The organism is Amycolatopsis decaplanina DSM 44594, assembly GCF_000342005.1.
Classification (GTDB): domain Bacteria; phylum Actinomycetota; class Actinomycetes; order Mycobacteriales; family Pseudonocardiaceae; genus Amycolatopsis; species Amycolatopsis decaplanina.
Window position 1 is genome coordinate 223786 of the sequence record NZ_AOHO01000045.1, and the last position, 55417, is coordinate 279202.

Here is a 55417-nt window from a genome sequence, read left to right on the forward strand (position 1 = left end):
CTGCCGGGGGTGGGCCACAACGTTCCCCAGGAGGCGCCCGAAGCGTTCGCCGCCGCCGTGGCGTCTCTGCTTCGGTGAGGACGATCACCCGTCCGTGCGCATGACGAATCCGGATCATCGCTGTCCTTCCTTCGTACGGCGCACGATCCGGGCGCCACGGACGGAGGAGGACCCGATGTCGTTGGGCGACAAGATCAGCAACAAGGCCGAGGAGTTCGGCGGTAAGGCCAAGGAGGCCGCCGGCGACGTCACCGGCAACGAGGAACTGCGCGCGGAAGGTCAGGCGGACCAGGCGAAGGCCGGTCTCAAGGGTGCGGTCGAAAACGTGAAGGACGCCGTCGGCGACGCGGCGGACAAGATCCGCGACACCTTCAAGAAGTAGCGGTCCTTCCGGGCCGGGGTGGCGGAGTTCCGCGCCCCGGCCCTCTTTCGACCGCGCTGGTCAGCCGTGCAACAGCACCGGCAGGTTCGTGAGCCGCGTCCCCTGGATGCCGCCGAGGAACGTTTGCCGGAGTCCGGTGTAGGGCACGGCGAGCCGGGCTTCGGGGAAGTCCGTGCGCAGAACCGTCGCCACCGCCCGCAGTTCGAGCTGCGCGAGCTGGGCGCCGACGCAGAAGTGCGGTCCCGCGCCGAAAGTCAGGTCCGGACCCGGTTTCCTGGCCGGGTCCGTGTTGATGCCCTGGATGTCGACGAGCACCGGGGCCCCGGCGGGGAGCCGGATCCCGGCGAGGTCGATCTCCGAGGTCGTGAACCGCCAGAGCGTGAACGGTGCGGGCGGGTGTACCCGGAGGGTTTCACGGACGAGGTCGTTCTCGGCTGTCTTGTCCCCGTTCAGGAGCCGCGAGATCAGGAAGCCGATCGAGGCGTCGGTGGTCAGCTGCCCGGCGAAGATCAACGCGAACAGGTGATACCGCAGGTCCTTTTCGGACGTCTCGGGCGGGAGACTGTCGCGCAATTCCGTCGCGAGCCCCTTCCGGTTCGGTGTCAGTCCCGCGGCGGCGAGGTCCGCGATCGCGGCGATGGCCTTGCCCTGGGCGCCCGGCTCGGGGTCGGACATGCGGCGGCAGGCGTCCACGGCGGCGTCGAGCAGGTGGAGCGGGATGCCGAGCAGGTCGAGCAGCACCGTCAGCGGGAAACGGGTGGAGAACCCGTCCATGAGGTCGACGGTTCCGCCGCCGAGATCCGTCAGCAGTGCACGCGCGATCCGGTGGATCCGGTCTGATTGCGCCTGGATCCGTTTGGCGCTCAGAAGCGGTGCGTGTGCTCGCCGCAATCGTGTGTGGCCGGGGCCGTCCAGCGTGGTGAGGGAAGGCTGTTCGGCGGCGGTCTGTTCGAGCCCGGTCCAGTCTTCGGGGGCCAGCGCGGGATCCTTGGCGAAGCGCGGGTCCGACAGGACCTCGCGGGCCAGCTTCTCCTCGGTGACGATCCACGCGCTTCCGCCCGCAGGGGCGGCCACTTCGACGAGGGGACCGGCGGCTCGCAGCGCGGGACGGACAGGGTCGGGTTCGGTGATACCGCGGGTCGTCGCGGCGAACGGATCGGGAAGCACGAGAACTCCTTCATGGGAAAGTAGCTTCACTATGAAGGTATATTCGCGGCCGGTAGGTTTGTCAAAGCACGGATCCGAGGAGGGGTGATGGAGGACGATGTCGCGGCACGGAGCGCGTCGCTGCTGGACGGCCTCCGGAGCTTCGGGGCGAACTACACCGAGTTCACCCGGCGGTTCGCGGACTGGCTCGGCCTGCACGCCACCGACGCCGCGGCGCTGGTGGAGATCCTCTACGCCGAAGACACCGGCTCGCCGTTGTCCCCGGCCCGGCTCGGCGAACGCATCGCGCTGACCTCCGGCGCGACCACGAACCTGCTGAACCGCCTGGAGAACCTCGGCTACGTGGTGCGGACCAGGGAGAACGCCGACCGGCGGGTGGTGACCCTGCGCAGCGGCCCGGACATCCAGGGACCCGCGCGGGAGTTCTTCGGGCCGTTCAGCGCCGGGCTCGCGGCACTGGTGGCGGAGTATCCCGCGGAGGAGATCGAACGGTTCGAAGCCTTTCTCCGGCATCTACGGTCCACAATGGACAAGGTGCTCGAAGAACAGGGGTGAGCCCGTTCGAGTGTTCCCACCCACCCGACCAGTCCGCGAGGCCCACGGCGCCGAATCATTCCCGGACGCCATGGAAACCGCGTAGCCGGGCGTCGGGTGAGGTGGAGGCAGCTTGATGGTCGAGGGTGTTCGGACGAGTCCGCGCGGAAGCGATGGCACCGGAACGGAGCCCGCCGAGGCGAGCTTGATGCAACGGGTCGCGGCCGGCGACGAACAGGCGTTCGCAGACCTGTACGACGTCGTGGCGGGACCGGTGTGGGGAGTGGTGAACAGGGTCGTCCGCAACGGCACGTTCGCCGAGGAAGTCACCCAAGAGGTCCTGGTGGAGGTGTGGCGGACGGCGGCGCGGTTCAAACCGGGCAAGGGGAGCACGCTGGCCTGGGTGCTCACCATCGCGCACCGGCGGGCGGTGGACAGGGTGCGTTCGCATCAGGCCGCGCTCGACCGGGACGACCGCGCGGGCAGGCTCGATTTCCGGCGTCCGTTCGACGAGGTCGCCGAGTCGACGATCAGCAACCTGGAGCAGCAACGGGTGCGCCAGTGCCTGTCCGCGCTGACCGACCTGCAACGGGAATCGGTGGTGCTGGCCTATTACAACGGATACACCTACCCGGAGGTCGCGGAAGTGCTCGACACCGCGCCCGGCACGGTGAAGACCCGCATCCGCGACGGCCTGATCCGGTTGCGTGACTGCTTGGGGGTGGGGCAATGACAGCGGAACTGCACACATTGACCGGGGCTTACGCCGTGGACGGCGTCCCCGCCGAAGAGGCCGCGGCGTTCAAACGGCACCTGCGGGGTTGTCCCGCGTGCCGGCAGGAGGTCCGGGAACTGCGGGAGACCGCGGCGCGGCTGGGGGCGGCGCTCTCCACCGCACCGCCGCCGAGGCTGCGGGAAGCGACGCTCACGCAGGTCGCCCACACCCGTCAGTGGCCTCCGCTGGTCGCCGCCGTACGGCGAGCTCAGCCCGCGAAAAGGCCGCCCGTTCGGGCAGCCCTGTGGGGTGCCGCGGCGGCCGCCGTCGGCGCGCTGGTGTTCGGTCTGGTCACCACGACCACCGATCCGGGAAACGATCCCGCGCAACAGCAGCTCGCCTCGGTGAACGCGGTGCTCACCGCGCCCGACGCCTCGACGGTCAAGGGCGCCGAACGCGGGACGACCACGGTCGTGACCTCGCGCAGCCAGGGCAAGATCGTCGTGCTGGCGGGCGACCTCCCTCCGTTGGCGCCCGGCAAGGCGTATCAGGTCTGGCTCATCGGGGCGAGCGGCGTGCATTCGGCGGGCCTGCTCGCGCACGACGGTCCGCACCGGACCCGCCCGGTCCTCGTGGATCTGCCGGGCGGGATCGACCGGGTCGGCATCACCGCGGAACCCGCCGGAGGCTCGCCTGCCCCGACCGTTCCGGCGGTCGTCATGGTGAACCTCGTCTAGAGACCGGTCAGCCGCTCGCAGGCCTGCCAGAGTTCCCGGCGCTGCGCGGCGGTTTCCCGGGTCTTGCCGAGGTAGTGCGTCGGGCGCTGGACGCGGTCGTGCCAGAACATCCCGTTGTACCGGGCCGGTTCCTCGGCCGCGGCGAGCCAGACGAAGGTGTCCGCGCCTTGCTCGGGGTTCCGCAGGATCGGCCGCGTCAGCTTCTGGAACGTCGGAAGGGAGGTCGCGACACCGGGTGTGTCGGCCCAGCCGGGATGGGCGCTGTGCACGGTGATCCCGGAGCCGTCCAGCTCGTCCGCCCAGAGTTCGGCGAGCACCACCTGCATCCGTTTGGTGCGCGCGTATCCGGCGGCGGGTTTGTAGCCGCCTTCGCGGTACTGAAGGTCGTCTGTACGCAGAGGCTGGCCGTACATGCCACCGGAGCTGACCCAGATCACCCTCGCGCCGTCGGCGAGTTTCGGCCGTAGCGACGCGGTGAGCAGATGCGGCCCGAGCACGTGGGTGGCCAGCATGACTTCGTTGCCCTCGGCCGTTTCCGTGCGTTCCGCGGGCATGACGCCGGCGTTGTGCACGAGGATGTCGACCTTGCCGTCGAGGTCTTTGGCGTAGTCACGCACGGATGAGGTCAGGCTGACGTCGCACTGGTCGACGACGATCCGCGAGCCGGGGACGGCGCGCTCGATCTCGGCGCGGGCCGCGTCGCCGTCGCCGCGGATCGCGATGCGGACGGTCGCGCCCAGCTTCGCCAGCCCGATGGCCGTCGCCTTGCCCAGACCCGCCTTCGCGCCGGTGACCACGGCGACCTTGCCCGCCAGCGCGTCCGGCACGGGATCGTCGGACCACCACCGCCGGCGCAGGAAGTGCCCGATGCTGCTGTACCCGAGCAGGGTCCGGTCGAGCACGGTGTCGGCGGCTCGGGTCACGGTGGACATGCGAGTGCTCCTCAACGGTCGTAGGGCGGCTGGGCGGGAACCAACGCCCACACCGTCTTCCCGGTCCGCTCGGTCCGGAAACCCCAGTCGAGGGTGAGCTGGCCGATCAGGCGGAGCCCGTAACGCGCGGAAGCGGGTGCGGAACGCAACCCTTCCAGATCCGGGTCGTCGTCGAAGACCTCGACCATGAAACCGCGGACGTGCCGGACGACGCGCAGTTCACCCGGCCCGTCCGCGTGCCGGTACGCGTTGCTCACCAGCTCGTCGACCACCAGCAGCAGGGCACCGAGCGGTTCGTCCTGGCTCCGGCCGAAGCCGAGTTGGTCGGCGACCACGGACCGGACACGGCGTAAGTCGGGGCGGTTCCGCAGGTCGACGGTGACCTCCGCGGCGCCGGCGACCCGGCGGCACAGTCGGTCGAGTTCCGCTTCCAGCTCCGCCTGACCACCGCTCATCGCGCCCAGCTCCCCTCGCCGACACACCTCTCACGAGGTGTTCGGAGCCGAGGGGAGCGCGGACGGGTGTCAGTGAATGCGCGGACCGGTCTTGGCGGAGAAGCGGAACTCGATGGTCATCGGAAGCTCGCCGAGATCCAGCGCCTGACGCAGTCTCGGCAGGCCTTCCTCGGTGATCCGCTCGCGGATGGCGGCCAGATCGCCGTCCTGTTCGGCGCTCAGAACCACGGCCAGCACCGGCGCGTCCTGGGAGCCGCCGAGCGTGGCGTGCGCGGCGTGGACGCCGGGATAGGTCGCGATCTCCGCCGTGAACGGTTCCACCGCGGTGCTCGGGGCCAGCGCGGTCTGGCCTGTTTCCTGCTCGAAGCGCCAGGTGCGGGACTTGGGTTTGCGGACGGGCTGCGCGATGAGCCAGCGCAGCGCCAGCAGTCCGACGACCAGCGCGCCCCCGGCGACGACGTACCAGACCCATCCGGGTGGCATGGCCGTGCCGGGTACGAGTGTGGCGCCGGGGTCGAGCGGCGGGATCTTGCCGAAATGGGTGCCGACGGCGAACACGCCACCGGCGAGCAGCACGAGCCCGGTCAGCACCAGCAGGGTGCGGTTCAGCCGGGCGGGACGGTTGAGGTCGGTCATGACGCGCTCCTGGTGGCCTTGACCCGGACCCGCACGGCCGGGACGGTGGCGGGACCGATCTGGGCGAGGCGGTGCTCGATGGCGGAGCGGACCGCGTCGGCGAGTCCGGCGGTGTTCGTCCGCCCGGTGGTCACCACCGAGACGATCCTGCGCCGCTTCACCTTCAGTTTCGCCGCCGAGACACCGTCCACAGTGGACGCGGCGGTACGCAGCGTCGAGCGGTAGCTGCGCCGGGACGCGCCGGAGTCAGGACCCCCTTCGAGCGGCAGCACGGTCGGCCTTCCCGGGACGATCGCGCTCAGGAGGAGCAGCAGGCCGAGCAACGCGACCCCACCGCCGGCGATCGCCGGGAGCGGATCACTCCATCGGGTGTCGTGCAGCGCGGACGCGATGGTGTCGTAGCTGATCCAGGGCTTCTCGCCGATGATCGTCTGGACCGCGACGGCGGCGGCCAGGACACACCCGGCGAGCACCACGAGGGCGACGAGCACGGCCGGAACGCTGCGGCGGGGGCGCCGTTTCATCGGACCCTCCTCGTTTCGGTCTCCGCGGAATGCAGGGCCGTGACGGTGATGTCGACCCGCGCGACGGTCAGGCCCGAGAGTTCGCCGACGCGGCGGATCAGATGCTCTCGCGCGGTCTCGGTGGTGGCGCGGACCGAAAGCGGATACTTCACCGAGAGCCGGACGTCCAAAGTGGCCGTCGAACCGGTGACGTGCGCGCTCACCTTGGCGCCCTGATCGAGGTCTTCACCGCCGACCGCGATCCCGAGTACCCGGGAGGCGGCGCCGCCGACGCCGTCGAGTTCGGTGATCGCCTGCGTGGCGATCCGCTCGACGGCGCCGCCGGCCACGGTCAGCCCGCCGCGCCCGTCCGTTCCGGGCGCGGCGGCGGTCATGGTCGTCATGGCGATCAGCCCCTGTCGCGGCCGGCCAGGGCCGAAAGGTCGAGCTTGCCGTCGAGGAACCGGCCGACCAGCAGGCCGAGGACGGCCAGCACGAGCACGACGAGGAAGGCGCCGAAGCCGCCGAACGCGCCGGCCACGCCGAGCACGAGACCGGTCAACAGGCCGAGATGGGTGGCGTTCATGAACGTTCTCCTTGCTGTAGGGCGCGGACCGGCGCCGGTGGTCACTGGACGCGGGTGGATTCGGTGCTCTCGCCGGCGTCGTCGTCGCCCGGGATGTGGACGTCGGAAACGTTGATGTTGACCTCGACGACCTCGAGTCCGGTCATCTGCTCGACAGCGCCGATCACGTTGCGGCGCACGGACTTCGCGAGATCCGCGATCGCGACGCCGTATTCGACGACGATCTGCAGGTCGACCGCGGCCTGGCGCTCGCCGACCTCGACCGAGACACCCTGCCCGGCGGACGCGGTGGCGCCCGGGATGCGCTCGCGGAGCGCGTTGAACGCCCGCACGGCGCCGCCGCCCAGCGCGTGGACGCCGGTGATCTCACGGGTCGCGAGGCCCGCGACCTTCTGCACGACGGTGTCGGCGATCGTGGTGACGCCCTGGGTCGACACGAGTGCGCTGTTCTCGGCGGGGGCGGTGGAGTTCGAGTTCGGCTTGGCGGTGGTGGCGGTGTTCGTCATCGCGATCTCCTCGGTTCGGATTCCGTTGCCTGCGGCGGAAGTTCTTCACTTCCACACTCCATAGACCCAGCCGCGCGGAGATCGTCACGACCCGATCGTGTGGTCTGGGTCTCATCGTTCGTGGGTATGTCTTTCGGTCTGATCTTTCGTGGCCGATGAAGGCGCGGACTTTCAGCCTGTCGGTCGCGCTGGTCGCCGGATGTACGACGTCGCAAGGAAGCCGGGCCCCGGTGACCAAAGTGGACGAATCGGGACACGAGGTGGCGGCGACCCGTTCGGGGCAGTGGCCCCTGGTCTTCACGCGACTTCTCTGTTAGGAAAGGTTCCTAACTAATGGGAGGCGATGTGCGCGGACGTGGTCTGGCGGCGACGACGGTTCTGGTGGTCCTGTGCGGTGGCTCGGCCGCCGTCGCGGACCCGACGATGGCGGATTCCGGGGCGCGGGCGGCGCGCAACATCATCTACATCCAGGGTGACGGCCTCGGTCTCGGCCAGCGGGACCTGCTCCGGCTGGCACTCAAGGGCAAGAACGGCAGGCTCGCGATGGACGGGCTCGCGGCCACCGGTCTCGTGCGGACGTCGTCGGACGACCCCGACGAGATCGTCACCGATTCGGCCGCGGCGGCCACCGCCCTCGCGACCGGGCACAAGACGCGCAACGGCGCCGTCGGGATGGACGCCCACGGGCGTCCGCTGGAGACGATCCTCGAACGGGCGAAACGGGCGGGGAAGTCGACCGGCCTGGTCACCACCGCGCAGGTGACAGGCGCGTCGCCGGCGGCCTTCGCGGCGCACGTGCCCAGCCGGGACTCGCAAAGCGACATCGCGAAGCAGTACATCGAGAACAGCCGTCCCGACGTCCTGCTCGGCGGTGGTGAGGACTGGTGGTACCCGAAGGGGAACCCCGGGCTCTGGCCGGACAAACCGGGGGAGGAGAGCCGCAGCCCCTACGGCAACCTGGTCGAACGCGCGCAACGAACGGGCTACACCTACGTACGCGACGGCGACGAACTGCGGAACACGCGGGCGAACCGGATCCTCGGCCTGTTCGCGAACGAGGACATGGTCGACTACGGCCCGGACGGCGTCGGGAAGTACGCGCCGCGGGTGCCGCTCCAGCAGATGGCGCGCAAAGCGCTGGACACACTGTCGAAGAACCCGCGCGGCTTCTTCCTCTTCCTGGAGGAGGAAGGAACCGACGGGATGTCGCACGAGAACAACGCGCACGGCGTGATCGACGCGGGCCGCGCTCTCGACGCCACCGTCGCCGAGGTCATGCGGTTCGTCCGCACTCACCCCGGCACGCTGGTGATCATCGGCGGCGACCACGAGACCGGCGGGTTGAGCATCGAGAACCACGACGCCTCCGACACCGGCCCTGACCAGGACGGTCCCTTCGATGTACCGGGCTCGAAGCTCCAGTTCACTGTGGACTGGACGACACACGACCACACCGGCGCCGACACCCCGGTCACCGCCGAAGGACCCGGCTCCACCCGGCTGGGCGGCACGGTCGAGAACACCGACGTCCACTGGGTGATGCGGGAGGCAAGCGGCCTCTGAGCCGGAAAAGGCCACCTCCTGCGACGGAGGTCGCCTCGACGGGGCTTTGGTCAGCCGATGCTCTCGACGACGGCCTCGGCGACCGCCTTCATCGTGGTCCGGCGGTCCATCGCGGTGCGCTGTATCCACCGGAACGCGTCCGGCTCGGTGAGCCCCTGACGGCTCATCAGCAGCCCCTTGGCGCGGTCGATGACCTTACGCGTCTCGAGCCGGTCCGTGAGGCCCGCGACCTCGGACTCGAGGGCCTGGAGTTCGGCGAACCGGCTCACGGCCAGCTCGATGGCGGGCACCAGGTCGCGCTTGGCGAACGGCTTGACCAGGTACGCCATCGTGCCCGCGTCCCTGGCCCGCTCGACGAGGTCGCGCTGACTGAACGCGGTCAGGATGACGACCGGCGCGATCCGGTCGCCAGTGATCTTGGAGGCGGCCTCGATACCGTCGAGCTTCGGCATCTTGACGTCGAGAATCACCAGGTCAGGCTTCAACTCGGTGGCCAGGTTGATGGCCTGCTCGCCATCACCGGCCTCGCCGACCACCTCGTAGCCCTCTTCGCGGAGCATCTCGACGAGGTCCAAACGGATGAGGGCCTCGTCTTCGGCCACGAGCACCCGCCGCTGGGGTGCGGCGACGGCACCATTGGCCTCGGCAGCCTGCTCGGTCACCGGGGTCCTCCTGAAGGTCGTCGGGCAGTTCGGCTCGCGGGCTGTCCGCGAACCTGAAGCCTACCGGGAACGATCCAGTCGGCTAGATGGCGTTCACCACGTCAGACGGTCGTCACACTCCCGGGCCCGGCGGAAGGCGCGCTCCCGCGATCCCGTAAAGTTCTCCAGGCACCGCCCCCGTAGCCCAACTGGCAGAGGCAACGGATTCAAAACCCGTCCAGTGTGAGTTCGAATCTCACCGGGGGCACTCGCAGGATGCACATTCGTTCCCACCTGCGCAGCTTTGCTGCGAAGCGGTTCGCCGATGGAAGTGATCAAGGCTGGATCGGCTGGCAGGGTTGCCCATGTGAGGTCGTCTGTCTGTGTCGAGTCTTGTCTCAGAAGACGTTGCGTCTGCGTGTTTCAGGTCCTTCGTGGTCGTCGCCCAAGGTCGGCTGCACAGAGATCCTCGCCGACCTGGTGATCGTCCTCGCGCTGATCCCGGCGGCGATCTCCTGCTCCGTCATCGCCGGTGTCGATCCCAGCGTCGGGCTGTTCGCGTCGTACACCATGGCGGTCGTGATCTCGATACCACAGTCATTCTGGGGGCCTGCGTGGCAGAACTCGATGTGGTTCTTCCTCACTCTGAGGCCGCTGAAATGTTCGCAGTAGCTGTGCTGACGGGGGCTGTTCGGTTACCGCCTGGCCGACACCGGGGCTACCAGCCGAACGGCGAAAGCTTGCCATTGGCTGAGTAGGTGGCCCCGTCGGAATCGTCGTCCGGGAGCCGCCAATCCGGTACGGGTACCACTGAAGGAGGTTTGAGCTGTCAGATGCTTCCGCAGCACTGGCGGATGACGTCCTCGGTCAGCGGCCCGCCCGGTCGGTGCATTACCACCTCCCGCAGTTCGGTGGAGCGCGCCGTACTTTGAAGGTTCTCTGGGAAGGTTTCGGAGCACCACAACGGTTCGATGATTCCTCGTACGCAAGCTGGATCTCTCTGCAACACGTCGGCGACCGCGGGCCAGCGATGCCGCAGGATCGTCCACAGGGCGAGAGAGTCGATGTCGACCGCGACACCTTCCAGTGTCCGGACGGCTCGCAGGATCGTGTAGTTGTTGAGGAAGAGTTTGATACTACGGGGGTTCGGCGGCAGCAGCGGAGCGAACTTGCGGAGGATGTGTTCGCGCTGGGTACGGACAGCACTGCCCGTCAACGCCTGGGTGGCATCGACGGCCACGGCGTCGCGGAGCTCAGGGCTCATCGCTGCGAGAGTGCCGACGACGGCTTGTTCGTCGCTACCGGCATCGCTGATGCGTTCCTTCGCTTCTTCGACGTCACGCCATCTCACAGCGTCGGGTTTGCCCGGCCGGAGGAGCTTGCCGAGAAACCGTTGTTGTGCGGTGGCGCTCAAGGCGGGCATCGGCACTGTGAGCTGGAAAAGCTTGTCCAGGAACTGGTAGCCGAGCGAATCGGTCGGACCGTACTCGGCGTCATAGGCTCTGCGCAGCCAAGTACCGTCGGCGGCGATGACGAAGTACGCTGCGGACGGCTGCGTCCCAGTTGGGTCGTGCATTCGTGGCGCGTCCCGGACCAGGGTCTGGATCGCTTCCAGCAATTCGACCACCTGGGCATCCTTGCAGCGGTCGAGGTCGTCGATCAGGAACACCACCGGTTTGCGTGATCGGCGTAGGAGCCAGTCGAAGTGTTCGGTGACTCTGCCCATCGGGTTGGTGTCCGACTGCTCGAACAGCCGGGCACCGCGAACCGACCCCCACAGCAGCATCCGTGCGGCGAACCTGGCTCCTGCCCACAGGAAGCCGATCGCGGTGATGACCGGCGCGGTGACCTTGAGGACCTCCGAGAACTGCCCCGCTCCGCCGATTCCCGCCCTGACGGCCAGCGCCAAACCGCCGGCAATGACCACGAGCATGATTAACGCCAGCAGGTAGGGTGCACCTGATCGGCGGGCCCGCTCCGCTGTTTCGGCAAGGCGGAAGCAAACTCGTCGTAGCCACTTGCTGTCCGCCACTACGTGTCTGCGCAGAGTTGTGAGAAGCGACCACCATGGAGGCGACAACCGTGACTGCTGCCAGGCGTCGTGCCGGACGACCAGGTATCCGCCTTCGGTCAGCCTTCGCCCGAGAAAGTTCATCAGGGTGCTTTTACCCGACCCCCAAGCGCCGTCCAGGTGGATCAGCAGCGATGATCGCGGTTCCCGCGCCCGGGTTTCGTCGAGCCGTCGAGCCAGAACGGCGGCCAGCGCGTCCCGTTTGAGCAGGTCGACCTCGGCCGGGGTGTCGGTGGACCATTCGACTTCGACCGCGACCCGGTCTTCCAGTACGTCGGCCATCCGGCCGAACTGATCGGCGGTGTCTTCGTCGAGGCGCTGTTGCACGGCCTCGCGGACAAGCCGGTGCATTTGCAGTGTCCCGTTGCGGTGGTCGATCTTGAGCATCGAGTACCGGTTGATTTCGCGCAAGGCGCGGCCCTGGGCGATCGGATCGGTGAGCACACGTTCGAGAGCGGGAGCAACCTCGATGGTCGGCACGAGCTTGAGATCCGCTCGGCTGACCCATGTGGACTCGAAGAACGACAGCAGTCCCAGGAGCGCCGCGGCGCCGGGATGTCTGTCGGCCAAGGTCTGCAACGGAATACTCCAGAACGCGGCGAGATCGGCGTGGGCACTCCTATCTGCCGACAGCAGCTCTTGGACCGCGTTTTCCAACATGGGCAGGTACGTCTCGGGAGTGTCACCGGTGACCGCCATCCACGCCGCCGCTTGCTCCACCGCCAAAGGCAGATCACCCACCGCTGCAGCGACCCGGTGGGCCTCATCGTCGGTCAGAGCGGGGTGTCGCTTGGTGATAAGCCGCACGCTCTCCTGTCTCGTGAAGACATCGACCGGGAAGTCGTTGGCCGGCGGGTCCGGGTTCCGCGAGGTGACCAAGAATCTACCTCTGGACCCGCCCGGGATGTAGGGGGAGATGTCCGCAAAGCTCGACGCACCGTCGAAAATCAGGAGCCACCGGTGCACCGGCGTACCGGCTGACAGGGAATGGACCGCCGACTCGGCGTCACTGCCCACTGCCAGTGTGCGGGCGAGTTCGGCGAATGATGCCCGCAGCGAACCGACGTCCGATGCTGAGATCCACCAGACCAGTTCATAATCGTGAGAGTGGCGATACACGTACTCGAGAACGAGCTGTGTCTTGCCGATCCCGCCCATGCCGGTCACGTAGAGCCCACGTCGTGTTCCACGGGACAACAGGGCTTCCATGCGGTCCAACTCGGCCTCGCGCCCTACGAAGAACGGGTTCCTGGCCGGGGCTCCGGTCCAGAACCGTGGCAGGTTGAACTGCGATCCGGCCGTGCCGCCATCCTTTGTCGTCACAGCCCACCCATCTGATCCGGCAAAGTCCACCTGCAGACCAGGGTTACAGGAAGGCCTCGGGAACACCACGACGACTCCACGAGGCTCACATGAGCCGCCTCTCTCCACCGCATTCGTCACACCTCACCGCTCGAACTTCCAGACCGATACTTCAAGAGTCGACCATAATGGCGGAGACATTACCGGCCAGGCCGTCTCCGATAGGCGGGAGATGCGAAACGGGGACCCGACGAGATTGCATACCGCCTATCTCCACGATGTCTCTGTCTAGGTGTAGCTCTTGGGGACGTCCAGGGGGCAGGTTCGTCTCGTTGCCGGCCAGGTCGGGTGGCGAAAATGTATAAATTTTGACAATAAGCATCGTTCCTGTGTCGGTCGCGCGTGCTGGCGAATTAATCGGCAAAACTTGATGATCGGTGCCCGGTAAGAGAATGTCCTTGAAAGAAATTCTCTTAACCTGCACTGATTTCATGGTTGTTACGTTCGCCGATGGCGCCATCGGTGGCACACCTTGAATCATCAAATCCGGTTGACGCATCATCGGGCTTTAGAGATTGCCGCATCAAAGGCAAACCATCGGAATCCCGCGTGGAGGGTGATAATCGAGTGGGATATACGTAATCCCGTGGTGGGGTTGCTGCGCATTGCTCACCTCGCTCCGCCACGGCCTGTCAGTGATCGGTGAGGTGTTAACCGGGCTGAAGCGTGCAGGGTTCCTCGGGCAGTCCTTCTTGTCGAGCGCAGCCAGCTTCACGTGAGCTGCATTGAGGCTTGCGGCGACGCGCATCGGCTACATGTTCACTGTCTGGATGTTGGAGGGCTGCCAGCAAAGCGGCAGCCGGTGACGATGCGGCGAAGACCCGCCGTCGCCGGCCGCTCCGTGTGTTCCGGGAGCCCGGCTCACCCACCCGCCCCGTTGGCCGGGGTGGGCGGCGCGGCGGGAATCCGGCCCGACTCCGGGCCGGCATTGGCGTCGAAGGACATGCCGGAGTAATCGGGGTCCAGCACGGAGATCGCGTACGTGGCGGGCGCGGCCACCACGGCCGCGACCCCGACGGCGAGCCCGGCGGTGACCAGGCGGGGCGAGGTGGTCTTGACCACGCGCACCAGGACCAGTGCGACGACAGCGGCCACGCCCAGCGCGAGCGCACCCCACTTCGCCCACGGCAGGAAATTCGGGTAGTGCGACCACAGCCACGCAGCCCAAGCCACCTCGGCCGCCACCGCGAGTGGCAACAGCCAAGCCTGCTTGGCGCCCTCCCGGTAGGCCCGCCAGAACAGCACGATGCCCAGGGCGGAGAGCGCAGCGACCGCTGGCGTGAGCGAGGCCACGTACGCGGTGTGCGGGACATCGGCGACGCTGAAGACCAGACCGAAGGTCAGCAGCCACACCCCCCACATCACCAGTCCGCCGCGCACCGGATCGGTGCGCTCGGCCCCGCGCCGCCACCACAGTCCGCATAACAGGGCAAGCAGCGCGAGCGGGTAGAGCCAGCCGACCGCGACGGCGAGGTGGCCGTCGAACAACTTGGCCCAGCCCTTCTGGACCGGCCTGCTCGTCGCTTTCGTCGGGTCCTCCTCGGTGTTTCCCCGCTTGGCGGGGAGGATGTCACGCTGCCCGGCCAGCTGCTGCGGGTCGATCGCGCCGCCGTTGTTGTCGAACTTCCTGGCGCCGGGCAGCTGAATGCCCAGGTGCCCGAGGCCGTTGTAGCCGAACACCATGGCGAAGGCGCTGTTGTTCGTACTGCCGTCGACGTAGGGCCGGGCACTGGCCGGGGTGAAGGTGTACAGCGCGATCCATGACAGCGACACCGCCAACGTCACCGCACCGGCGACCACCACGTGCTTCACCCGGCGACGCAACCCGGCCGGCGCGCTCAGCAGGTAACCGATCGCCAACGCAGGCAAGACCATCCACGCCTGCAGCATCTTCGCCTGGAAGCCCAGCCCCACCCAGACCCCGGCCCACACCAGCGACCGCAACCGCCCCTCCAGCACCGCCCGCTGATAGGCGTCGACAGCCAGCACCAGGCACATCACCAGCGCACCGTCCTCCATGCTGTGCCCGAACATCGACGCGGCAACCGGAGTCAACGCGAAGATCCCGGCCGCCAGCAGACCGGGCACCACACCGGCCCAGCGCCGCACCACCCGGTACATCACCAGCACCGAGATCACGCCCTCGATCACCTGCGGCAACGCCAGCGACCAGGCATGGAACCCGAAGATCTTCGCCGAGACCACCTGCGGCACGAACGAACCGGCCAGCTTGTCCAAAGTGGACGTCGCATCCGCGTCCACGGCCCCGAACAGGAACGCCTTCCAGCTCCCGGACATGCTCTTCACGGCGTCCGAATACAGCGGCGCGAAGTCCACCACCGGCAGATTCCACGCGTACAGCACCGCTGCCACCGCCGCGATGCCCAGCAACACCGGCCGGGCCCAGCGCGGCTGACCGGCCGGCGAACGCCACACCGCCCAGCGAGGGGACCTGCTTTCGGACACGACGTCCTGGGACAACGGAAGACGGGCAAGCGTTCCGGACACTCCGATACCTCCAGGCGCGAGCAAACCGGCCGAGTCATTTCAGTGCTTTCCCCAGTGCGCGAATTCGCCCCCCGCACGCGCGCTACGGCCGGAGCTGTCGCAGACTCCGACGTTATCCACGAATGGTCGCCACCCATACCGCCGATCGGATTCGCAAGCCCGCCGGACATGCGATAAGCAGAGCCACCATTTCGGGCGGGGTGCGGGGCACGCCCGGTGCTCAGCTCCCGGCGACAGGATCGGCGGAGCCGGAAACCGCCAGCACTTCCCGCAGGTCTTCGGCCATTTTCGCGGCGGCATCGCGGAAGTTCTCGTCGCGCTTCCGGAACAGGCGCTCGGCACGGGCGGCGGGCCGGCCGTCCGGCAGGTGCTCGGCCGGGAGGTGCGGATCCCGGCGGATGACGTGCAGCCAGTCGGTGTGCAACATCAGGCGCCGCGTGAAGTCGTCCGGCGACGGCGCGACCCATCTCACCAGGAAATCGAGGTAACGCGCGCGAATTCGTTCGGTATCGAAGGCCTTGCGGACCAGTTCCGCGGATCCCGTCGGCTTCGCGGAGCGCGTAGTCTCAGGCACGCGCGGAGCTTGGTTACGGAACCGTCGAGGTTCGAGCGGCGTCGCCCGGTGGATCTGTGGTTGCCAAACGGATGTGCAGCGGGAGTTCAGTCAGCAGCAGGTGCGCTGCCGAGTGACAGTCACGTCGTCTCCGATTGGGCTCCGTTGCCGACGTAGAGCTCGACACGGGTCGGCGCACGATGGCACTCGTCCCCGGCTAAGACTGGCGTTGACCTGCACGAACTGACAGTATTTGATACTGAAGGCCAGTAGGTGACATGGCTGAGCTGGGGACTTTTAATCCGGGGGAATCTGTGGGCATCGACGTGGCGATTCGCGTGCTGTGCTCGGTTTCCTCTGGTTGATCGAGGCAGCGGAGGCGGTCATGCTCGTGTGAACCCTGTGAGGCGCCCGTTTCGTGGCGGGGTTCGCTTGCCTAGAGTTGAGGCATGGGGGACCCCTTGGACGATGTGGACTGGTCGCGGCTCGAGCACAATTACGGCAATGCGTCGGATGTCCCGGGGTTGCTCCGCGGCTGCGCGAGCCCGGATGCGAAGACGGCGTCGGACTCGCTTTCCGACCTGTCGAACAAGCTTTTCCATCAAGGGGGATGGGTGTGCTCGGCGGCGTCGGCCGCGTTGCCCGGTCTGGTCGATCTCGCCGGTGATCCGGCCGTCCATGGACGGCCGGAGGTGGTTGAGCTGATCAGCTGGCTGGCGGGTGAAGCGGTCGAGGTTTCCGAGCGGTTCGTCGACCCTGGTTGGCGGCCCGCGCTGGACAGGGTGAGACCACGACTGGTTGCTTTGCTGGACGACGCGGATCCGGCCGTGCGGCGGGCGGCGATCTCGCTCGTCGCGGACGGTATCCGTCATCCCGAGTCGGTCGCGATGCTGCGCCGTCGGTGGACGGTGGAGACTGATCGCACGATCCGGATCGATCTCTTGTGCGCGTTGGGTGCCGTGTTCGCCTGGTCGGAGGACGAGGTATTAGGCGAGTGCCTGCGCACGCTGTTGACTGATGATGACCCACTGACCGGGCTGGCCGCCGTGCACGCTCTGGCCGCGTCCGATCCCGCGGTCGCGACGGACAAGGTCGACCTGCTGATATCGGGGGTGTTGAACGCCGATACCGTGCAGTACCGGGATTCCGAGTGGATCGGCCACAGCCCGGCGGCCCTCGTCCACAAGACCGGGAGTTTGTTGCTCGGCGACCCGGTCGCGGCCACCGCGTTCGCTCGCGGCGTCGCTCGCTCCGGTGACGCGGCCAAGCGAGTCGCCGCGCTCAGGCATGTCCAGCAGGTGCTGTCCCAGTGGCGTACCACCACCGAAGAGTTGCTGCCGCTGCTGGCCGCGCACCTCGACGACGAATCACCCGAAGCGCGTTACCGGGCGGCTGCCCTGCTGGCCTGCGTGGGCGAACTAGGAGCGCCGTATGCCGAGCAGTTGGTCGCCCGCACCACCGATCACGCGGTGCGGGACTCTCGTACTGCGACGACCGTGGGCGACGCCGCGGTGTGGGCACTGGCCAGGCAGCATCATCCAGGCTGTGTACCGGGCCTGGTGAAACGGCTGTCCGGCAGCAGCCTCGGGTTCAGCCACGCGGGCTCCTACTACGACAGGGCTATGCCGATAGTGGAGCAGCCGGGGATCGGCGAGGTGCTGATCCCGTTGTGTGGACACGTCGATGCACTTCTGGACGCGGTCATCGCCCGGCTGGTCAAAGCCCGCCGCGACGCCATTCTCGCGTTGAACCTGTGCCAGGTGATCGCAGCCTGGGGGCCGAGCGCGGCCGCCGCCTTACCCGTCGTGATCCGATTCCTTGACGACGACAAGGTGCGACCCGCGGCCGCGAAAGCGATCGGGGCCATGGGGCCCGCCGCTGTCGGCGCGGCGGACGCGTTGCGTCGCCACGCGAGCGAGCCGGCCGTGGCATGGGCACTGTGGCGCACCGGTGCCGATCCCGATACGGCCGTCGCCGTGCTGACAGATCATGTCGCCCGGCCCGGCCTCTGGCACACGACGATCGCTCTCCTGGCCGACCTCGGTCCACAAGCTGCCTCGTGCGTTGACGACCTCCGTTCCTTGAGCCGTTCCGCCGACGACTGGACTCGCGCCGAAGCCGCCTACGCCTTGGCGCGGATCACCGGCGACCCGACCGAGCCTGTGACCATCCTGACCGACTTGGCCCACCCACTCGCCCACGGCGAATGCCTGCCTGTCCGAATCGCCGCGCTACGCCACCTCGCTGATCTCGAAGCGACCGATGATCGAGTGCGCGAGCTGGCACAGGCTGTAGTCGACAGCGAACGGCGGCTCGCCTGTTTCGGCGGATGGCGCACCTTCACCGAGGACGAACAGGCCTACACCGCCGCATCCACACTGCTGGTCGGCCAATCACCGGCCCTTGAGATGCAAGAGCAACCTCGCCGATAGCGATAATTGCCGACAGTATGGCTAAAGCTGCGGGCACCGGTGAGCAGAACACCCCTCAAAGCAACGCGTCCAAGACTCGATGCTGATAGTCGCGGGCAACACCACTCGTACCGACCAGCCCTGGGAAAGACGATGACACACGCTGACCCCTCTTCTCTCGTCGATGAGATCGCCGACCTCCTAGGCTGGCGGGAACAATTCACCCCCGAGCGGACCTGGGCCGCTGTGGAGCTGGATCTGGGCCTCGCACTGCCTTCGGACTACAAAGCGTTGCTCACAAAGTTCCCGGGAGGGGTGTTCCGGCAGATCGTGATCGACAGCCCGGTCGCTGACGATCAAGCATGGGCGGAGTACAAGAACGCCCTCGATGAACTGCTGCAGATCCTCGGGGACGAGGATCTCGAGTACCTCGACAATGTCGACTACCACCTCTACCCAGAGCCCGGGGGCCTGCTGCCGTGGGGAGCTGACGGCCAAGGCGGAACCTTCTGCTGGATCACCGATTCCAGCGACCGCGACCACTGGAGGATCGCCTACCACGACCAGAGCGCGGACCAATGGCGTGAGCACCCCGGCCCGGTCACCCAGCTCCTCTACGAGATCCTCACCAACACCGGGCAGGACAACCTGCTCCATTGGGACTTCACCGACCTGCCCGTGGAGTACATCCCCTTCTCCAACCGCTAGCTCTTCATCGGCTGTCCGAGATGGCGTAAGGGCTGGCCGCCGCCGCTGCTGCGGCGGTTGGGAACGTTTCGTGTGCCGGAAGGGGGCACCATGCCGGGGCGGGAACCTGGGCCCTTGCTGCGGACCGGCGATGACGGTGTCGATGACCGGTCCGCGACACGTCGATGCGGTGTACGGCGGTGTGTGGTGAGGGTGTCTGTCCCGGTGCTGGTGGTACTCGGCGCGCTGGGTGGAGTCGCGTTCATCCCCAAGGTGGCGAACCACGTCGGCTACGCCCTGCCGGGAGAGAAAGGTCTTCCGTACCGGGTCCACTACAACGGCAGGGATTACCGCAGCGACGTGACGTGCGCCGGCGCGCGATGGTGCGAAGACGATCGAACTCCTGAACAGCGAGTAAGGCCGTACTGCACGTCTCGTGCCGGGCTCGACCGTGCGAGGGGGAGCAGCGGTACACGGCTGGTGAAGGTCGACGACGTGTTCGCCCTGTTCGGACCTTCGCACCCCGTTTTCACAGCTGGAGCCCTCCCGGCGGGAGAGACAGTGACAACAGTCATCGTCGAGGCCTCCGCTGACTGCTACCTGACCTACACCCTGATGGGCGGCCCTTAGCCGAGTAGTGTCGGATACGTTGAAGGAGCTTGGAATGTTTATTGCTGACCCGCGCCTTGCGGTGGCTGCTATCGCCGCCGCACTTGATTGGGGTGGCGCCGCAACTCCTGAAGTGGATTGGGGTGTCGTCGAGCGGCGCCTAGGAACCTTGTTGCCTGGTGATTACAAGGAATTCATGGCCAGGTTCCCGTCGGGGATGTTCCGTAGCGTGATCAGATTTATAAACCCAACACAAACCAAAATGCATCTGAGGTCTTTTCAGCAAGACTTCGACCAGGCCCTGGCCAACGTGAGGACAGCCTGGGAATACGACTATGACACCTACCTGCCGTTTCCGGAACCTGGAGGGGTCATACCGTTCGCCTCCGACGACACAGGTGGCGTATTCTTCCGGCTACCGTGGACGCCTGACCCTGACAGGTGGCACGTGGTGTATCTGAGTCGGCATAGTCCCGACGATTGGACGAGAATGAAACGATCGATGACAGCGGTGATGCTCGAACTCGCGAAGAGTCAAGGCAAGAGAAATATTCTTGGCTGGGATATGTCTCGCTACGAGCGATCATTCCAACCTCATTAACCCGTAAGCTGCTGATTCGGATCGCGCCGACGTGCAGGAAGCAGTATCCCCACTGGTCGGCGGTGACGTCGCCTGAGCCGGGAGCGTTCCCTGTCGACGGTCATCGCAGGTTTGACGTGCGGTGCTCAAGCGCGCAGACGTGGCTTGCCGCGATTCTCGCGGAGATCACGTGGTTCTCACCGAAACTTCTTTCGAGCTTCTCGCAGGTCGGACGGCCTGACGGGGTCGGAGGGATGATCCAGGAGGGTACCGACTCCCAGGGGCGGCGCTCGCGGTGGACGTTCACCGACGTAACGCCGACCTCTTTCCATTGGCAGGGTTTCAGCGCTGCCCCTGATGGCGAGTTCGAGTTGTTCCAGGAAATGCGCGCGGCCCGCCGATAGTCCGACGGTGATGCCGACAGCGAGAAGGTCTTGCCTTCCCGTACTTCAGGCGATCTGAGCGGCGGACCGTGGTGGGGCTCGTGAGTGGTAAGGACGGTTCTAACCGTCCTTACCGCTCACGAGGCAGCCCGGTTTCGGGATCGTGGTGCTGGCCGGGGAAACGCAGAGCTGATCGGCAAGGTTCGGCAGCTCGGCATGGCGCAGGTGCGTGCCGAAGCCCGGTCGCGGTCGTGAACAGGTACCCTAGGGGGTACCTGAGGAGGTCGGCGTGGAGCTGAACGAAGACGTGGTCGCTGACGTGCGCAAGCGGCTGCGGCGGGCGCAGGGGCAGGTCGGCGGCCTGATCCAGATGATCGACGAGGGCCGCGAGTGCCGGGAGGTCATCATCCAGCTCGCCGCCGTGTCCCGGGCGCTGGACCGGGCCGGGTTCCGGTTGATCGCCAGCGGGCTGGAGCAGTGCCTGTCCGACGACTCGGAGCAGGGCGCCGCCGATCGTGAGCAACTGGAGAAGCTGTTCCTGACCCTGGCCTAAGGCGCGAGGCAGCCGGGCCGGGAGCGGAGGATCCGTCCGGCCCGCCGCAGGTGTTCGGCCAGTGCGGGTCGAAGCGGTACTCGGGCAGCAGCCGGTGGCCGTACTCGGCGAGTAGCGTGACGGCGTCTACAAGGCGGTCGCGGATGAAGTCTTCGACGAAGTCCGGGGCGCGGGAAGTGCGGCGCCGCAGGTCGTGTCACCACCCGGTGTTCAGCGGCGGCCGAACAGCCGCCACGGCTTCCGTTCGGGCTGCTCGGCGGAGCAGGAGCAGCGCTGGGCGGCGGGCACGTCGCCGAGTACCTGTTCGACGTGGTTGCCGCAGCCTCGGTAGGACGGCTTCCCGCACTTCGAGCAGACGATCCTTTGGCACATCCGGTTTCCTCCGCGAGTCGTGGGTCCTGGTTCTCCGTTCATCATACCCCTGGGGGTACCAAGTTCAGGGCGCCGGCGCCGTCCGAAGTGACCGCGCGCCCCGGACAGCGCCACCTTTGCCTTGCCCTCGATAAGTCCCCGGGTTTCGCACACCGGCGCCTCGATGCTGTGCGCGATCAAGAAAGCGAGGTGTGTCTCGTCATGCCTTCAGGGGTATCCACGGGGATGCCTCCGGGTACGCTATCCTGAAACCGGATACCCCCGGGGGTATAAGGAGAGAAGACTCATGATCGAGATCATCGCCATCGACACGCCGAGCCTCGGTGACCGCAGCTACCTCGTCGAGGATGGCGAGACGGCGTTCGTGGTCGACCCGCAGCGCGACATCGACCGGGTTCTCGACCTGGCCCAGGTACGCGGGTTGCGGATCACCGACGTGTTCGAGACCCACATCCACAACGACTACGTGACCGGCGGTCTCGCACTGGCCCGCGTGACCGGTGCGGCCTACCACATCAACGCCGCGGATCCGGTGTCCTTCGAACGCACGCCGATCGAGGACGGGGACGTGATCGACGTCGGGCCGCACATGCGTGTACGCGCGCTGGCGACGCCGGGCCATACGTTCACTCACCTCTCTTACGTCCTGGAGGCTCCCGGACACGCCCCCATGGTGTTCACCGGCGGGTCATTGCTGTATGGCTCCACCGGCCGCCCCGACCTGCTCGGCCCCGTTCACACCGGTGAGCTGGTGAAGCGCCAGTACGCGTCCGCTCACCGGCTGGCCGACGTGCTGCCCGACGACGCCGAGATCTATCCCACGCACGGATTCGGCAGCTTCTGCTCGGCCACCCAGTCCGACGCCGACCGGTCGACGATCGGCCGGGAGAAGCGGGTCAACCCGGTGCTCACTCAGCAGGAACGCGATTACGTCGACGAGCTGCTCGCCGGATTGGACGCCTACCCGGCCTACTACGCGCACATGGGCCCGGCGAACTCATCCGGACCCGACGCACCCGACCTCACCGAACCGAAGACCGCCGACCCGGCCGAGCTGCGGTCGCGCATCGAGGCGGGGGAGTGGGTCGTCGACCTGCGGTCGCGCACCGCGTTCGCCGCCGGCCACGTGGCGGGCACCCTGAACTTCGGCGCCGACGGCAGTTTCGCCACCTACCTGGGCTGGCTCATTCCCTGGGGCACGCCGCTGTCCCTGCTCGGTGACACCGCCGAACAGGTCGCCGACGCGCAGCGTGAACTGGTCCGGATCGGCATCGATCGCGTCGAAGCCGCGGCCACCGGCACCCCCGAAGCGTGGTCGGGCGACGCGCCGCTCGGCTCTTTCCCACGGGCGGACTTCGGGGAGCTGGCCATGGTTCGCCACCACCGGCCGGTGACGGTCCTCGACGTCCGGCGCAACCTGGAATGGACGCAGAACCATATCGACGGCGCCGTGCACATCCCGCTGCACGAACTGCTGGACCGCCTCGGCGAAGTCCCGACCGGCGAGGTGTGGGTGCACTGCCAGGCCGGCTACCGCGCTTCGATCGCGGCCTCGATCCTCGCCGCGGCCGGACGCCGGGTCGTCGCGGTGGACGACGAGTTCGACCGTGCGGCCCGGACCGGGCTTCCCCTTTCCGCCGGCTGAGGCGGAGCCATGACGATCCTGCCGGCGGCGGCGTTCGGCCTGGTCATCGGCGCTGCCCTGGGTCTGCTCGGCGCGGGTGGCTCGATCCTCGCCATCCCCGCGCTCGTCTACGGGGTCGGGCTGCCGCTGTCCGCCGCTGTCCCGACGTCGCTGCTGGTCGTGGCCGTGTCCGCGGCCGGTGGCCTGGTGGCCCGGTGGCGGTCGAAGGTGATCCGCTGGCCCGTCGCGCTGGTCTTCGTCGCGGCGAGCGTTCCGGCCGCGTTCGGCGGCACCGCGCTGGGCAAGCTGCTGCCGGACCGGTGGCTGCTGGTCGCGTTCGCCGTCCTGATGGCGGTGGTCGCGGTGCGGATGCTCGTCGCCGCTCCCGAACGGGACGGTGCCTGCCGGACCAGTGCGGGCGGGGTGAACTGGCGCAGCTGCGTGCCCAAGGCACTGGCCGTCGGCGCGGTCGTCGGGGTGCTGACCGGTCTGTTCGGGGTCGGCGGCGGGTTCGTCATCGTCCCGGCCCTGACCATGCTGCTGGGCCTCACCGCGCCGGAGGCGGTCGCGACCTCGCTGGTCGTCATCGTGCTCACCTCGGTGGGCGGACTGGCCGCGCACGCCAGCACGATGCCGGACCTGCCCTACGGCATCGCCGCGGTGTTCGCCGGGGTGGCGCTGCTGGCTTCGCTGCTGGCCGGGAAGGTCGGCGACCGGCTCCCGGCGCGGACCGTACGGCGCACGTTCGCCTACCTGATCCTCGTGGTCGCCGCCGGAGTCGCGGCTGCGGCCGTGTTCGCCCCCGCCGCCTTGCGGGCCGGCTGAACCCGTCACGAAAGGAATGATCACTGTGAAGTATCACCTGAGCATCACCCTGGACCTGCCCTACGAGAAAGCCGTCGCCGAAGTGCGTGCCGCGCTGAAGGAGCAGGGATTCGGCGTACTGACCGAGATCGACGTCCAGGCGACGATGCGCGAAAAGCTCGACGCCGAAATGGAACCGTACGTGATCCTCGGCGCGTGCAATCCGCCGTTGGCGCACCGCGCGTTGGAGGTCGACCGGACGATCGGGCTGCTACTGCCCTGCAATGTCGTCGTCCGCGCCGATGGCGACGAACGCAGCCTGGTCCAGGCCCTCGACCCGCGCGTGATGATCGAGGTGCCCGAACGCGAGGAGCTTCGCCCGGTCGCGGAGGAAGCGGGCAAGCGCATCCGCGCCGCCCTCGACAGCCTGACCGGGGCCTGACCACCGCAACCCTTCGTCGCTCGGGCGGGCGACCGAATCCTCGGTGGCGGTACCGGTGGCACGCTGGCGGCGAACCGGCTCCGGCGCGATCCGAGCGAGCAGGCCTCGATCACCGTCGTGGACCGCGAAGTCCCGTTCGACCTCGTGGTCGTGATCCCGCTGCCCGGCGGTGCGTCTTATGTGGACCGGTCACCGGGACTCGGCGACGAGCTCGGCGTCGTCCCCGCACACCCTGCAGTCGAAGGCCGGTTCGGTCACCCGCTTCGAGGGCGAGGTGCCGGCGCGCAACGTAAGCCGGTACCTCGCCGGACACGAGCCGGACGCCGGTTTCGACGGGCACACTATTGAGGGGTAAGGCAGATTGATGCCCATATGCACAGTTCCGCAGGGGGGTCGTGAGTGGTAATTGGGGTTATAGAGGGGCAAGGCCAAGGTGGCATGTTGCGAAAGCCTCTTTCGTAACGTCTTGGAGGCAGGGGTGGACGGTCGGTCCAGATGGTCGGTGCGTGAAAGCCCCTGTACGTGATGGCCCCCTTCATTGCGCCTAGCGCAATGAAGGGGGCCATCACGTACTTCATTCAGGCGACCTGAGCGGCGCCGCAGTGGGGTGGGCGGGGTGTCGGCCGCCGGGTTTGAGTGGCACAGCCTTGATCAACGGAGGATTCGGGACGTTGAGTGTCCCGGATCTTCCGTTGATCAAGGTCCGGGACCGGGGTCACCTCGCGTTGATGAAGGAATCGGGACGTTGAGTGTCCTGATTCCTTCATCAACGATCCCGATACCCGCTGGGATCGTCGCCCCCCTCAATCAAACGCTCTTTACCACTCGCGACCCCGCGCCAAGCCGCGCGAAGTGCACAAATCGGGCATTTCGATCGGGATTGGCGATCTCCGCAAGGCGGTGCTCGTCGACTTCAACTACGACATCGAGCCGCTGACCGGACACGTCTGGCAGCGGTGGATTTGCCGCTGCTGAAGGAGTCGCGGCTCGATCACCTGCGCAAGCGCTTCCCTGCTCCTGTCGGCCATTGACGACGAACGGGTTAGGGAATATCGCAGGTCCTCACGTCTTCTCGATCCAGTTGCGTCGACTGGGCATGCCCAATTCACGCCATGTCCATAATGGACATACGAATTCGAGGTGGTCCGAGCAGGTTACCGGTGGGCGTGGTGTGTGGGACGATCCGGATCGTCACATTCGCCTCTCTTGGAGGTTTCTGCAGTGCGGTCGTACGATGTCTTGGCCGAATCGGCGGCGCCACCGGCGGTCGTGTGGGCATTGTTGCTGGACCCGAAGATGTGGCCCGCCTGGTCGCACGCCGGTGAACTGGACGTCAGCAGCTCGAGCGGCCTCTCCCCGGACGGGCGTGACGGAGTCGGTGCCATCCGGGCCTTCCGCTCGGGTAAGGCGGTCATCAGGGAGCGGATCACCGGACTCACGCTTGGACGGCGGTTCGCTTACGAGGGGCTGGAGAGCCCGCATATGGCCGACCACCAGGCGACGATCGACCTCCACGAAATCCCCGGCGGTGGAACGCGGATCCGTTGGCAGGGAACATATTCGGCTCGTGGCATGGGGCGCTGGTCCTCAGAGAGGCAGGTCCAGCGCACGATGTCGAAGATCGCCATAGGGCTCGCCGAGTACGCCTCCGGTCAAATCGTAAGGTGATCGTCAGGTTCACGCGCGCCGTTCTGCGGCAAGCTGGTCGCCGTCCGGCGAACGCCGGAGGGCGGTGATGCGACGACTCGGAAAGCGCGGCGATGAGAGATCGGCGGGGTCCGGATATGGATCGTGAAGTGGCCGGATGGTGAACCCCGGCCGCGATCTCGGCCGCGCCGGAGTGTGAAGCGGCTGCCGTGGACGTGCTGACCGGCCTGGAACAACGTGCCTGGCACGCGCTCGCCGACGAACCGGCTGCCGCACGGTCGTACTACGAGAAGGTTCTCGATGACCGCATCGTGCTTCTGCTGATCGACCAGCAGCCGATCCAGGAACGCGAAACGGCTTTGGCCGCCTTATGCGGGGCGCGGTGGAAGGCATGCAGCCTAGGCGGTTTGAGCGCGGCAAGGCTCAGTCTTTTCGTCGGCGCGGTCAACTACCGGGTCACCGCCACCAAAGACGGAGCTCCGTATTCGGCTCGGGTGAGCAGTGTCTACGTACGTCGGGACGATGGCTGGAAACTCACCTTTCATCAGCACGTCAGTTGGTAGGAACTCGCTACCGGCTCGCAGTATTCAGGGCGAGGACGGACGATTCCGGTCGCTGTTGTCGATTTCGCCCAGACATGGATCGGACTGATCTCATCGGCTGCCGAGTGTGCGGAGCACACGGAACCGAGCCAGCCGGTGCAGCGTTTCTCCCATGACATCGGGTCCGATCCGGCCTTCGAGATCGGCGTGGGCCGAACACACGATCTCGCGGACGGCCGATTCGGTCATCGAGGACGCGAACTCACGGGAAAGCCATTGGCGGACTTCGTCGGTGATGTCGTCGGAATGGTGATCGCGGACGGTCATGTCCCCCTCCTCCTTTCGACGACTTCCTCATTGTGTCGGAGATGCGGGAGTCTGCACCTGACGACTGCCTGACGATCGCGTAGGACTCGGGGGCGGTGTGGGCGGGACCGACCGGCTGGAGACCGTCGGGGTGGTGCTCGGGGCAAGGGTGGTGATCGGTTCGGGTTCGTCCTGGTCGGTCACACCGCAGCCGCCGAGGCACAGGGCGGCGGTCATGATGAGGATGATCGAACGGAGTTTCACGCTGCCGCCTCCGGTAGTTCGATGACGAAGCGGGCGCCGCCGCCGGGCCGGTCTTCGACCCAGACGGTGCCGCCGTGCCGGTGGACGTGGTCGGCGACGATGGCCAGCCCGAGCCCGCTGCCGGTCTCGCGGTCCCGGCGGCCGGCGTGCAGGCCGCGGGCGAAGCGTTCGAAGATGCGCTCCCGTAGGGCGGGTGGGACGCCGCTGCCGGCGTCGTCGACTTCTATCCTCGCGTGGTCGCCCCGCCGCCGAAGGGTCACGGCGACGGCGCCTCCGCCGTAGCGGTCGGCGTTGTCGAGCAGATTGGTGACGACCCGGTCGATGCGGCGGCGGTCGGCGAAGACGAGCGGGATGTCGGGAGCGGTGTCGACGGGTACATCGGACATGCCTCTGCTGTCGAGGACGTGGTGCACCAGTGCGTCGAGATCCACCAGTTCGGCCGGTCCTTCGTCGTCCTGGTCGGCGCGGGAGATTTCGAGCAGGTCGACGACCATGCCCTGGAAGCGGTGCAGTTCCGAGCTGAGCAGACCGAGGGCTTTGCGGGCGGTCGGGTCCATCGTGTCCTGGCGGCGGGTCATGACCTGGGTGACGTTGACCATCGTGGTGAGAGGTGAGCGGAGTTCGTGGCTGACATCCGCGGCGAAACGTTTGTCGCGGCGGACCCGTTGTTCGAGTTGTTCGGTCGTGGTGTTGAAACTGGTGGCGAGAGGGGCGAGATCGGGGTCGTTCTGGTGGGGGAGCCGGGTCGTCAGATCTCCGCGTGCCACACGGGCAGCGGCTCCGCGGAGAGCGGAGAGCGGACGCAGGGCACGTTTGGTGGTCCAAGCGCCGAGCAGGACTCCGAACAGCGCGGCCACGACGGTGCCCGTGATCAGCAGGATGCTGAGATAGCGGAAGGTTCGATCCAGTTCGAGCAGCGGGTACAGCTCGACGTAGATGCTGTCGCCGTTACCGACCGGGGTCGCGATGGCGAGCACGGGGATGCCGTCGGCGGTGAACCGTTGCCGGGCCGCGACACCGTCGTGCGCGCTTTCCAGCAGGGCGGCCGGGATGGCCGTGGGCTCGATCTGCCGTCCGCTGGTGAGCCAGCCGCCGGGCCGCGACAGCAGAATCGACGAGTCCGGACCGCTGGCGAGCCCGGTCAAAAGCTCGTCGAGATTGTCGGAATGTTCAGCCAGTGCCTTGTCGACCAGGTCGACGTTGACTTCCGACTGTCGCAAGGTGCTCTGCTCGCGCTGGTCGAGCATGTAGCCGGTGGTCAGGTTCCAGGTCGCGGCACCGAGCACACTCATCACCAGCGCCAGGCCGAGACCGAAGGCGCCGGCTACGCGCCAGCGCAGGGAAAGCCGCCGTAGCGTCGACCGGAACCCCGCGTGGGTCATGATCCCGGAGTGATCTGATAGCCACGGCCGCGCACGGTCAACACCAGACTCGGATTGTCGGGATCGGGTTCGACCTTGCGTCGCAACCGTCTGATGTGGACATCCAGCAGCCTCGTGTCACCGAAGTAGTCGTGACCCCACACTCGCTGCAGCAACTGCTCCCTGGTGACGACCCGGCCCTCGGCCGCGGCCAGTTCGGCGAGGAGGCGGAACTCGGTGCGGGTCAGATGCACCTGATTCCCGTCGCGATGCACGCTTTCCTCATCGGGCCGGATTTCCAGGCCGCCAACGATGATCCGGGCCGGGGGAGGTGGTGCGGTGCGGCGGAGCAGCGCGCGGATCCGGGCCGCGAGTTCACCGGCCACCAGCGGTTTGGTGACGTAATCGTCCGCGCCGGCTTCGAGGCCCGCGATCACGTCCTGGGTATCCGCGCGGGCGGTGATCACGATGATCGGCAGGGCGCCTTGATCGCGCACGGACCGGCAGACGGTGAGTCCGTCGATGCCCGGCAGCATGAGGTCGAGCAGAATGACGTCGAATCGGCTGTCCACGAGTAGTTCGAGTCCGTCTTCGCCGGTTTCCGCGCACTCGACGTCGAAGCCTTCGTCTGCCAGCGCGAGGCTCAAGGCCTCGCTGATCATCACGTCGTCCTCGACCAGAAGAACACGGGTGGACACAGTCGGCATCTCCTTCCGACGGCCAGGCTAACAGTCTTCGATCGTAAGGCACTCGTCAGTTTCAGAGGGTCCGGTTCATGTCAGGGTGGAATCACGCTCACCGAAACACGGGAGGACCAAGCCCATGACCGCCGACGTTTTCACAACGCGAGCCGAAGCCGACCCCGGAACGGAAACCCATCCGAGGGTGCGACGGCTGCGCGATGACGCGGATCGGGCGTGGGCCATCGCGGACGGACATCGAACCTTGGCCGCGGAAATCGAGGCAGGAGATGAGCCGGACGCGTTCCACCGCGCGAAGGCGCAACACTTGCTCGGCGAAGTGGCCGCACACCACGGATTCGCCTATCACGAACTCGCCAACGCCGCCGAAGCCCGCGCCGGAGCGAAAGTCCATCCCCGCGAGTCTCCACAATGGAGGCTCTTGATCGACCGCTCTTTCACGGCGATCCGCCGCGCCGAGGCACATCATGAACGCGCGGCAGCGTTTTCGGCTCGAACGGCGGGCGACGAAGCGGCCGCCCGAAGGCATGAGATCGCTGCACGCGAGGCGGACAGGCGTGCGGTGGATTCGCTCGTGGAAAGCGGCGACCTTCCGTCGTGACAACGGTCTCGACAACACCGTATCGACGCGACAGGCCTGACGGCACGGGAGATCGAGATCCACTGGGCCTTTGCGGCGTCGCGGCGACGTGTTCGCGGCGCTGAGTGACCGAAACGGCGTGATGCGAACCGTCCTATGAGGACATTATCGGCGCGTCGGCTCCGGTAGTGGTGCCGTCGGCGAAGCGGCTGGTGCCGAGCCAGGTGATGGCTTGGTGTACGGCGGTCCGTGGTCCGGTGATGATGATCGCTTTGTCCCGCAGGGCATCCAGCCATTCGTCATGCCCGAGCCAGACACGGCTGAGGGCGCCGAGTGTGCAGTCGATCCGCATCGCTTGGGGAAGCCTCGGATCGTGAACGGTCGGCGCGGCGACAGCTCGGGAAAGCACCAGCCACCACCAGCGCGGTCCGGGTGATTCGGTGAATCGGAAGTGGATCGACACGGCCTCCGAGGGGAGGGCGGAGCGGTCGATTCCCCGGGAGATGTCACGGAGGAGCAGGGCAGGGTCGAGATCGCCGTGTCGTGGTGGCGGCAGCCGCCGTGCGCCCCACCGGCCGAGCGGTTCGATGACCTCGGCCAGCTCACGGCCCGCTTCGGTCAACTCGGCCTGACGCGGACGGAGCACCACAAGGCCTGTCGCCTCGAGTTTGCGGAGCCGCTTCGTCAGCAGGCCGGTCGACATAGCCGGCACTCCGGCCGCGATGTCGGTGATCGCGGTGCTGCCGTTCAGCAGCTCGCGGATGATCAACAGAGTCCAGGGTTCGCCGACCACCTCGGCCGCCAGCGCGATCGGGCAGTGCTGTTCGTAGCGCATCACAGAACCCGCACGACGCGCGCTATGCGGTGGCGTGCGAGGCGGTGCAGCATTTCGCCGATGGCCTCGGGCACGATCTGCTCCTGGAGCTCACGATGGGTGGCTCGGACGATGACGCCCACCGCCGCGGGCGACAGCTTCGTCGAGAACTCGCTGGCCAGTCGGCCGGTCACGTCATCGACGACGTCCTGCGCCTTCGGGGTCTCTACGCTCATCGCTCTCCTGTTGTGCCTCGGTTCTCCGGCTATTCTTCCGGCTCAGCGCACGGGTGAACCTGACAACTGTCTGACGATTGCGGCCCGGCCGGAAGCGTGTCCCCTCTGCTGGTCGGCCTCATGCGAAGACGAAGTAGCGGAGCCAGAGGTAGGGCGCGGCGACGAGAACGGTGATCAGGGTGACGATGATGCCCTTCTTGGTGAATTCCCAGAAGGAGATGGGGCTTCCGGCGCGGGCGGCGATGCCGAGGACGACGACGTTCGCGCTGGCGCCGATGGCGGTGGCGTTGCCGCCGAAGTCGGCGCCGAGGGCGAGGGACCACCAGAGGGCTTCGGAGTGGGTGGGGTCGGCGATGTCGTTGGTGAGTCCGAGGACGAGTGGGCTCATGGTGGCGACGTAGGGGATGTTGTCGACGACGCCGGACAGGAGTGCTGACACTCCGAGGATGAGCATGACGGCGAGGAGGGCGTTGCCTCCGGTGGCGTCGGCGGCGAGTTTCGCGAGATCGCCGATGACGCCGGTTTTGACCAGGGCGCCGATCATGATGAACAGGCCGGCGAAGAACAGCAGGGTTTCCCACTCGACGCTGGCCAGGTAGTCCTTCGGTTTGGCTTGAGCCAGCAGCACGAGGACGCCGGCGCCGAGCAGGGCGACGACGGAAGGTTCGATGTGGAAGATCGAGTGCCCGATGAACGCGGTGAAGACGCCCAGCAGTACGACGCCGCACTTGATGAGGAGTCGTTTGTCGTGGATGGCTTCGCGTTCGTTGAGGGCCATCACGTCGGCGACGCGGTCCGGGTCGACGGTGAAGGAACCGCGGAACAGCCTTGGCAGGACAAGGCAGAAGACGGCGAGTTCGATCGCCACGATCGGGGCCATGTTGACGAGGAAGTCGTTGAACGTCAGGCCGGCGCGGCTGCCGATGATGATGTTGGGCGGATCGCCGATCAGGGTCGCGGCGCCGCCGATGTTCGAGGCCATGACCTCGGCGATCAGGAACGGGACCGGTTTGATGTCGAGCCGGTCGCAGACGAGCAGGGTCACCGGGGCCATGAGGAGCACTGTGGTGACGTTGTCCAGGAAGGCCGACGCGATCGCGGTGATGAGGACCAGCAGGATCATGATCCGCAGGGGTGAGCCCTTGGCGCGTTTGGCGGCCCAGATCGCGGTGAACTCGAAGACACCGGTCTTCCGCAGGACTCCGACGATGATCATCATTCCGAGGAGCAGGAAGACGACGTCCCAGTCCACGCCGGTTTCGTGGGAATAGAACGCGTCTTCGGAGCCGACGACGCCGACGGCCAGCACGATGCCCGCGCCGGCGAGGGCGGTGGCCATCTTGGGGACCTTCTCGGTGGCGATGAACAGATACGCCACCACGAACACGGCGACCGCGACGACGGCGCTCATGCCATGTCCTGTCGGAGAGAACCGGAGGTGGATGCCCGCTCAAAACGCTGCCAGACCACTTGCGTACTCACGAATCCCGTCCATGCCGACCGACCCGGCCCAGACGGGACGGGTTGTGCCGACCAGACTTCCCGGCGCTCCACGCGTCAACATGCCGTAAACAAGGGCGAGAGGCAACTTGGCGCCCGGCCGCGGCGCCTCCTGTACCCTGCGGTGTGTCGGAGGTCACGCAGAGCCGTCGGATGGGGAAGCCGATGTCCGGACTACTCGGTCCGCACGCGCTGATCGCCGTGCTCGTGGGCATCATGGCCGTCCTCCGCCTCGTGCACTTGAGGCAGGAGCGGAGCGAATCGGCGGGACGTGCCGGGTTCGCGAACGGGCGTAAAGAATCGGACAGTAACGACGGATGAATCCGGCGGGCCTGGCGCGGACGTCCTAGTCTGAAACCATGCACGCCGCAGAGATGGCCGAGGAATTCCCGGTCGTGGACATGGATTCCGACGCGCTCGATGCGGCGCGGCTCCTCGCGGAACACCGCTTGCCCGGCATCGTGGTGACCGACCGGGACGGATGCCCGCAGTCGGTCTTGCCCGCGTCGGAGGTGGTCCGCCTTCTCGTCCCGACCTATGTTCAGGACGACCCGTCGCTCGCCGGGGTCCTGAACGAGTCGATGGCCGATCGTGTCGTCGACAAATTGGGCGGCCGCAAGGTGCGCTCGCTGCTTCCCGATGAGCCCGCCGAGCTGCCGCGGGTGAATTCCGATGACACGATCATCGAAGTCGCCGCCATGATGGCGAGACTTCGCTGTCCTCTGGTCGCGGTCATGCGGGACAAGACGCTCCTCGGCGTGATTTCGGCGTCCCGGCTTCTGGAACTGGCGCTCGCCCCGCGTTGACCGTCCCTGCTCGATTTCGGTCAGGGCAAGCCCGAGTCCGGGCTCGGCCGAACCGCTCGACACGCTCACCGCCCGGGAACGTGAGGTCCTCGCCAAGGTCGGGGCGGGCCAGTCGAACACCGCAACTCGTCGCGATCGCCTTCGAGACGGGGTTGATCACCCCAGGAGATCACTGAGCCCACAGGCGATCGCGCGGTTCCTGTCACCCCAGCCGGCTGGGACGCGGACGTCTTCGGATCTGCCTGTGGTGCGGCTATCGTCGGAACCAGCGGCGCCGCTTCGATGAGTTTTCTGCGGGGTCGGTTGGCTGTAGTCCCAATCTTCCGGTCAGGAAGAAGGTCCCGGTCACGATGTTGCCGCGCGCGGGTGGTTGTTCGACGTCGGTGGTCGCGATGGCGACGTCGAGTTCGATCGCGGCGATGGTGCGGACTCGGATCCGATGGAATGCCGTGCCGGTAACGGTGTTCACGGGAGTCTCGACCTCGATGACCTCCCCGGCGAACAGGGCGTGGGCGGAGGGCGTCCGGTCGGGCGAGCGTTCCGTGAGCGAAAAAGTTCCGGACGGGATGAAGTGGTCGGCGGCGAATTTCGGTCCGTCATCGTCCTGTGAGGCCGAGTAGGCCTCGGCGTCGGCGTGCACCGTGACGTCTTCGGCCAGAGCCGCCAGCACCAGGGAGCCGATCTCGAGCCGCCCGCCGGAGTGGGCGAGGACCGCTCGGTCTTCGAGTTCCACCGCGATGGGACAGACCAACTCCCCATCGACGCCGTCGAGGAGCTCTAGCATCGCGGTCTCGTCATCGACGAGGCGAACGTCGCGCACCGGCACTGCGGGCGTCGTGCCGGCCAGGCACGGCAGGAGGAACTCGATCTCGCCGTTGCGGACCTGCGCGACCAGCCGGGCGCCAGAGGGATCGGTCCAAACATGTTCGCTGATCTTCTTGGCGATCTGCCGGGCTGTGCCCGCGCTGATCAGGGAGACCACCCTCTCCCCGAACTCGTCCTCGCTGGTGACGCCGATCCCGATCGCCTCGAAGTGGCTGGACACGATCACTCCCCCTGTTCCACCGTCCACAGGAGACTACTGGCCAGGCCGAAAGAAAGTCATCCAGGTTTACGTGGGTGAGGCGGGCACCGGCATTCGTAGATGCTGGAAACGGCGAGCTGGTGGGCCTCGTGAGTGGTAAGGACGGTTAGAACCGTCCTTACCACTCACGAGGCCTGCAGCGGTGATGAAGGTGGGTTCGATCCGCAGCATCTGGTCCATGCTGCGGGGCACCCATGGTTTGAGCAGGTGTTCGTAACGCGTGACGGCGACGGGATCGATGATCCGGCGCATGATGCCGGTGACGATGACACTCCAGCTGACGGTGTGGTGGCCGGGTTCGAGGTGGTCGGCTTCGTAGGCGACCACTTGGTCCACTGTGGACATGAGAGCGGCGCCGGTGTGGCTGCGGATGATGATCACGCCGTCTTGGCGGAGGTAGAGGCCACTTCCACGGCCGGCAGTGGTTTCCGGTCGTCCGGCGGCCTCCCCGCCCGGTCGGCGGGCGGACCTGGAGATGGTGCGGTGGACATGGTCGCAGGCTCCGTCGAGCACGTTCCCGGACGTGTGGATCGCGATGTCCAGGTTCGCCACACGCTACCCCTTCAGCACTTGCCCACTTGCGAAATTTTGCATACGGTTGGTCGATTCTCATCGACGCCATGGGGAAGGCCTAGAGTCGAACGTCCCTCGTGATCATCGGGACATGGATCGGAGTCCGTGCGCGGTGACGTCGTCGGGAACGCGGTCTTGGGCGACGGTCAGGATGGCGTTGTCGGCGCGGAGGAAGACGCGGAGCGCGTCGTGGTGGGTGAGCACGGTGGTCGCGCAGACGTCGGCTACTCGCTGATCGCACATGCCATTGCCTTTCGAAGTTGCTAAGGTCAGCAACTGTTGAACAGTGCGCCCGGAGGCGGTGCGCCTGGAAGGAAGCGCCGCGAAGGGAGTGTCGGTGAGCAGGCCCCTATATCAGTTGAAGGCGGAGTTCTTCAAGACGTTGGGGCACCCGGCGCGGATCCGGGTGCTGGAGCTGCTGGCCGACCGGGAGCACGCGGTGGCCGAGATGCTGCCGGAGGTCGGGATCGAGCCGGCGAACCTCTCGCAGCAGCTCGCGGTGTTGCGGCGGGCGGGGTTGGTGACGACCCGCAAGGACGGGGCGAACGTGATCTATTCGCTGCCCAGCCCGCATGTGGCGGAGTTGCTGGCGGTGGCGCGCAAGATCCTCACCGGGGTGATCGCGGATCAGATGGAGCTTCTCGACGACCTGCGAGCTCCGGTGACTCCTCGCACGGCCGAGGGGTAGCGAAGCCGCCCTGCGCCCGGCACGGCCTGCTGGCGCAGGGCACTTTCGTCCCGGACTTCCCGCTCACGAACAAGAGCTTCAACCTCTCCTGCGCCGGCAACGACCTCTGACCTCGACCAGGTCGAGGGGCGCACCCCGTGGCATGGCGTACAAGCCCACTCGTCGGCTAAAGAGTTGCATAATTATGCAACTGCCAACATGGTAGATTCCTAAGTCTTGAACTGGGCCGGAGCAGGGGAGAGTTGCCAGTGAGTGGTCAGTTCGCGAGCGAGCTACGGCGGGGGATCGGGGAAGCGCAGGACGCCACGATCACCGCGACGGAGGCCGGGCACCCCTATGAGGCGTACCTGCACCGTGTACGTCTCGCGGAGCTGCTCGACCTGGCCGCGCAGCACGACATCGACACCGGCGTGCTGGTGTCGCCAGCGGTGCTGGCGGCGCTGGCCGAGGATCGGGCGGCGCTGGGGCGATGACGATCGGCGATACGAGGCAGGTGGCGGGGCTGGCGATCGTGGGGGATGGCAGTGCCCTGCCGGGTACCGCCGCGAGCGATCCGGGTGCGGTGCTGGCGGCGCTCGAGACGGATGTGCGGCTGCTGCGCGATCACACCGCGCTGGATCCGTTCCGGGTCGCGGTGACCGCGCGGGACGCCGCCGAGTTGGCGTCCGCGTTGCGAGCGCTGCCCTCCGCGGTGACCGCGATCTTCCTGGCTCGCACTGAGCCGGTCCGGGCCCGCGCCGTGCAGCGAGACCTCGCCCGGGGCGGGCGGATTCCGGTGATCACCGAGTACGACACGCTCGCCATCGGCCTCGCCGCGGCTGTACTGGTGACTTTGCGGCGGGCCGAGGTCGCGCCGCACAAGGCCCGGGTCGTAGTGGCCGGGGCCGGGACGGTGCCGTTGCTCGTTCCTCTGCTCATGGCGTGCGGGGTGGGTGACATCGCTTCGTGGCGTGAGGGCGATGCCGTGGGGTTTCCGCTGTCCGTCATCTCCCGGGACGCGAGTGTGGTCGTGGACCTCCTCGATGTCGCCATGGCACCGCGACCGGCCTTCGAGGCCGACGCGACTCAGGTGGTGCTCACGGCGGGGGATCCGGTGGGGCATTTGCTGGCGTTGCCCGGCCTGCTGCGCGCGGTGCGCGAAGGTCCGATCGCCGGGCAGGCCGGTGACCTGTTCGAGCACCTCGACGCGCACCGCGCCTGCGCCCAAGCCTTGGCCGGGCTGACTCCGGTCGACCGGGTCTTGCCCGATCTGGCCGATCCCGACCTCACCCACCGCGTCGCCCGTGCTGTCACCGAGGCACTGCGGCCACCGCCCCGCCGGTGAGATCCACCACGAGCCGGCCCGCGCCTGACCGACACCCTGGACGTCGCGGTATCGGCGTCTCCAAGGGGCGGGGCCGGGCGTATGGTCACCTATTCTTTCCGGGTCATGGATCGCATACTCAGGTCAAGTCAAAACTGGGAAAGCGAGACGATTTCCGTAGTCTTTCGAAGAAGAGTCGTAGGAGAACCAGCCTCAAGCCAGAGTCCGCTGTCAGCGGCCGCGCTCGTGGTTGTCATGATCCGCCTGTTTCTCGTCTGCCTGGTTGTCGGTTCGCGAGGCACGGGAAGGGAAGCAGTGCAGGAGAATACGAAAGAGGAGAGTGAGCTCGACCCGATCCCCACCCCGATCGACATCAAGCCGTCGCCCGAGATCAGTGTCATCATTCCGCCCGCCATCGAGGCCGATGATTTCGCCATTATCGTGCGGCGGCTTTCACTGGAGCATTCGGGGCCGTCAATGGAAATCCTCTTCGTCGATGACGGCGACGACGGCGCGGGGAATGCCGCGCGTTCCCTCGTCGCGCGATCCAGCGTCCCGATCCGGCTGATCCACCGCGCGCCCGGAGAACGGCGCGGTGGCGTGGTGTTCGCCGGCCTGGTTCAGGCGCGTGGCGCGTGGGTCGTGGTGATGGACGGCGATCTCCGGCACCCGCCGGCACTCGCACCACGGCTGGCCGAGATCGGCCGAGCACGGGACGTGGACGTGGTGATCGCCAGCAGGTTCGCCGGGGCGGCCGTCGTCTCACGGCGCTGGCCGTGCTTGCTGTCCACCGCGGCGGTCAAGGTCCTGTTCCCGCGCCGGCTCGGCCGGCCCAGCGACCCGCTGAGCGGGTTCTTCGCTGTCCGCCGCGCCGCGCTGGACCTCGACCGGTCGGGGCCCGAGGGGTTCGAGAGCTTGACGGAAATCCTGGTCCGGCACCCGGGTCTGCGGCTGGCCGAAGTCCCGTTCGGGACGCAAGCCGGGCGCCACACGGCTTCACCGCGTGCGGGCGTGACGCTCGTGCGGCATCTGGTCCGATCGCGGGCCTTGCTGCCGAAGCATCGGCTGGTGCGGGCCGGTGCGTTCGGGCTGGTCGGGCTGTCCGGGCTGGCGGTCAACACGGCCGTGCTGTGGTTGTTGCACCACCACCTGGCGAACCTGCACTATCTGCTGGCCGCCACGCTGGCCACCGAGGCGTCCACGGCGTGGTTGATCGTACTCACCGAAACGCTTGTCTACCGGGGGGCGAAATCGGGTTCGGTGGCCTCCCGCGCCGTTCGGTCCTTCCTGCTCAACCACGCGTTGCTGGTGCTGCGGTTGCCGATGCTGACCCTGCTGGTGGAGGGAATCGGACTGGGTGTGCTCTCGGCCAACGCGTTCGCCCTCGGCCTGTTGTTCCTGGTGCGGTTCGTGGTGACCGATACGGCGATCTATGGACGCGATGAACCGCCGTCGACCAGGTCCGCGGGTGATCCCGTCCGGCTCGTCGTCGACCCCGGTCCTGCCGGGAGCCCCGCGGGCATCACGCCGAAGCGCTCGTCCCGCCCGGCCCGGTATCTGCCGTATCGGTACCGCATCCCGGAGGTCGCGACGATCGGCTCGCAGGTTCGGCTGCCGGAACTCGACTACTTCCGTGCGCAGTGGCTCGGCAATGACACCGAGATCCAGATCCGGGTCGGCACGGTCGGTAGCCGTCGGCCGCTGCCGCGCGCGGTCGTCACCCAGTTCGCCGGGCCGCCCGCGGTCGAATACTCCGAGCATCTCGCCCGGTTCGGGGCCAACTTCCAGGTCTGCTTCGGTGGCCCGATCAAGGTGGTCGTCTCCCCGAGTCTCGGCCGGTCGCCCCACGTGGTCTACACGAACATCCTCGAGGCGCTGCTGCGATTCGTCGCGGTATCGCGCGGCGTGATGCTCCTGCACTCGGCATGCCTGGAACTCGACGGTCTCGGCGTGCTGTTCTCCGCCCGTACCGACACCGGCAAGACCGGGACCGTGCTCCGGCTGGTCCGGGAGCACGGCGCGAAGTTCCTGTCCGACGACATGATCGTGGTGCACGGCGATGGCCGGGCAGGTTGCTTCCCCAAGCCTTTGACGATCAGCAACCACACGCTGCGGGCGGCGCATTCCGACGACCTGACCCGCCTGGAGTGGCGGCGGCTGTGGCTGCAGAGCCTGGTGCACTCCCGGCAAGGCCGCCGGCTCGGGCTGTCCCTCAGCCACCTCAACTTACCGATCATGAGCATCAACGCGCTCACCCAGCGAATCGTGCCGCCACCGAAGTACGCGGTGGACCGGCTGATGCCGTGCGAGATCAGTTCGGAGACCAGGCTCACCGACCTGTTCGTGATCGAGCGGGGACCGCACGCCGTCGCCGACCTGTCGCCGGAGGAGGTGATGAGCACATTGCTGGCCAACACCGAGGACGCCTATCAATTCCCGCCGTTCAGCCACTTCACACCGTCCATCGTGATCGGTGAGGACGACCATCAGGCGTTGAGGGAGAAGGAACGCGAGATCCTGTCGGCCGCGGTCCGCGGGATCAAGGCACGGTCGCTGGCCACGCCCGACTTCAGCTGGGCGGACGAGATCCCCAGGCTGCTGGTCCCCGGCGCGGCCGGCGGCCGGCTCACGCCCCGCCGGTCTGCGTGATGGCCAAACCGGCTGGTATCGCCCCTCGTTCGCGGCGTCGATGGCTGGCGCGGGCGTACTCGCGTCGGGGCATTGTGCCGGTGATGGCGCTCATCTTGGGGGCCGGAGGCTTCCTGCGGGTATGGGCGCTGGGCGAGATCGGCTTCAACAGCGACGAGGCCGTCTATGCCGGGCAGGCCGTCGCACTGGCCGGAGATCCCGTGCTGGCCGGGTTGTTCCCGGTCTTCCGGGCACACCCCTTGCTCTTCCAGATCGTGCTGTCACTCGGGTTCTCCGGCGGCATGACCGACACCGGCGCCCGGCTCTGGTCCGTCCTTTTCGGACTGGCCACGGTGGTGGCCGTGTACTTGCTCGGCAAGCTGCTATACGGCCGGAAGGCCGGGCTGGTGGCGGCGCTGTTCCTCGCGGTCATGCCCTACCACGTCGTGGTCACCCGCCAGGTGCTCCTCGATGGGCCCGAGACCTTCTTCGCGGTGATCACCCTGTACTGCGTCGCGCGGTTCTGCTCCGAGCGGGACCCGCGTTGGCTCTACTCCGCGGCCGCTGTCATGGGGCTCACTGTGCTGACCAAGGAGAGCGCGGTCATCCTGGTGCTCGCGCTGTTCGTGTTCTTCGTGCTCAGCCGGGAGTACCGCATCCGGCTGCGCGACCTGCTGATCGTGCTCACCATCATGAGCGCGGTCGTCGTCGCATACCCGCTGTCACTCAGCTTGTCCCATCGAACCGGCACAGGACAGAACTACCTGGCATGGCAACTGTTCCGGCGCGCGAATCATGAGATCACGTTCTACGGCGAGACCGTGACCATGGCGGTCGGGCCCGCCTTGATCGTGCTCGCCGCCTGCGGCCTCTGGCTGCTGCGTGGGCAGAACACGTGGCGGGAATGGCTGTTGGTCTGCTGGATCGTCGTACCGCTCGTGTTCTTCCATCTATGGCCGGTGAAGGGGTACCAGTACCTGTTGCCGATCGTGCCCGCCGTCGCGGTGCTGGCGGCACGAACGGGGGTCCATGCGACCGTGCCCCGGTGGTCGGGCAGTCGTCCCGCGGCGGCCCGATCGGTCCGGGCCGCCGCGGTCTTCGCCGTCGGCGCGAGCCTCGTGGTACCTGCTTGGCTGGCCGTGAACCCGGCACCGGGCACGACGTTTCTCGCCGGGTCCGGCGGTGTGCCGGGAGGCAGGGAGGCGGGGAGGTGGATCAAGGCCAGTCTGCCCGAAGGCAGCCGGCTGATGACGATCGGGCCGTCGATGGCGAATCTGGTGCGGTTTTACGGTCACCGCAAAGCATTCGCGCTGTCGGTGAGCCCCAACCCGTTGTCCCGCAATCCGTCTTATGAACCTATCGACAACCCGGACAGGGAACTGCGCGGCGGCGACCTCCAGTACGTGGTGTGGGACGCGTTCTCGGCCGCCCGGGCGCCGTTCTTCGGCGAGCGGTTGATGCGTTACGTACACAAGTACGGCGGTGTGGCCGTGCACACGGAAACCGTCGAAGTGACCACGGCCGGCGGCCGTAGTACACCGAAACCGGTGATCGTCGTCTACGAGGTCCGGCCATGACCTTGCGCCTGATGTGCGTGCTGACGGTCTTCGCCGTCCTCGCCGGGCAGGTTCCCCGACCGGCCGTCGCCGGGACGGCGCGCGCCACGGCCACGCCGATCAAGCACTTCGTGACGCTCATGCAGTCCAACCATTCCTTCGACAACTACTTCGGCACCTATCCCGGCGCGGACGGCATCCCCGCGGGCACGTGCATGCGGCTGCGCAAGGACAAGCCCGGTACTGCCGATTGCGTCCGTCCGTTCCGGCTGGGCGATCGGTCGCCGGACCACCTCGACCACGGCCCGGCCACTCAGCGGGCCCAGTACGCGGACGGAAAAATGGACGGCTTCGTCTCGGCATACCGGGAACGAGGCCTCGACGGCGCCGCGGCGATGGGCTACTACGACGCGAACGATCTCCCCTACTATTGGAACGTCGCCGAGAAGTACACGCTGTTCGACCGGTTCTTCAGTTCCGCGACCACCGGCAGCCGTCGCAATCGTTTCCACTGGATCGCCGGCGTGCCCACGCCCGGCGACTCCGAACGGGTGCCACCGGGTGGCTACGGCGACATCCCGACGATCTTCGACCGGCTCGAACAGGCCGGTGTGCCGTGGAAGTTCTACGTCGAGAACTTCGACCCGAAGATCACCTTCCGCACGCCGGGCACCGGTCCGCGAACGGGGCAGACGACCAGGGTCCCGCTGCTGAACTTCGCCCGATTCCTCGACGATCCCGCATTGTCCGGCAAGATCGTCGACCTGACCCAGTACTACGCGGACCTTCGTGACGGCACGCTTCCGGCGGTGGCCTACGTCGTGGCGTCGGGGTCGAATGAGAACCCGCCGAGTCGCGTGCGGACGGGACAAGCCTTCGTCCGCGGGATGATCGCGGGACTGGCGAAGAGCCGCTACTGGCCGAGTTCCGCGTTCATGTGGAGCTACGACAGCTGGGGCGGCTGGTACGACCACGTCCCACCGCCCAAAGCGGGCAGTGGCGGTCTCGGCTTCCGGGTGCCCGCCCTGCTGGTCAGTGCCTACTCCCGGCGTGGGCACGTCGACCACACCCAACTCGATCACACCGCGGTGCCCAAATTCATCGAGGACAACTGGCGCGTGGCGCCGCTGGGCGAGCGGGACGCCCGCTCGGCCGGGATCACCGGTGCGTTCGACTTCACCTCTCCGCCCAGGCCGCCCGAGCTGGTGGATACCGATCGCGCCGCCGTGCCGGCACCATCCCGCCTCGCCTCGATCGTTTACTTCACCTATGGCGGCGCCGTGGTTCTCGCCCTGCTGAGCGGCTTCGGCGTCGCCCCCATCGGCCGGTGGCTCAGAAACCGGCGGCACAGCAGGAAAAAGGATGTCCGATGACGGTGATCAGGCGGATCGGCGTCACGATGCTCACGGTCGTCATCCTGGCCGGATTCCCGGCGACGGCCGCGGCGGCGCGACCGCCGGCCCGGAACGTTCTCAAAGTGATCACGGTACCTCCGCTGCCGTCCGCGAAGTTCGCCTTGGACGGCAAGCCGCTGGTGACCGATGCCCACGGAACGGCGTATGCCACTGTCCGGCGCAGCAGGGACAAGCACCGGTTGCAACTGCTCACGCCGCATCTGGACACGCCCGGCGGCTCCGCCGACTTCGTTCGGTGGGCCGGGCGCGGTGACGTCGGCCAGGGATTCGCCGTGTCGCAGCTGGACCTCGTGATCGGGCGCGCCACCCGGATCCAGGCGACGTTCCAGACCAGCCGGACCGTTCGGTACGGCTTCGTCGACCAGGCACGCAGACCCGTCGCACCGGAACGGATCACCTCGATGACCCTCCGCGGCGACTCCGGTCAGCAGCTGACCGTGGAGGGCGTCCGGCCGGTCACGCTGACCGCCGTGCGGCCGGTGGCCGAAGCCGGTTCCGCCGTCGGCAAAGAAGTGACGTACTACGTGCAGAGTGTCGTGATCGACGGCGCGAACGTAGTCAACACGGGGGAGCAGCGGTTGCTCCCCAATCGGACGGCTGACGCCGAGTTCGTCGTGCTGCTGCGTTCAGCGCGCTTTCGGATCCGCGACTGGTTGTCAGGCGACCCGCTCGCCGGCGGCCTCGACTTGACCTATCCGGACGGTCGCACCGAGCGGCTGACGGCCGGTCAGGACGGTGACGTGGCGGTGGAAAACCTCGCGAGGGGCACCTATCAGGTCAAGGTCGCCGGGGCCGGCTACTCACAGGCACAGAAGATCTTGTTGTCCCGTAGCCGGTATGTGGATCTTCCCGTAGTGACCTATGCGGACATGGTGGCACTGGCCGTCGCCGCTTTGACGACTCTGCTCGTGCTCGTCGTGGCGGGCAGGCGGCGACTGGGCAAGCGGCCGAGGACAGCCACGTGAGGCGGATTTCCGCTGCCCTGCTCGCCGTCTTGATCGCGGTCCTGCCGATTCACCCGGCGGCCGCCGTCCGGCGGGCCGGACATCCGGTGCTGGCGTACTACTACATCTGGTACACCGAGGCTTCGTGGGATCGGGCGAAAACAGACCGTCCGAACCTGGGCCGCTATTCCAGTGACGACCCCGACGTGATGCGCCGGCACATCCAGGCGGCCAAGAGCGCCGGCATCACAGGCTTCATCGTCAGCTGGAAGTCCACGTCCGTCCTGGATCGACGGCTGGCGATGCTGGCCGACGTGGCCCGGCAGGAGAGCTTCACGCTCTCCATCATCTACCAGGCGCTGGACTTTCACCGTAACCCCCTGCCCGTCGATCGGGTGGCGGCCGATCTGGTGTGGTTCGAGGACCGTTACGCGGCCGACCCGGTGTTCGCCGTGTACGGCAAGCCGCTCGTGATCTGGTCGGGGACTTGGAAGTTCTCGCTCGAGGGCATCACGCGCGCCACCGAACCGGTGCGCGACAGGCTGCTGGTCCTGGGCTCGGAGAAAAGTGCCGCGGGCTACGAGCGCGTCGCCTCCGCTGTCGACGGCGACGCGTACTACTGGTCCTCTGTCGATCACTACCGTGATTCGGGTGCGGCGGCCAAGCTCGCGGCCATGGGCGCGGCTGTGCATCGGCACAACGGCCTGTGGATCGCGCCGTTCGCACCGGGGTTCGACGCACGGCACATCGGCGGTAGCCGGGTGGTCGGCCGGAGCGACGGCGAGACGCTGCGGCGGCAGTACGCGGCCGCGATCGCGTCGTCTCCGGACGCTCTCGGCCTGATCAGCTGGAACGAGTTCAGCGAGAATTCCCATATCGAGCCCAGCGTCCGGTACGGCGATCGCTACTTGACGGTACTGAGGGACATCACAGGAGCACCTGTGCCATCCCTCGGCCCACTGGCGGAGGATTCCAGTGGCGCGGGCGATCCGGGCGGCTTCCCGGCCGGACCGGCCGTGGCGGGCGGCGCCGTTCTGCTGCTCGTCATCCTGCTCGTCCTGATGATCCGGCGCCGGTCCCGGATGGTCGCTTCCGGCACGATGTCTCGGCCCCGGTCCTGAAGCGTTCAAGGCGTTCACCGTTTCCTGCTTGGAAATGGACCGGTACGTTTCCGTACATCTCCACGGTCATCTTGATCTGAGACAACTGTCTGCGGCCTGCCACGCGGCAGCGCGAGCACGACCGAATGCTCGAGCTCATGACACGTTCACACGGTCCGCCACCGAATTTCAGGCTGAGGACGCCGGAGGTGCCGCTTTGACGATGAGCAAGCACGTAAGGCTGGTTGTGTTCGCGGGCACGCTGCTGGGCAGCGGTCTCTTGCTGGTGGCAGGAGCGCCACCGCGGGCGACACCACCCGGGGAACTCAGCACCTACCAATGGCTCAGTGGCCGGGAGCCGCTCCAGGTCGAGCTCAACAACACGCTCGTCGAGGCGCGGAACCTGCGCCGGCCGTTCACCCGGGCGACGACGATATGCCGGAGGCTGGAACGGGTATCCCGGCAATTGCTGCACAGCGGGCGTGCGCCGCTTCCGCATCTGGGCACGGCCGCCAACATCGGCATCGCACAATTCTCCCAGGCCGCCGAGGCGTGCCTGGCGGGTGATTTCCCCCTCATGTGGCGTCAGATCGACACCGGGACAACGCTGCGTGCGGACGCTCAAGACACCCTCGACCAAATCCTGCATGGAGGTCACAGTGGCCACTAGATCCCGGACCCTGGCCGTTTACGGTCTCCTTTTCGTGCTGGGCCTCACGAGTGTCGTGGCCCCACCGAAAACGCAGGCCGCGGGCACCCCGTCGGTTGACGACCCGGTGGTCGTCGCGGTGGGCGACATCGCGTGCGCACCCTCCGATCCGGAATTCAACGGAGGTGTCGGTGCACCGGGACACTGCCGGATGACGACCACATCGGACCTTGCCACTCAGATCGCCCCGGCATCGGTGTTCATGCTCGGCGACGCCCAGTACAACAGCGGTTCGCTCGCCGATTTCAACGGCAGCTACGCCCGGTCGTGGGGACGGTTGAAGCCGATCACACGACCGGCGATCGGCAACCACGAGTACGGCACGCCCGGCGGCGGAGGGTACTTCACCTACTTCGGTGACGCGGCCACTCCGCAGCAACCGGGGTGCGTGAAGGACTGCAACGGGTGGTACAGCTTCGGCGTGGGCGAGTGGCACGTGGTGGTGCTGAACTCCGAGTGCGCGAAGATCAGCGGCGGCACCGGATGCGCCGTCGGATCTCCCCAGCAGCAATGGCTGGCCGCGGACCTCGCGGCGCATCCGGCCAAATGCACCGTGGTACTGCAACACCGGCCACGGTGGAGTTCCAACAGCTTCGCCTACGCGGACGTGGCACCGCTGCTGGACACCATGCATCGCGGCGGTGTGGACCTGCTGCTGGCCGGACACTCCCACAGCTATGAGCGGTTCGCGCCGCAGACCCCGTCCGGGGAACGGGACGACGTCAACGGGATCCGCGAGATCGTGGTCGGCACCGGCGGCTCGTTCCACAGCGGATTCGCCACGATCATGCCGAACAGCCTGGTGCGCGAGTCCCAGGTCTTCGGCGTCCTCAAGCTCACCCTGCGCCCGGCAAGCTATGACTGGGCCTTCGTGGCGGCACCGGAGACACCGTTCACCGATTCCGGAACGGGGACATGCCATTGACCGAGGTCGGCATGAACAGTCACCTGACCTGACGAAGGAGGCCCTTGCCGCACCGGCGGGGGCCTTCTCCGTTTGCCCGGCTTCACCTGCATGTCCCGGTTAGCCATGGAACTCGACCGTCCATAGCCGACAATACTGACCTGCCGCCCTCCGCGAGAGAAGATGGCCGGTCTTCTGGACCACACATCGCGCTGCGAGATCTGTTCGTGGCGCGATGGCATCACCCCAACACCGCCGGTGATTCGCCGTCGGGGATCAGCAGATGTGGCGTTCCGGAACCGTCGGCAGGGACCGACCAGACGTCCGAACGACCTACGCCGCGTGGGATCGCATAGGCGACCGTGTGATCGTCGATCCACGCCGCCTGGTCGTCGACACTGCGAGTCTCCGCGAGCGGCGTCACGACGGACGTGGACAGGTCGAGCACCGACAGCCGCCATCCTCTCGCCGGATCACCGTCTATCGCAGACTTGAACGCGATACGCGTTCCATCAGGGGAGAGCGACGGGCATTCGACGTTCTCCCGCACCGTGCGGACACTGCGCGCGGCGAAATCACCCTCGACAAGATATCGGTGACCACCGGTCGACATGGTCGCGAAGAACCGGTTGCCGTCCTTGGCGAAAGTGGCACCCCAGAAATGAAGGTCAGCCGCCCCGTAAGGCCGGCCGTTCATAGTCACCGCATAGTCCTCCAACGTGTTCGTGACCTCGCCGGTCGCGGTGTCCAGGATGCCTACACGAGTGGAGAACACACCCAGGTTGTAGGAATCCCCGACGGCGAACACCGTCCAGGTGACCATCCGGCCGGTCGGCGACACCCTGGCTCGGCTGGCCACCCCGAAAAGCGGAACTTCGCGCTTCTTCTCGAGTCGCTCGTCGAGGACGGTCAGAGACGTCGTGAGATCGTCGTTCGTGTACAGGCAGATTCCGGTGCCGCCCGCGGCATGGACTCGCGTGCACGACACCTGTGAAACGGCGCGCGGGCCGCCGGGATCCGCCTGGGAAACGGTGACCAAGTGTCCTCGATCGGCGTCCGCGGTGCCGCGGAAGAGCAGCCTCGGTCCGGGGGTGAGGCTCACCACGCCGGCAGCGCCGAAAGCGACCGGGTCCCGGTCGCGGGCGGCCAGTCCCACGTAGAGGACGGCGGTCGTGGCAAGCGCCACGACGCCGGTGACGGCAATCGCCATCCGGTTGCGGTTGTTCATCGTCGACCTTCTTTCACCGACCGGCGTGGGACGAGGAGGATGAGGGTGAAGACGATCGAGAACAGTGCGGCGCCTGCGGCCACTCCGGTCGCCATGCCCCAGACCTCCACAGGCCGCGGGGCTCAGGTGTAGTCCGAGAACCAGGTGAACCGGCAGGATCGCGGTGACCATCCCGGCGGAGATATCGGTCACGGGGCTGACGGTTCGCAGTGCAAGGACATGCGACCCGGCCGCGCCGAACGTGTGCCGCGGCAGCGTACCGCCGCGCCGTCGACGACCGATGCCGGACAGATAAATGTGTCTCGCTCTCCTGAGTCAAGCCGGAACGGGAGTCACGATTCGCCGCAGGTGCATGAATCCTCCTGACATGGGATGTATCGGGTTCCTCGCACCGCCTTGGCGGTAGACAAGGAAGGATCCATGATGGCCACGAAAGAAAGACGTCCCATGGACCATTTGCGTCCAGTTCGTGAGTCGAGCGTAAACAAAGGAATGTGGACGCCGGCCTTGTGGCCAATATCGGTCAATGGCCGTTTCGGTCATGGCCGGAATGTTGCCCGGTTGTGGGCGCGAGAATATGATGGGCAAATTTCTCGGATTGTCGGCCTTGGCTTACTCCGGCCCCTGAAGGGCGCAGGAGAGGGTGACTTCGATGACCGATGCGCGCACGATCGGCGACATCTCATCCGGCCGGTTCGTTGGCCGCCAGGTCGTTCTTGCCGGCAGGCCGGCCCGTTCATAACGCCGTTCGCCGCCGTCCGTCCCGGTGCCGGGGCTTCGGCCGTTTCGCCGTACGCGGAGACGCGAGCGTCGCGTCCCCGGTCGCAGCGAACACGGCGCGAACCGCCTCGCCGAGCCACTTTCCTGTGTGCCCCGCTCTCGGGGCCGCCGCAACGGCCCCGTTCCGGGAGAAGGTGTACTCAAGGCACAGTTTGGTGCGGGTTCCCTCGGTGGCGTGAATACCAAGGCTCCGCGTTCGGGCCGCCGAGGGGATTCGCCGCTCCCTGACTGGGTTTCCATTCATCGGAGTTGCGGTAATCTGACAAAGGAGAACCTTGTGAAACGCATTGTTTCCATTCTTGCCATGCTGGCCAGTTCCGGCGCGCTGGTGCTGGGTGCTTCCAGCGCCGCGACCGCGTCGGAGAAGGCGGTCCAGCAGCAAGTGCCCGTCGTGTACATCAACGAGGTCGCCACCCGTGGTACCGGGCCCGCCGGGGCAGTCCAGGATTACATCGAGATCGCGAATCCCAGCTTCGCGCGGGTGCCCATCGGGGGCTTGCAGTTGCAGGCGATGGTCGGGCAGCAGGTCGTGACGATCCCGATCCCCGCGGGCGTCGTCTTGGGACCGCGGCAGGTGTACACGATCGCCAACGCGGCGTTCACCGGCTGTGTGCCCGACCAGGTTTTCACCGAGAACCTCGCAGGTAACAGGGCCGTCAAACTGGTGCTGGGGACGGCAGGGGGTGCGCGTGTGGATGCCGTGGTGGCCGGCTCGCACCCGGCCAGGTTGTCGCTTCACCGGGTCGCGTTCACTGGAACTTCCACCGACTTCGTTGCAGCACCGCGGACCCCGTGCGTCCTCGACGCGAATGCTCCCTCCGCTTCATGACGCACGATCAACCGCATAAGGGAGTTCTCGCCGCCGCTTGATAGTCATCCCCGGTTGATCTAGGAATAGTAAGGCTCGAGGTCGCCAATGCGACCTCGAGCTTTTTCGGTGAATATTGAGGAGTAAGGCAAATGTGGCGTGGTGGGGGTTGGCGGCAGGAGCGGGCTCACCACAGCGACCTGGCGCATTCTTGAGTATCCATAAGAGACACTGATCCGGAACAGAGTGCCCGATTTGCGCACTTTGCGTGGCTTCACGCGGGGGTCGTGAGTGGTAAAGAGCGTTCTGGCGGACCGGTATTTGCTTACCTACTGGGCCCGACCTCGTCTTGGTGCCGCGGTGTGTCGGCCGCCGGGTCTGAGTGGCATAGCCTTGATCAACGGAGGATTCGGGACGTTGAGTGTCCCGGATCTTCCGTTGATCATGGTCCGGGACGGGGGTCACGTCGCGTCTATGAAGGAATTGAGGCGTTGAGTGTCCTAATTCCTTCATAGACGGTCCCGATACCCGCTGGGATCGTCGCCCTCGCGCAGGTCAGCAGCAGGTAGGCAAATACCGGTCCGCTCTAACCCTCTTTGCCACTCGCGACCCCCGTGCAGCACTCGGTGCACGGCCGGCCTCGTCGGTCAGTCCAGCACAGCGCGGCGAAGGACTCTCTGTCCACCTTGAAGCCGGCGAAGAAGGCTTTCACAACAGGTATGAACGTCCATATAGGTAGGTCTTACCTGCGGCTGTCGTTAGCCGTATCCCGTTCCGCGCATCATCATCGCCATCATCACGGTGCAGGCGACGCGGCGAACACGACCAGGACGATCGCGATCACCGGCATCGGCACGCAGCAGGCCACCGCCGACGATGGCGGTGACGCCGACGAGCGGCTCGGTCCGGTGAGCGCTCGGTGTGGCCTGCCTGCGCCACGCTCGTCTCGTGCACCCGCTGCGGGTAGGGACCTCTGGCTCCCCCGCCAGGTCGCAAGGTCCCTACTTCCATGGGGTATGGGAGTGGAGAGTCGGCAGTGACGACAGCCTGCCGGACCGTCGCATCAGACGAGGGCCGCGGCTGCTCCGACGTGTGGAGAGGACGTGGATGACGGTGAGTATCGCTCGGCGTCTGGCTTTGTTGTTCCGGGTCAAGGCGAACAAGGCTCTCGATCGCGCGGAGGACCCGCGCGAGGTGCTGGACTACTCCTACCAGCGGCAGAACGAGATGCTGGCGAAGGTGCGCCGTGGCCTGGCCGATGTGGTAACCAGCCGCAAGCGCCTGGAGTTGCAGGCCGACCAGTTGCGCCGGTCCGCCGACCGGCTGCGGGACCAGGCGGCCGAGGCGGTGCGCATCGGGAAGGACGATCTGGCCCGTGAGGCCCTGACCCGCCGCGCCGCGGCCCTGGCCCAGGTCCAGGAGTTGCAGCCGCAGCGGGACACGCTCAAAGCCGAAGAGGACAAGCTCGTCCTCGCCCAGCAACGGTTGCAGGCCAAGGTGGAGGCGTTCCGCACCCGCAAGGAGACCATCAAGGCCACCTACACCGCGGCCGAGGCGCAGACCCGCATCAGCGAGGCCGTTTCCGGGATCTCCGAGGAGATGGGTGACGTCGGCTTGGCGATGCAGCGCGCGGAGGACAAGACCGCTCAGATGACCTCCCGCGCCCAGGCGCTGGACGAACTGCTGGCCTCGGGAGCGCTGGACGACGCCTCCTCCCCGGCCGGCCACCGCGACGACATCCAGGCCGCTCTGGACGCTGTCGCAGGGCCCGCCGGCGACATCGACCGCGAGCTCGCCCAGCTCAAGGGTCTGACCACACCGGCCCAGCTCGCGACAGGCGACACCGCCGCCGCGACCACCAGGACGCACCGAGGCACGGAGTCGCCGTCATGATCATCCGCATTCTCGGCGAAGGCCAGTACGACGTCGCGGATGACCGAGTCGACGACCTCAACGCATTGGACACCCGGCTGCTCGCCGCGGTCGAGTCCGATGACGACACCGCCTTCGCCCCGACCCTGCGGGACCTGCTCGGCGCGGTGCGCCGGCTGGGAACCCCGGTGGCCGAGGCCACGCTCGTCACCTCCGGACTCGTCCTGCCCGCCGCCGACGCCGACCTGGCCGAGGTCCGCGCTCTGCTGGGTGACGACGGTCTGATCCCCGGATAAGCGAGGGCGGAGTGATGACGATGCGTACCCGGTTCCGGCCTGATCACCAGCTCACCACCCGGATGCTGGTCACCGTCTTCCTGCTCGGGCTGGTGTATGTCGCGTTCATCGTCGCGCTGATCCTGCTGATCAAGTCGGTCGTCGTGGTCGTGCTCATCGCGGGCGGGCTGTTGTTCACGCAGTTCTGGTTCTCCGACCGGATCGCCCTCTACGCGATGCGGGCCCGGATCGTCACTCCCGAGGAAGAACCACATCTGCACGGGATGATCGATCGGCTGTGCGCGACCGCGGACATGCCCAAGCCCCGCGTGGCCGTCGCCGACATGGAGTTGCCCAACGCGTTCGCCGCCGGCCGCAGTACCCGCCGGGCCGTGCTGTGCGTGACCACCGGGTTGACGCGCCGGCTGGACACCGGGGAACTGGAAGGCGTCCTCGCGCACGAGCTGTCCCACGTCGCGCACCGCGACGTGGTCGTCATGACCGTCGCGTCGTTCCTCGGCGTCGTCGCCGGGCTCATCGCCCGGTTCGCGTTCTACTCCACCCTGTTCGGCGGCGGTCGCCGTGACCGCGACGGTGGCCAGGTCTTCCTGCTGATCCTGGCGGTGATGGCGGTCTCCGCGGCGGTGTACGCGATCAGCTTCCTGCTCATCCGTGCCCTGTCCCGCTATCGCGAACTGGCCGCGGACCGGGCCGGCGCCCAGCTCACCGGCCACCCGTCCGCGCTGGCCTCCGCGCTGACCAAGGTCAGCGGCGACATCGCCCGGATCCCCACCCGTGACCTGCGCGCCGCGGAGGCGTTCAACGCGTTCTTCTTCGCCCCCGCGCTCTCTCCAGGCTTCAGCCTGTCGAGTCTGATGTCCACCCACCCCACTCTGCGGCAGCGACTGGACCAGCTGGCCGCCCTGTCGACCGAGCTGGGAGAGGTGAGCTGACGATGGGTTTCCTCGACGCGCTGCTGGGCCGCACCGAGCCGGTCCAACCCAACCTCGACGTCCTCTTCGCGATCCCGTCGGCCGCCTGCACGCTCCAAGCCGCGCTCGACCTCGCGCCGACCGGGGCCGGTGCGGTCTGCTTCAAGGCGGCCGAAGGCGCGGCGGCGGCCGAGTCCGAAAGTGATATCCGTGCCCTGCTGGATCTCGACGCATCTCTGGAAGTGTCGGTCGACCGCGATGAGTTCGGCTTCACCTGGATCACCTGCCGTCAGTCCACTGTGGACCTCGCGGCGCTGGTGACCGGACTGCACGCGATCAACGCCACCCTCACCGACGCCGGGTTCGGACCCTGCCTGCTCTGCACCGTGGTCGGATTCCGCACACCCACCGCCGACGATCCGCGGCGGGTGGGGTTGGTGTACCTGTTCAAACGCGGCACCGTCTACCCGTTCGCCCCCACCGACGGTCGGAAGCGGGACAACGCGCTGGAGATCCAGATCCGGGCCGCGCTCACCGATGACCTTCCGATCGAGGCGGACCTGGAACGATGGTTCCCGATCTGGAACGCACCCGTGCCATGAACCTCACCGTCCACAGCGGACAGTGAAGGAGGCGGGCTACGCGTGCACGACCTGGCCTCCGGAGGCCGGCCATGACCATCGACGGCAGCAGGCCTCACCTCGATACCCACGCTTACCCGGACATGTTTCCAGGGAGTTCCTCATGACCTTCACCGACACTGTCGTCGTGGTTGTCGCCGTCGCGGCCATCGCCGCGCTGGGCTGGTTCTTCTTCGGCCCACGCCGGGAGCGGACCGCGCAACTGGCCGGCGGAGTCCAGCGGGTACGGATCACCGTGCGCGGCGGCTACAGCCCGGACGTCATCCGAGTCCGCCAAGGCGTGCCGGTGGAGATGGTGTTCGACCGGCGGGAAAGCGGCGACTGCACTTCACGGGTCGTGTTCCCCGATCTCCGGCTCAGCGCGGCACTGCCGGAGTTCCAGAGCACGACCGTCCGTCTCATCCCGGCACAGGCCGGCTCATTCGGCTTCGCTTGCGGGATGAACATGATCCACGGCACCCTCGTCGTCGAGCCCGGCCCCGAGCCGCCTCCACCGGACGGGAACGTCCAAGAAACGCCGGACACGGCCCGGCAGACCGCACCGCCGGCGCAAGCGGGCACCCCGGCAGTCGTCGACGTCGAGGCCGCACAAGCCGAGGAGCGGCGCGCCGAGATCACCGACCTGACCCGCCGGGTTCTCATCGGCGCGGCTTTCACCCTGCCGGTGTTGTTCGCGGTGATGGCCCAGTCGCTGTCCGGTGCGGACTGGGCGCCCGCCGCGCTGCGCCTCCACCCCGCGGTGCAGCTCGCGCTGATCACTCCGGTGATGTTCTACACCGGGTGGCCGATCCACCGCACCGGATGGCTGACCCTGGTTCACCGCGGCGCGGACATGAACAGCCTCATCACCCTGGGCACTGTCGCGGCCTACGGGTACAGCCTGCTCGTCACCCTGGCCCCCGGCATCCTGCCCAGCGATCTGCGGGAGGTGTACTTCGAAGCCGTCGGCGTGATCCTCACCCTGATCATGCTCGGCCGGCTGTTCGAGGCTCGCGCCAAGGCGGGCACCGGTGAAGCCATCCGCGCACTGCTCGGCCTGCGGGCCCGCACCGCACACGTCCTGCGCGACGGGGTCGAAGCCGAAATCTCGATCGACGAAGTCGAAGTCGGCGACGAGGTCCTGATCCGGCCAGGGGAGAAGATCCCAGTCGACGCGACCGTCCTTTCCGGACAGTCCGCTGTAGACGAGTCGATGGTGACCGGGGAGCCCATGCCGGTCACCAAACGGGTCGGCGACACCGTCATCGGCGCGACGATCAACACGACCGGCTCCCTGCGCGTGCGGGCGGCCAAGGTCGGTGCCGACACCATGCTCGCCCAGATCATCAAGATGGTGCAGCAGGCACAAGCGTCCAAAGCGCCGATTCAGCGCCTGGCCGACGCGACCTCCGCCTACTTCGTGCCGGCCGTGATGGCGATCGCCATCGCCGCCTTCGCCGTCTGGTTCGTCGCCGGCCCGCCGCCCGCGCTGACACTGGCGCTGGTGTCCGCGGTCGCCGTGCTGATCATCGCCTGCCCGTGCGCGCTCGGCCTGGCCACGCCATTGTCGATCATGGTCGGGACCGGGAAGGGCGCCCGCGCGGGCATCCTGATTCGTTCCGCCGAAGCGCTGGAGACAGCGCACAAGCTCGACACCATCGTGCTGGACAAGACCGGCACCATCACCGCCGGCAAGCCCGCCCTCACCGACGTCGAGGTCACCGGGACACTGTCCGAATCCGAACTGCTCGCGCTGGTGGCCGCCGCCGAGGCCGACAGTGAGCATCCGCTGGCCACGGCGATCGTCGCCAGGGCCCGCGACCGCGGCCTCACCGGGCCGGCGGCGACCGGGTTCGACTCGATCACCGGCAAAGGCGTGCGAGCCACGGTCGGCGGGCGTGCCGTGCTGGTCGGCACCGTACGCCTGCTGACCGACGCCGGGATCGACACCGGCCGGCTCGATCCGATCAGCATGCGGCTGTCCGGCGAGGGCAAGACCCCGATCCTGGCCGCGGTCGACGGCCACCCCGCCGGAGTGCTGGCGGTGGCCGACACGGTCAAAGACGACTCCGCCGCCGCGATCACCGCCCTGCACCGGCTCGGCGTCGAGGTCGTCATGATCACCGGCGACAACGCCCGCACCGCCGCCGCGATCGCCCGCCAAGTCGGCATCACCCGCGTGCTCGCCGAGGTCCTGCCCGAACACAAGGCCGACGAAATCAGCCGCCTGCAAGCGGAAGGCCGCCGGGTCGGCATGGTCGGCGACGGTATCAACGACGCCCCAGCCCTCGCCCAGGCGGACGTCGGGCTGGCCATCGGCACAGGAACCGACGTGGCGATCGAAGCCGCCGACATCACCCTGATCTCCGGTTCGCTCGCCGGGGTCGTCACGGCGATCCGGCTGTCCCGCGCCACCATGCGCAACATCCGGCAGAACCTGTTCTTCGCGCTGATCTACAACGCCATCGGTGTCCCCCTCGCCGCGGGCGTGCTCTACCCGTTCCTCGGGTTGCGGCTGTCGCCGATGATCGCCGCCGCCGCGATGGCCCTGTCCTCCCTGTCCGTCGTCGCCAATGCCAACCGGCTGCGCCGCCACCACCCCGTGCCGCTGCCCGACGCCGAGGCCGTCACGGTCGAACCCCGTGTCGAGACCGGCGCCGACCGGCCGCCCGCCGGCACCACCATCCACTGACATGGATTGGTGCTGCGCAACGACATGGACGGCGCACCTCCGCTCACGCAGAACCCCGTAGCTCATGGGACTCGGCGGCAAGGCACTCGTCGACGAGGTGCGCCAGGTTTTCGCTCCGCGACGTCAGCTTTCGGTCTTGACGTACAGGCGCACGGTTCCGCCGGGGTGCGTGCGGAAATAGCTCTGGAGTTGTGCGCTGCTCGCGACGCACCCGGCGCTGGTGAAATCGTTCT

At 67.3% G+C, this 55417-nt stretch carries 61 protein-coding genes, 1 tRNA gene and 1 pseudogene (2 of these 63 running past the window's edge); 39 read left to right on the forward strand and 24 right to left on the reverse strand.

Annotated features, from left to right (window positions below; translation table 11 throughout):
- Both H074_RS10730 and H074_RS10735 read left to right on the forward strand, forming a co-directional pair.
- Positions 1 to 78: the 3' portion of an alpha/beta fold hydrolase gene (locus tag H074_RS10730; RefSeq protein WP_007030048.1), read on the forward strand. It extends 807 nt beyond the left edge of the window; only the last 78 of its 885 coding nucleotides appear in the window; its start codon lies off the left edge, out of view; its stop codon occupies positions 76 to 78.
- Positions 79 to 175: 97 nt separating this feature from the next.
- On the forward strand, positions 176 to 382 hold the full coding sequence (locus H074_RS10735; protein ID WP_007030049.1) for a CsbD family protein: 207 nt from the start codon (positions 176 to 178) through the stop codon (positions 380 to 382).
- 60 nt (positions 383 to 442) lie between these two features.
- On the opposite strand, the gene H074_RS10740 is transcribed toward H074_RS10735, so the two are convergent.
- Positions 443 to 1549: a cytochrome P450 gene (locus H074_RS10740; RefSeq protein ID WP_007030050.1), complete on the reverse strand. Its 1107-nt coding sequence runs from the start codon at positions 1547 to 1549 to the stop codon at positions 443 to 445.
- Positions 1550 to 1636: 87 nt separating this feature from the next.
- Here H074_RS10740 and H074_RS10745 point away from each other — a divergent pair, with 87 nt between their 5' ends.
- The 3 genes from H074_RS10745 (at position 1637) to H074_RS10755 (ending at position 3535) form a co-directional block, all read left to right on the forward strand.
- A complete protein-coding gene (locus tag H074_RS10745) occupies positions 1637 to 2104 on the forward strand; it encodes a MarR family winged helix-turn-helix transcriptional regulator (RefSeq protein WP_007030051.1) in 468 nt (155 codons plus the stop codon).
- Positions 2105 to 2219: 115 nt separating this feature from the next.
- Positions 2220 to 2816: an ECF RNA polymerase sigma factor SigK gene (gene sigK, locus H074_RS10750; protein WP_007030052.1), complete on the forward strand. Its 597-nt coding sequence runs from the start codon at positions 2220 to 2222 to the stop codon at positions 2814 to 2816.
- A complete protein-coding gene (locus tag H074_RS10755) occupies positions 2813 to 3535 on the forward strand; it encodes an anti-sigma factor (protein WP_007030053.1) in 723 nt (240 codons plus the stop codon). Before sigK ends, H074_RS10755 begins: the two co-directional genes overlap by 4 nt.
- Here the strand turns inward: H074_RS10755 and H074_RS10760 are convergent.
- From H074_RS10760 to H074_RS10790, 7 genes are all read right to left on the reverse strand, one after another.
- Positions 3532 to 4467 carry an SDR family NAD(P)-dependent oxidoreductase gene (locus tag H074_RS10760; protein ID WP_007030054.1) on the reverse strand — a complete coding sequence of 312 codons (936 nt, stop codon included), beginning with the start codon at positions 4465 to 4467 and terminating at the stop codon, positions 3532 to 3534. The two genes, H074_RS10755 and H074_RS10760, sit on opposite strands and share 4 nt — an antisense overlap.
- An 11-nt stretch (positions 4468 to 4478) precedes the next feature.
- Positions 4479 to 4922, reverse strand: a complete 444-nt coding sequence (locus H074_RS10765) for an ATP-binding protein (protein ID WP_007030055.1) — start codon at positions 4920 to 4922, stop codon at positions 4479 to 4481.
- Between the two features lie 69 nt (positions 4923 to 4991).
- Complete coding sequence (locus tag H074_RS10770) at positions 4992 to 5558, reverse strand: alkaline shock response membrane anchor protein AmaP (protein ID WP_007030056.1); 567 nt, start codon at positions 5556 to 5558, stop codon at positions 4992 to 4994.
- On the reverse strand, positions 5555 to 6082 hold the full coding sequence (locus H074_RS10775; protein ID WP_007030057.1) for a DUF6286 domain-containing protein: 528 nt from the start codon (positions 6080 to 6082) through the stop codon (positions 5555 to 5557). Before H074_RS10775 ends, H074_RS10770 begins: the two co-directional genes overlap by 4 nt.
- Positions 6079 to 6465, reverse strand: coding sequence for an Asp23/Gls24 family envelope stress response protein (locus H074_RS10780; protein WP_007030058.1), 387 nt, complete (start codon positions 6463 to 6465; stop codon positions 6079 to 6081). The genes H074_RS10775 and H074_RS10780 overlap by 4 nt, the downstream gene beginning before the upstream one ends.
- A gap of 5 nt (positions 6466 to 6470) precedes the next feature.
- Positions 6471 to 6647 (reverse strand): hypothetical protein, encoded by a 177-nt coding sequence (locus tag H074_RS40955; RefSeq protein ID WP_005154991.1) that lies wholly within the window; start codon positions 6645 to 6647, stop codon positions 6471 to 6473.
- 41 nt (positions 6648 to 6688) lie between these two features.
- Positions 6689 to 7153 (reverse strand): Asp23/Gls24 family envelope stress response protein, encoded by a 465-nt coding sequence (locus tag H074_RS10790; protein ID WP_007030059.1) that lies wholly within the window; start codon positions 7151 to 7153, stop codon positions 6689 to 6691.
- A gap of 345 nt (positions 7154 to 7498) precedes the next feature.
- Between H074_RS10790 and H074_RS10795 the strand changes: the two genes are divergently transcribed.
- On the forward strand, positions 7499 to 8716 hold the full coding sequence (locus tag H074_RS10795) for an alkaline phosphatase (RefSeq protein WP_039922141.1): 1218 nt from the start codon (positions 7499 to 7501) through the stop codon (positions 8714 to 8716).
- Between the two features lie 50 nt (positions 8717 to 8766).
- Here the strand turns inward: H074_RS10795 and H074_RS10800 are convergent, their stop codons facing one another.
- Positions 8767 to 9378 (reverse strand): ANTAR domain-containing response regulator, encoded by a 612-nt coding sequence (locus tag H074_RS10800; RefSeq protein WP_005157321.1) that lies wholly within the window; start codon positions 9376 to 9378, stop codon positions 8767 to 8769.
- Positions 9379 to 9551: 173 nt separating this feature from the next.
- On the opposite strand from H074_RS10800, the gene H074_RS10805 reads away from it, so the two are divergent.
- Both H074_RS10805 and H074_RS10810 read left to right on the forward strand, forming a co-directional pair.
- Positions 9552 to 9625: transfer RNA gene (locus H074_RS10805), tRNA-Leu, on the forward strand.
- Between the two features lie 140 nt (positions 9626 to 9765).
- Positions 9766 to 9948: pseudogene (locus H074_RS10810) on the forward strand (SulP family inorganic anion transporter); the annotation flags it as partial.
- Positions 9949 to 10186: 238 nt separating this feature from the next.
- Here the strand turns inward: H074_RS10810 and fxsT are convergent.
- The 3 genes from fxsT to H074_RS10825 all read right to left on the reverse strand — a co-directional run bounded on the left by fxsT (position 10187) and on the right by H074_RS10825 (position 15872).
- Positions 10187 to 12751, reverse strand: coding sequence for an FxSxx-COOH system tetratricopeptide repeat protein (gene fxsT, locus H074_RS10815; RefSeq protein WP_007030062.1), 2565 nt, complete (start codon positions 12749 to 12751; stop codon positions 10187 to 10189).
- Between the two features lie 900 nt (positions 12752 to 13651).
- Entirely contained in the window at positions 13652 to 15298 is a 1647-nt protein-coding gene (locus tag H074_RS10820) for an ArnT family glycosyltransferase (RefSeq protein WP_083920400.1), read from the reverse strand.
- A gap of 220 nt (positions 15299 to 15518) precedes the next feature.
- A complete protein-coding gene (locus tag H074_RS10825) occupies positions 15519 to 15872 on the reverse strand; it encodes a PaaX family transcriptional regulator C-terminal domain-containing protein (protein WP_007030064.1) in 354 nt (117 codons plus the stop codon).
- 428 nt (positions 15873 to 16300) lie between these two features.
- Between H074_RS10825 and H074_RS10830 the strand changes: the two genes are divergently transcribed.
- From H074_RS10830 to H074_RS10850, 5 genes are all read left to right on the forward strand, one after another.
- The gene (locus H074_RS10830; protein ID WP_007030065.1) at positions 16301 to 18283 is read left to right on the forward strand and encodes a HEAT repeat domain-containing protein; all 1983 of its coding nucleotides are present in this window, start codon (positions 16301 to 16303) and stop codon (positions 18281 to 18283) included.
- 132 nt (positions 18284 to 18415) lie between these two features.
- Positions 18416 to 18970: an SMI1/KNR4 family protein gene (locus H074_RS10835; RefSeq protein ID WP_007030066.1), complete on the forward strand. Its 555-nt coding sequence runs from the start codon at positions 18416 to 18418 to the stop codon at positions 18968 to 18970.
- Between the two features lie 186 nt (positions 18971 to 19156).
- Positions 19157 to 19579, forward strand: a complete 423-nt coding sequence (locus H074_RS10840) for a hypothetical protein (RefSeq protein ID WP_235096726.1) — start codon at positions 19157 to 19159, stop codon at positions 19577 to 19579.
- Positions 19580 to 19613: 34 nt separating this feature from the next.
- Complete coding sequence (locus H074_RS40200) at positions 19614 to 20159, forward strand: SMI1/KNR4 family protein (protein WP_152521383.1); 546 nt, start codon at positions 19614 to 19616, stop codon at positions 20157 to 20159.
- Positions 20160 to 20810: 651 nt separating this feature from the next.
- A complete protein-coding gene (locus H074_RS10850; protein WP_007030069.1) occupies positions 20811 to 21074 on the forward strand; it encodes a metal-sensitive transcriptional regulator in 264 nt (87 codons plus the stop codon).
- Between the two features lie 210 nt (positions 21075 to 21284).
- On the opposite strand, the gene H074_RS40960 is transcribed toward H074_RS10850, so the two are convergent.
- A complete protein-coding gene (locus tag H074_RS40960) occupies positions 21285 to 21446 on the reverse strand; it encodes a hypothetical protein (protein WP_007030070.1) in 162 nt (53 codons plus the stop codon).
- Between the two features lie 286 nt (positions 21447 to 21732).
- Between H074_RS40960 and H074_RS10855 the strand changes: the two genes are divergently transcribed.
- The 7 genes from H074_RS10855 (at position 21733) to H074_RS10875 (ending at position 26526) form a co-directional block, all read left to right on the forward strand.
- Positions 21733 to 23091, forward strand: a complete 1359-nt coding sequence (locus tag H074_RS10855) for an MBL fold metallo-hydrolase (protein ID WP_007030071.1) — start codon at positions 21733 to 21735, stop codon at positions 23089 to 23091.
- A gap of 9 nt (positions 23092 to 23100) precedes the next feature.
- Positions 23101 to 23895 (forward strand): sulfite exporter TauE/SafE family protein, encoded by a 795-nt coding sequence (locus H074_RS10860; protein WP_007030072.1) that lies wholly within the window; start codon positions 23101 to 23103, stop codon positions 23893 to 23895.
- 16 nt (positions 23896 to 23911) lie between these two features.
- Positions 23912 to 24316, forward strand: a complete 405-nt coding sequence (locus tag H074_RS10865) for a DUF302 domain-containing protein (RefSeq protein ID WP_007030073.1) — start codon at positions 23912 to 23914, stop codon at positions 24314 to 24316.
- 178 nt (positions 24317 to 24494) lie between these two features.
- Complete coding sequence (locus H074_RS39180; RefSeq protein WP_200865762.1) at positions 24495 to 24671, forward strand: hypothetical protein; 177 nt, start codon at positions 24495 to 24497, stop codon at positions 24669 to 24671.
- 497 nt (positions 24672 to 25168) lie between these two features.
- Positions 25169 to 25291 (forward strand): hypothetical protein, encoded by a 123-nt coding sequence (locus H074_RS42025; protein ID WP_268744760.1) that lies wholly within the window; start codon positions 25169 to 25171, stop codon positions 25289 to 25291.
- Between the two features lie 246 nt (positions 25292 to 25537).
- Positions 25538 to 25984, forward strand: coding sequence for an SRPBCC family protein (locus H074_RS10870; protein ID WP_007030074.1), 447 nt, complete (start codon positions 25538 to 25540; stop codon positions 25982 to 25984).
- Between the two features lie 188 nt (positions 25985 to 26172).
- Positions 26173 to 26526 (forward strand): hypothetical protein, encoded by a 354-nt coding sequence (locus H074_RS10875; RefSeq protein ID WP_007030075.1) that lies wholly within the window; start codon positions 26173 to 26175, stop codon positions 26524 to 26526.
- A 90-nt stretch (positions 26527 to 26616) separates the two neighbouring features.
- Here the strand turns inward: H074_RS10875 and H074_RS10880 are convergent, their stop codons facing one another.
- From H074_RS10880 to H074_RS10890, 3 genes are all read right to left on the reverse strand, one after another.
- Positions 26617 to 26832, reverse strand: a complete 216-nt coding sequence (locus tag H074_RS10880; protein ID WP_007030076.1) for a hypothetical protein — start codon at positions 26830 to 26832, stop codon at positions 26617 to 26619.
- 239 nt (positions 26833 to 27071) lie between these two features.
- The gene (locus H074_RS10885) at positions 27072 to 28457 is read right to left on the reverse strand and encodes a sensor histidine kinase (RefSeq protein ID WP_007030077.1); all 1386 of its coding nucleotides are present in this window, start codon (positions 28455 to 28457) and stop codon (positions 27072 to 27074) included.
- The gene (locus tag H074_RS10890; RefSeq protein ID WP_039922057.1) at positions 28454 to 29143 is read right to left on the reverse strand and encodes a winged helix-turn-helix domain-containing protein; all 690 of its coding nucleotides are present in this window, start codon (positions 29141 to 29143) and stop codon (positions 28454 to 28456) included. Before H074_RS10890 ends, H074_RS10885 begins: the two co-directional genes overlap by 4 nt.
- A gap of 178 nt (positions 29144 to 29321) precedes the next feature.
- Between H074_RS10890 and H074_RS10895 the strand changes: the two genes are divergently transcribed.
- Entirely contained in the window at positions 29322 to 29738 is a 417-nt protein-coding gene (locus H074_RS10895) for a hypothetical protein (protein ID WP_235096727.1), read from the forward strand.
- 133 nt (positions 29739 to 29871) lie between these two features.
- Here the strand turns inward: H074_RS10895 and H074_RS38735 are convergent, their stop codons facing one another.
- The 3 genes from H074_RS38735 to H074_RS10910 form a co-directional block, all read right to left on the reverse strand.
- The gene (locus tag H074_RS38735; RefSeq protein WP_007030080.1) at positions 29872 to 30552 is read right to left on the reverse strand and encodes a winged helix-turn-helix transcriptional regulator; all 681 of its coding nucleotides are present in this window, start codon (positions 30550 to 30552) and stop codon (positions 29872 to 29874) included.
- Positions 30552 to 30767, reverse strand: a complete 216-nt coding sequence (locus H074_RS10905) for a hypothetical protein (protein ID WP_007030081.1) — start codon at positions 30765 to 30767, stop codon at positions 30552 to 30554. The genes H074_RS38735 and H074_RS10905 overlap by 1 nt, the downstream gene beginning before the upstream one ends.
- 118 nt (positions 30768 to 30885) lie before the next feature.
- Complete coding sequence (locus tag H074_RS10910) at positions 30886 to 32178, reverse strand: ArsB/NhaD family transporter (protein ID WP_039922060.1); 1293 nt, start codon at positions 32176 to 32178, stop codon at positions 30886 to 30888.
- Between the two features lie 254 nt (positions 32179 to 32432).
- Here H074_RS10910 and H074_RS40715 point away from each other — a divergent pair, with 254 nt between their 5' ends.
- Both H074_RS40715 and H074_RS10915 read left to right on the forward strand, forming a co-directional pair.
- Positions 32433 to 32588 (forward strand): hypothetical protein, encoded by a 156-nt coding sequence (locus tag H074_RS40715; protein ID WP_161630674.1) that lies wholly within the window; start codon positions 32433 to 32435, stop codon positions 32586 to 32588.
- 38 nt (positions 32589 to 32626) lie between these two features.
- The gene (locus H074_RS10915; protein ID WP_007030083.1) at positions 32627 to 33073 is read left to right on the forward strand and encodes a CBS domain-containing protein; all 447 of its coding nucleotides are present in this window, start codon (positions 32627 to 32629) and stop codon (positions 33071 to 33073) included.
- Positions 33074 to 33326: 253 nt separating this feature from the next.
- Here the strand turns inward: H074_RS10915 and H074_RS10920 are convergent, their stop codons facing one another.
- The 3 genes from H074_RS10920 to H074_RS40720 all read right to left on the reverse strand — a co-directional run bounded on the left by H074_RS10920 (position 33327) and on the right by H074_RS40720 (position 34973).
- On the reverse strand, positions 33327 to 34055 hold the full coding sequence (locus tag H074_RS10920) for a hypothetical protein (RefSeq protein WP_235096728.1): 729 nt from the start codon (positions 34053 to 34055) through the stop codon (positions 33327 to 33329).
- 129 nt (positions 34056 to 34184) lie between these two features.
- Positions 34185 to 34709, reverse strand: coding sequence for a pyridoxamine 5'-phosphate oxidase family protein (locus tag H074_RS38740; RefSeq protein ID WP_007030085.1), 525 nt, complete (start codon positions 34707 to 34709; stop codon positions 34185 to 34187).
- A gap of 102 nt (positions 34710 to 34811) precedes the next feature.
- Positions 34812 to 34973: a hypothetical protein gene (locus H074_RS40720; RefSeq protein ID WP_161630675.1), complete on the reverse strand. Its 162-nt coding sequence runs from the start codon at positions 34971 to 34973 to the stop codon at positions 34812 to 34814.
- Between the two features lie 94 nt (positions 34974 to 35067).
- Here H074_RS40720 and H074_RS10930 point away from each other — a divergent pair, with 94 nt between their 5' ends.
- The 10 genes from H074_RS10930 to H074_RS10975 all read left to right on the forward strand — a co-directional run bounded on the left by H074_RS10930 (position 35068) and on the right by H074_RS10975 (position 45998).
- On the forward strand, positions 35068 to 35418 hold the full coding sequence (locus H074_RS10930; protein ID WP_039922160.1) for an ArsR/SmtB family transcription factor: 351 nt from the start codon (positions 35068 to 35070) through the stop codon (positions 35416 to 35418).
- 248 nt (positions 35419 to 35666) lie between these two features.
- Positions 35667 to 35891, forward strand: coding sequence for a hypothetical protein (locus H074_RS10935; protein WP_007030087.1), 225 nt, complete (start codon positions 35667 to 35669; stop codon positions 35889 to 35891).
- Entirely contained in the window at positions 35888 to 36742 is an 855-nt protein-coding gene (locus H074_RS10940; RefSeq protein ID WP_007030088.1) for a hypothetical protein, read from the forward strand. Before H074_RS10935 ends, H074_RS10940 begins: the two co-directional genes overlap by 4 nt.
- A gap of 294 nt (positions 36743 to 37036) precedes the next feature.
- Positions 37037 to 39370 (forward strand): glycosyltransferase, encoded by a 2334-nt coding sequence (locus tag H074_RS38745; protein ID WP_007030089.1) that lies wholly within the window; start codon positions 37037 to 37039, stop codon positions 39368 to 39370.
- An 83-nt stretch (positions 39371 to 39453) separates the two neighbouring features.
- Positions 39454 to 40926 carry an ArnT family glycosyltransferase gene (locus tag H074_RS10950; protein ID WP_007030090.1) on the forward strand — a complete coding sequence of 491 codons (1473 nt, stop codon included), beginning with the start codon at positions 39454 to 39456 and terminating at the stop codon, positions 40924 to 40926.
- Positions 40923 to 42278, forward strand: coding sequence for an alkaline phosphatase family protein (locus H074_RS10955; RefSeq protein WP_007030091.1), 1356 nt, complete (start codon positions 40923 to 40925; stop codon positions 42276 to 42278). The genes H074_RS10950 and H074_RS10955 overlap by 4 nt, the downstream gene beginning before the upstream one ends.
- Positions 42275 to 43285 carry a hypothetical protein gene (locus H074_RS10960; RefSeq protein ID WP_007030092.1) on the forward strand — a complete coding sequence of 337 codons (1011 nt, stop codon included), beginning with the start codon at positions 42275 to 42277 and terminating at the stop codon, positions 43283 to 43285. Before H074_RS10955 ends, H074_RS10960 begins: the two co-directional genes overlap by 4 nt.
- Positions 43282 to 44385, forward strand: a complete 1104-nt coding sequence (locus tag H074_RS10965; RefSeq protein WP_007030093.1) for an endo-1,3-alpha-glucanase family glycosylhydrolase — start codon at positions 43282 to 43284, stop codon at positions 44383 to 44385. Before H074_RS10960 ends, H074_RS10965 begins: the two co-directional genes overlap by 4 nt.
- Before the next feature lie 202 nt (positions 44386 to 44587).
- Positions 44588 to 45034, forward strand: a complete 447-nt coding sequence (locus tag H074_RS10970) for a hypothetical protein (protein ID WP_039922064.1) — start codon at positions 44588 to 44590, stop codon at positions 45032 to 45034.
- Positions 45024 to 45998 carry a metallophosphoesterase gene (locus tag H074_RS10975; RefSeq protein ID WP_007030095.1) on the forward strand — a complete coding sequence of 325 codons (975 nt, stop codon included), beginning with the start codon at positions 45024 to 45026 and terminating at the stop codon, positions 45996 to 45998. The genes H074_RS10970 and H074_RS10975 overlap by 11 nt, the downstream gene beginning before the upstream one ends.
- A gap of 220 nt (positions 45999 to 46218) precedes the next feature.
- Here H074_RS10975 and H074_RS10980 read toward each other — a convergent pair whose 3' ends face one another.
- Complete coding sequence (locus tag H074_RS10980) at positions 46219 to 47205, reverse strand: TolB-like translocation protein (RefSeq protein ID WP_007030096.1); 987 nt, start codon at positions 47203 to 47205, stop codon at positions 46219 to 46221.
- A 955-nt stretch (positions 47206 to 48160) separates the two neighbouring features.
- On the opposite strand from H074_RS10980, the gene H074_RS10985 reads away from it, so the two are divergent.
- The 6 genes from H074_RS10985 (at position 48161) to H074_RS11010 (ending at position 55184) form a co-directional block, all read left to right on the forward strand.
- Positions 48161 to 48814, forward strand: a complete 654-nt coding sequence (locus H074_RS10985; protein ID WP_235096729.1) for a lamin tail domain-containing protein — start codon at positions 48161 to 48163, stop codon at positions 48812 to 48814.
- 1086 nt (positions 48815 to 49900) lie between these two features.
- Positions 49901 to 50686 (forward strand): PspA/IM30 family protein, encoded by a 786-nt coding sequence (locus tag H074_RS10990; RefSeq protein WP_007030098.1) that lies wholly within the window; start codon positions 49901 to 49903, stop codon positions 50684 to 50686.
- A complete protein-coding gene (pspAA, locus tag H074_RS10995; RefSeq protein WP_007030099.1) occupies positions 50683 to 50961 on the forward strand; it encodes a PspA-associated protein PspAA in 279 nt (92 codons plus the stop codon). Before H074_RS10990 ends, pspAA begins: the two co-directional genes overlap by 4 nt.
- Before the next feature lie 14 nt (positions 50962 to 50975).
- Complete coding sequence (gene htpX, locus H074_RS11000) at positions 50976 to 51893, forward strand: zinc metalloprotease HtpX (RefSeq protein WP_007030100.1); 918 nt, start codon at positions 50976 to 50978, stop codon at positions 51891 to 51893.
- A gap of 2 nt (positions 51894 to 51895) precedes the next feature.
- Complete coding sequence (pspAB, locus tag H074_RS11005) at positions 51896 to 52474, forward strand: PspA-associated protein PspAB (protein WP_007030101.1); 579 nt, start codon at positions 51896 to 51898, stop codon at positions 52472 to 52474.
- A 142-nt stretch (positions 52475 to 52616) separates the two neighbouring features.
- A complete protein-coding gene (locus H074_RS11010) occupies positions 52617 to 55184 on the forward strand; it encodes a heavy metal translocating P-type ATPase (protein ID WP_007030102.1) in 2568 nt (855 codons plus the stop codon).
- 123 nt (positions 55185 to 55307) lie between these two features.
- Here the strand turns inward: H074_RS11010 and H074_RS11015 are convergent, their stop codons facing one another.
- Positions 55308 to 55417 carry the final stretch of a hypothetical protein gene (locus H074_RS11015; protein ID WP_007030103.1) on the reverse strand. The gene runs 391 nt beyond the window's last position, so only the last 110 of its 501 coding nucleotides appear in the window; its start codon lies off the right edge, out of view — the gene reads right to left on this strand; its stop codon occupies positions 55308 to 55310.

What these genes read in the sequence shown, in the direction of transcription:
- H074_RS10855 (WP_007030071.1), top strand. Translation starts at nt 21,733, where the DNA reads ATGATCGAGATCATCGCCATCGACACGCCGAGCCTCGGTGACCGCAGC.
- H074_RS10830 (WP_007030065.1), top strand. Translation starts at nt 16,301, where the DNA reads ATGGGGGACCCCTTGGACGATGTGGACTGGTCGCGGCTCGAGCACAAT.
- pspAA (WP_007030099.1), top strand. Translation starts at nt 50,683, where the DNA reads ATGATCATCCGCATTCTCGGCGAAGGCCAGTACGACGTCGCGGATGAC.
- H074_RS10940 (WP_007030088.1), top strand. Translation starts at nt 35,888, where the DNA reads ATGACGATCGGCGATACGAGGCAGGTGGCGGGGCTGGCGATCGTGGGG.
- H074_RS10890 (WP_039922057.1), bottom strand. Translation starts at nt 29,143, where the DNA reads ATGCCGACTGTGTCCACCCGTGTTCTTCTGGTCGAGGACGACGTGATG.
- H074_RS10980 (WP_007030096.1), bottom strand. Translation starts at nt 47,205, where the DNA reads ATGAACAACCGCAACCGGATGGCGATTGCCGTCACCGGCGTCGTGGCG.
- H074_RS10770 (WP_007030056.1), bottom strand. Translation starts at nt 5,558, where the DNA reads ATGACCGACCTCAACCGTCCCGCCCGGCTGAACCGCACCCTGCTGGTG.
- H074_RS10865 (WP_007030073.1), top strand. Translation starts at nt 23,912, where the DNA reads ATGATCACTGTGAAGTATCACCTGAGCATCACCCTGGACCTGCCCTAC.
- pspAB (WP_007030101.1), top strand. Translation starts at nt 51,896, where the DNA reads ATGGGTTTCCTCGACGCGCTGCTGGGCCGCACCGAGCCGGTCCAACCC.
- htpX (WP_007030100.1), top strand. Translation starts at nt 50,976, where the DNA reads ATGACGATGCGTACCCGGTTCCGGCCTGATCACCAGCTCACCACCCGG.
- H074_RS40715 (WP_161630674.1), top strand. Translation starts at nt 32,433, where the DNA reads ATGTCCGGACTACTCGGTCCGCACGCGCTGATCGCCGTGCTCGTGGGC.
- sigK (WP_007030052.1), top strand. Translation starts at nt 2,220, where the DNA reads ATGGTCGAGGGTGTTCGGACGAGTCCGCGCGGAAGCGATGGCACCGGA.
- H074_RS10885 (WP_007030077.1), bottom strand. Translation starts at nt 28,457, where the DNA reads ATGACCCACGCGGGGTTCCGGTCGACGCTACGGCGGCTTTCCCTGCGC.
- H074_RS39180 (WP_200865762.1), top strand. Translation starts at nt 24,495, where the DNA reads ATGTGGACCGGTCACCGGGACTCGGCGACGAGCTCGGCGTCGTCCCCG.
- H074_RS40720 (WP_161630675.1), bottom strand. Translation starts at nt 34,973, where the DNA reads ATGTGCGATCAGCGAGTAGCCGACGTCTGCGCGACCACCGTGCTCACC.
- H074_RS10990 (WP_007030098.1), top strand. Translation starts at nt 49,901, where the DNA reads ATGACGGTGAGTATCGCTCGGCGTCTGGCTTTGTTGTTCCGGGTCAAG.
- H074_RS10755 (WP_007030053.1), top strand. Translation starts at nt 2,813, where the DNA reads ATGACAGCGGAACTGCACACATTGACCGGGGCTTACGCCGTGGACGGC.
- H074_RS11010 (WP_007030102.1), top strand. Translation starts at nt 52,617, where the DNA reads ATGACCTTCACCGACACTGTCGTCGTGGTTGTCGCCGTCGCGGCCATC.
- H074_RS10775 (WP_007030057.1), bottom strand. Translation starts at nt 6,082, where the DNA reads ATGAAACGGCGCCCCCGCCGCAGCGTTCCGGCCGTGCTCGTCGCCCTC.
- H074_RS10860 (WP_007030072.1), top strand. Translation starts at nt 23,101, where the DNA reads ATGACGATCCTGCCGGCGGCGGCGTTCGGCCTGGTCATCGGCGCTGCC.
- H074_RS10915 (WP_007030083.1), top strand. Translation starts at nt 32,627, where the DNA reads ATGCACGCCGCAGAGATGGCCGAGGAATTCCCGGTCGTGGACATGGAT.
- H074_RS10970 (WP_039922064.1), top strand. Translation starts at nt 44,588, where the DNA reads ATGAGCAAGCACGTAAGGCTGGTTGTGTTCGCGGGCACGCTGCTGGGC.
- H074_RS10765 (WP_007030055.1), bottom strand. Translation starts at nt 4,922, where the DNA reads ATGAGCGGTGGTCAGGCGGAGCTGGAAGCGGAACTCGACCGACTGTGC.
- H074_RS40955 (WP_005154991.1), bottom strand. Translation starts at nt 6,647, where the DNA reads ATGAACGCCACCCATCTCGGCCTGTTGACCGGTCTCGTGCTCGGCGTG.
- H074_RS38735 (WP_007030080.1), bottom strand. Translation starts at nt 30,552, where the DNA reads ATGCGCTACGAACAGCACTGCCCGATCGCGCTGGCGGCCGAGGTGGTC.
- H074_RS10745 (WP_007030051.1), top strand. Translation starts at nt 1,637, where the DNA reads ATGGAGGACGATGTCGCGGCACGGAGCGCGTCGCTGCTGGACGGCCTC.
- H074_RS10780 (WP_007030058.1), bottom strand. Translation starts at nt 6,465, where the DNA reads ATGACGACCATGACCGCCGCCGCGCCCGGAACGGACGGGCGCGGCGGG.
- H074_RS10880 (WP_007030076.1), bottom strand. Translation starts at nt 26,832, where the DNA reads ATGACCGTCCGCGATCACCATTCCGACGACATCACCGACGAAGTCCGC.
- H074_RS10960 (WP_007030092.1), top strand. Translation starts at nt 42,275, where the DNA reads ATGACGGTGATCAGGCGGATCGGCGTCACGATGCTCACGGTCGTCATC.
- H074_RS10735 (WP_007030049.1), top strand. Translation starts at nt 176, where the DNA reads ATGTCGTTGGGCGACAAGATCAGCAACAAGGCCGAGGAGTTCGGCGGT.
- H074_RS10955 (WP_007030091.1), top strand. Translation starts at nt 40,923, where the DNA reads ATGACCTTGCGCCTGATGTGCGTGCTGACGGTCTTCGCCGTCCTCGCC.
- H074_RS10790 (WP_007030059.1), bottom strand. Translation starts at nt 7,153, where the DNA reads ATGACGAACACCGCCACCACCGCCAAGCCGAACTCGAACTCCACCGCC.
- H074_RS10835 (WP_007030066.1), top strand. Translation starts at nt 18,416, where the DNA reads ATGACACACGCTGACCCCTCTTCTCTCGTCGATGAGATCGCCGACCTC.
- H074_RS40960 (WP_007030070.1), bottom strand. Translation starts at nt 21,446, where the DNA reads ATGTGCCAAAGGATCGTCTGCTCGAAGTGCGGGAAGCCGTCCTACCGA.
- H074_RS10950 (WP_007030090.1), top strand. Translation starts at nt 39,454, where the DNA reads ATGGCGCTCATCTTGGGGGCCGGAGGCTTCCTGCGGGTATGGGCGCTG.
- H074_RS10760 (WP_007030054.1), bottom strand. Translation starts at nt 4,467, where the DNA reads ATGTCCACCGTGACCCGAGCCGCCGACACCGTGCTCGACCGGACCCTG.
- H074_RS40200 (WP_152521383.1), top strand. Translation starts at nt 19,614, where the DNA reads ATGTTTATTGCTGACCCGCGCCTTGCGGTGGCTGCTATCGCCGCCGCA.
- H074_RS10905 (WP_007030081.1), bottom strand. Translation starts at nt 30,767, where the DNA reads ATGAGCGTAGAGACCCCGAAGGCGCAGGACGTCGTCGATGACGTGACC.
- H074_RS10910 (WP_039922060.1), bottom strand. Translation starts at nt 32,178, where the DNA reads ATGAGCGCCGTCGTCGCGGTCGCCGTGTTCGTGGTGGCGTATCTGTTC.